Here is a 57,671-nt window from a genome sequence, read left to right on the forward strand (position 1 = left end):
CTGATCGCTGATGGCTCGGCCGGTCGAACGGCGGATCAGGGGCGGCCTTCGGGCCGCCCTTTTTTTGTGCCTGCGGCACGCGGCATCGCTTGCGCAACCGTCTTCAAAGTGAAACATTGATGTCATCACGATGTAACAAACAGGAGATGGTATCATGCGAATCGGAACTGCCGCACTGCTTGGCTCGGCGCTGGCGGTGATGGGGATCGCCACCAGCGCGAACGCCCAGCAAGTTGAATACGCGCACGCCGCCATCACCGCCGGCAACCTCACCACCGCCGAACGCACGCTCGAGCGCGAAACCCGCGCCGGTAGCCGGGAACCGGAAGTCCTCCTCAATCTGGCAGCGGTCTATGCGATGACGCAGCGCCCCACCGAGGCGCGCGAACTCTATCTGCGCGTCCTGAATGCCAAGGACGCGTCGCTGGTGATGCCCTCGTCGCAGGTAGCGAGCGCCCACGACGTCGCCCGCCGCGGCCTGCGGCTGCTCGATCAGCCGGGCACGATGCAGATTACTTCGCGCTGATGTCGAACCGATCCGGCATGCCGATCGTGGCAGCCGGATCGGTCGAACCTGCACGGCCAACCCAGACCGGCTTCGTCGGATTGCTCGATCATCTGCCCAGACGACAAGCTACTTTCCTGCGAACCTATGCGATCTCGCAAGTAGCAAATCTTCGAATGCGGCCTGACCCTATCGTTTGAGTCCCGAGCCTCTGCGCGCGCAGTGGTCGTCGCAGATAGAAAGATTGCGAAAGGGAAACCCGCAACTGCGGGGACCGCACGAGCGATCTTTGCGACCCTCGCTACGGGAATACAGTCCCAAGTCGGACTGCACGCTGATCGTCAGGCTAAGAGCAGCCTCAATACCGTCGGCGCGACTGCTGTCGCATTGTGAACCTTCGGTATCACGTCGGGCTGCGAGACGATTGACGCCGGGTCGCCGTCTGCGAGCAGCAACGCCGGACCGTCATCCTAAGGTCGGCTCTGCTGAGTAAGCACCTGGCGTTATTTGATCGATCGTCCGGCAGCGCCGAAGATGAGCGCAACGCTTCCAGTTGCCGGAAGGTCGACAAGCGACCTGCCGGCACCTTTCGCATGTTCGGCGGGAGTTACCGGACGGTCAACGTGGCAGTCTTCAATTGAGTCGAGCTGTTGCCGGTGCTGATGGTGAAGGTACCGGGTTCGACAACATGTTTCATGTCGACGTTCCAGAAGGCGAGGTCGTTCGGCTTCAGGTCGAAGGTGACCGTCCGGCGTTCGCCCGGTTGCAGGGTTACGCGCTGGAAGTGCTTCAGTTCGAGCACGGGGCGCGTTACCGTCGCTTCGTCGTCGCGGACATAGAGCTGGACGACCTCGTCCCCCGCGCGGCGGCCCGTATTAGCGACGTCGACCGACACCCGGACCGTTTCGTCGCGGCCGATCGTCGTCTTGGCGAGCTTCGGCGCGCCGACGGTGAAGCTGGTGTAGGACAGGCCGTATCCGAACGGATAGAGCGGCGCGGTGGTGTCGAACAGATAGCCGCGCCGCGAGGTCGGCTTGTGGTTGTAGAAGATCGGCAGCTGCCCCTCGCTGCGCGGCACCGTCACCGGCAGCTTGCCGCCCGGATTGGCACGGCCGAGCACGACATCGGCGACGGCGTGGCCGGTTTCCTGCCCGAGATACCAGCCCTCGAGGATCGCGGGCGCGGTCGCGTCGAGATAGGTCGCGGCGAGCGGGCCGCCGTTCAACAGCACGACCAGCACCGGCTTGCCGGTCGCGAACAGGCGGCGGGCGAGTTCATTCTGTTCGCCGATCAGGTCGAGTTTCTGCCGGTCACCGAGATGCTGGTCGGCCCAGGCTTCGCGGCTCAATTGTTCGTTCTGGCCGAGCACCAGCAGGATCGTGTCGGCCGACGCCGCCTTGCGCACCGCCTCCTCGATCAGCGGCGCATTCTCGGACGCCGGGACCAGTTCGACCTTGTCGGCGGCCCATTGGCGGCTGCGGGTCAGGCGCACGCCCTCGGCATAGTCGACCGAGAAGCGGCCCTGCGCGGCCTGCTGCATGCCTTCCAGCACGCTCACGACATGCTTGGGCACGTCCGAATAGCCGCCGATCGGGGTGTCGCGGGCGTGGGTGCCGACGACCAGCATCCGGCCGACCTTGGCCGGATCGAGCGGCAGCAGGTTGTTCTGGTTCTTGAGCAGCACCATCGACCGCACGGCTGCTTCGCGGGCCAGCGCGATCGCGTCGGGCGTCGCCGTCTTTGCCTCCGCGGTGCGGGCGTCGGCATAGGGGTTTTCGAACAACCCCATCTGAAACTTCATGGTCAGGATGCGGCGGACCGCGTTGTCGACCTGCGACACCGGCACCTGGCCCGACTTGACCATTGCAGCCAGCGTCGACCAACCCTCGGCATCGGGCAGCTCCATGTCGACCCCGGCGTCGAGCGCGCGGCGGCCGGCGGCGGCCATGTCGGTGCCGTACAGCTTGTGCCGGGTGTTCAGTTCCTTGATCGCGAAATAGTCGCTGACCACCGACCCCTTATAGCCCCATTCGCGGCGCAGCACGTCGTCGAGCAGCCATTTGTTGGCGTGGCTGGGGATGCCGTCGATTTCGTTATAGGATGCCATCACCGCCTGCACCGGCAATTCGGTCACTGCACGCTGGAACGGCGGGAAGAAATTTTCGCGCAGCGTCCGTTCGGAGATGTTGGCCGGGCCGACATTGGTGCCGTTTTCGGGCTGGCCATGACCGGTCATGTGCTTGAGCGTCACCATGACCTTGTCGGCTTTCAACGGCAGCGTCGTGCCCTGGAACCCGCGAATCGCGGCGAGGCCCATTTCGCCGACCAGATGCGGGTCTTCGCCATAGGTTTCCTCGATCCGGCCCCAGCGCGGATCGCGCGCGACGTCGACCACGGGGGCGAGGGCGAGATTGGCGCCTCGTGCGCGCATTTCACGCGCCGCCACGCCGAACACGCGTTCGACCAGCGCCGGGTCCCATGACGAAGCGAGCGCGATCGACTGCGGGAAGCTGGTAGCGCCACGCGCGACATAGCCGTGCAGCGCTTCCTCATGCATGATCATCGGGATGCCGAGCCGGGTGTTCTCGACCGCCCAGCGCTGCGCCGCGTTGATGTAGTCGGCGGTTTCCTGCGCGGTGCGGTTCACCGCGTCCTCCGCGACACCGGCGGCGTTGTTGCTGGCGGTGACGCCGCGCTTGTCCGACGGACGGGTGATCTGGCCGAGGCCGTTGGGGAAGGCACGCGACGCCTTGGCAGCAGAAAAATTACCCTTTGCGTCCTGAATATCGCCCTTCTTTTCCCAGATGCCGATCATCTGGGCGACCTTTTCCTCCAGCGTCATGCGGCGCAGCAGATCCTCGACGCGGGCCGCGACCGGCTGCGACGCGTCCTTGTAGAGCATCTTTTCGGCAGCGGCGGTGCGTGTCGGGCGGTTCTGCGCGATGACGGTGCCGGTGGCGGCGGTCGCGAGCAGGCAGGCGAGCGCAAGGCGGACGGGCTTCGACGCTAGGGTCACGATCTCTCTCCCATGACATTCGGCGTCCGGCGCAGCCGTCACCGTATTTGGTAGCGCTATCAGCTATCGGGCCGCCGGCGATGCGTCAACCGATCGTCGCGATTTGCAATCGGCCCGGCTGCGCCATAATCAGTGATCCGAAGGAGCCAACCATTTTCATGGATAAACCCAGTCGCCGCAGCGGGGGCAGCGTCACGATCCAGGATGTCGCGCGCACCGCCGGCGTATCGGCGATGACGGTGTCGCGAGTCGTGAACGGCGGCGCCAATGTCCGCCAGTCGACCCGCGAGGCGGTGCTGGCGGCGATCGAGCAGCTCAACTATTCGCCGAACAGCGCGGCGCGCAGCCTGGCGGCGGGGGAGGCGGCGCAGATCGGTTTGCTCTATGCCAACCCGTCGATGGCCTATCTGTCGCATTTCCTGATCGGCGCGCTGGAAGGTGCGCGCAAGGTCGGCTGCCATCTGGTGCTGGAGCCGTGCGATGGCGACGGTCCGGAAGCACAGGCGGAAGGCGCGCGGCGGTTCGCGTCGACGCCGGTGCAGGGCGTGATCCTGCCGCCGCCGCTGTCGGATGCCCCGCTGGTGCAGGACGAACTGGACGCGGCGGGCACGCCTTCGGTCGCGGTCGCGGTCGGCATGGCGCAACCAGGCCGCTCGTCGGTTCGCATCGATGATTTCGCGGCGGCCAAGGCGATGACCGGGCATCTTCTGGGTCTGGGCCATCGCCGGATCGGTTTCGTGCGCGGCAATCCGAACAACGGCGCGAGTGCGGAGCGGTGGCGGGGGTTCGTCGCGGCGATCGAGGGCGCCGGTCTGCAGGTCGCGGACATGCCGGTCGAACAGGGGCTGTTCACCTATCGGTCGGGCATCGATGCGGCCGAAGGACTGATCGACCGGGAGGATCGACCGACCGCGATCTTCGCCAGCAACGACGACATGGCGGCGGCGGCGATCAGCGTCGCGCATCGCCGCGGGCTGCACGTGCCGCAGGATGTCAGCATCGTCGGGTTCGACGACACCTCGCTCGCCACCACCACTTGGCCCGAGATCACCACCATCCGCCAGCCGATCGCGGCGATGGCGGAGGCGGCGGTCGAGATGCTGCTGACCCAGGTGCGCGAACGGCGGGCGGGCAACGATGTCGGCGAGGACGAGGACCGGGTGTTGGAGCATGAACTGGTCGTGCGGCAGTCGTGCGGGCCGGTGCCGGAATGATGGCGTAGGCTGGGCCGGTCAACCCGGTCCTGTTGCCACCCCAGACTTGAGACTTTTGTGAAAGTCGCGCGCTATACTAGGAGATCTGCCGTACCCCCGCCTGCGCGGGGGTGCAGCAAGGGGCGAAGGGTTGGGACTTTCGCAGAGGTCTCGACTTGATCCGGGGTCCCGCTTTCTACGGGGGGCGGAGAAGAAGCGGGACCCCGGGTCAAGCCCGGGGTGACAGTGGGAGGTGGGCCTTTTCGACGCCACCGGCACTGGAATGGCGGAGGGGCGATCGGCCTCGCCAAACGTCTTCAGGTAAAATCGGTTTGACGTTCGATTGCGGCGCTTGCAATTATCATAAGAATTCGTCACCGTTACCGCTAACACGTCGCCATGCGCGGCAGTGAGCTTGGGAGTGGACGGGGATGACAGAGGCGAGCGGGGAGCGCGTGAACATCGCGCTTGTCATCGCCATCGTCGCGGTGGCGACGATTGGCGGTTTGCTGTTCGGATATGACAGCGGTGCGGTGAACGGGACGCAGGAGGGGCTGAAGAGCGCCTTCGGGTTGAGCGAGGCGGGGCTGGGCTTCACGGTCGGCTCGCTGCTGATCGGTTGTTTCGTCGGTGCGTTTCTGGCGGGCAAGCTGGCCGACGCGATGGGCCGCCGCAAGGTGATGATGCTCGCCGCGATCCTGTTCCTCGTCGGCGCGCTGGTCCAGGGGTTCAGCCATGTCCAGCTGCTGTTCGTCGTCGCGCGCTTCATGGGCGGCATGGCGGTCGGCGCGGCATCGGTGCTGTCGCCCGCCTATATTTCCGAAGTTGCCCCCGCCAATATTCGCGGGCGGATGACGACGATCCAGCAGATCATGATCATCACCGGCCTGACCGCCGCGTTCGTCGTGAACTATTATCTGGCCGCCGCCGCGGGCGCCTCGACCGAAATCTGGTGGGGCGGCTATGAGGCGTGGCGCTGGATGTACTGGATGCAGGCGATCCCGGCGGCAGTGTTCCTGGTCGCGTTGCTCTTCATCCCGGAAAGCCCGCGCTATCTGGTGCAGAAGGGGCGTCTCGACGAAGCGCGCATCGTGCTGACCCGGCTGTTCGGGCCGGCAGCCGCGGCGGTGAAGATCCGCGATATCGAGGCGTCGTTCAGCAAGGATCACCGTCCGCAGCTTCGCGACATCATGGACCCGGTGAAGGGCGGCATCCGCCCGATCGTCTGGGCCGGCTTCGTGCTGGCGGTGTTCCAGCAGCTCGTCGGCATCAACGTCATCTTCTATTATGGCGCGACCCTGTGGCAGCTGGCCGGCTTTACCGAAGACCAGTCGTTGCAGATCAACATCCTGTCGGGTGTCGTGTCGATCGCGGCCTGTTTCGTGACGATCGCGCTGGTCGACCGGATCGGGCGCAAGCCGTTGCTGCTGATCGGTTCGGCGGGCATGGCGGTGACGCTGTGGGCGCTGGTCTATTGCTTCCACAACGGCACGCTCGACGCGGCGGGTAAACTTCAGCTGTCGGCGGAACTCGGCACGCTCGCGCTATGGGCGGCGAACCTCTACGTCGTGTTCTTCAACGTCAGCTGGGGCCCGATCATGTGGGTCATGCTGGGCGAGATGTTCCCGAACCAGATGCGCGGATCGGCGCTGGCGATCTGCGGCTTTGCCCAGTGGTTCGCCAACTATCTGATCGCGCAGAGTTTTCCGGTGATGGCCGCCGGCCTGGGTCTGACGATCACCTACAGCTTCTACGGCATCTGCGCCGTCATCAGCTTCTTCCTCGTCCAGAAGTTCATTCATGAGACGAAGGGCAAGGAGCTGGAGGACATGCAGGGCTGAGAATCTGCGTTACGCGTAACCTTCGCTACCTTCGGCCCCGCGCGTTGCGGGGCCTCTCGACCGAGTGGACATGATGACCCGTACCCCCGCCCGTCCGTTCCGATCGCGCGAATGGTTCGCCGCGCCCGGCCGTCTCGACATGGCCGCGCTGTATCTTGAACGGTTCATGAACTACGGTATCACGCCCAGGGAACTGACCAGCGGGCGGCCGATCATCGGCATCGCCCAGTCGGGATCGGACCTGACGCCGTGCAACCGCATCCACCTGGAAACGGTCAAGCGGGTGAAGGCGGGGATCGAGGCGGCGGGGGGGATTCCGATGGAATTTCCGACCCATCCGATCTTCGAGAATTGCCGCCGGCCGACCGCGGCGATCGACCGCAATCTCGCCTATCTCGGGCTCGTCGAGATTTTGAACGGCTATCCGATCGATGCGGTCGTGCTGACCACCGGGTGCGACAAGACCACGCCGTCGGCGATCATGGCGGCGTCGACGGTCGACATTCCGGCGATCGTGCTGTCGGGCGGGCCGATGCTCGACGGGTGGCATGACGGCGATCTGGTCGGGTCGGGCACGGTGATCTGGCGCTCACGGCGCAAGCTCGCGGCGGGCGAGATCACTGAGGAAGAGTTTCTGGAGGCGGCGACCGCGTCGGCGCCGTCGGCCGGCCATTGCAACACCATGGGTACGGCATCGACGATGAACGCCATCGCCGAAGGGCTGGGCATGTCGCTGCCCGGCTGCGCGGCGATCCCGGCGCCCTATCGCGAGCGGGGGCAGATCGCGTACGAGACGGGCAAGCGTATCGTCGAGATGGCCTATGACGATTTGCGTCCGTCGAAGATTTTGACGCGGCAGTCGTTCCTGAACGCGATCGCGCTCATCACCGCGATCGGCGGATCGTCGAACGCGCATCCGCATCTGCACGCGATGGCGCGCCATGCCGATATCGAGCTCAAGCCGTCCGACTGGATGGAGTTTGGCTATGACCTGCCGCTGCTGGTCGATGTGCAGCCGGCGGGGCGGTTCCTGGGTGAGCGCTTCCACCGCGCCGGTGGCGTGCCGGCGGTACTGTCCGAACTGATCGCGGCGGGGAAGGTCGACGGCAATGTCGCGACGGTTACCGGCAGGACGCTGGGTGAGAATGTCGCCAACCGCTTTGCTACCGATCGCGAGGTCATCCGGGCGTACGACCAGCCGCTCAAAGAACAGGCGGGCTTCCTGGTGCTGTCGGGCAATCTGTTCGACGTGGCGATCATGAAGACCAGCGTGATCGGTCCCGATTTCCGGGCGCGCTACCTGTCGCGGCCGGGCCATGAGGGCTGTTTCGAAGGGCGGGCGATCGTGTTCGACGGGTCGGACGATTATCACCACCGGATCGACGATCCGGCGCTCGATATCGACGAGAACTGCATTCTCGTCATTCGCGGCGCGGGGGTGATCGGCTGGCCGGGATCGGCCGAGGTCACCAACATGCAGCCGCCCGCCGCCTTGCTGCAACGGGGTATCCAGAGCCTGCCGACGATCGGCGACGGGCGGCAGTCGGGGACGTCGGACAGCCCGTCGATCCTGAACGCCTCGCCCGAAAGTGCGGTCGGCGGTGGCCTCGCTTGGCTGTGTACCGGCGACACGATCCGCATCGACCTGAACCATGGCCGCTGCGACATGTTGGTCGACGATGCCGAGATCGCACGGCGCAAGGGCGAGGGCATCCCGCCGGTGCCGGCCAGTCAGACGCCTTGGGAAGAAATCTACCGCGAGAAGGTCGGGCAACTGGGCGAAGGTGGTGTGCTCGACCTTGCGCTGAAATATCGTCGGACGTCGGAAACGACGCCGCGCCACAATCACTGAGGAAACGGACATGAAAAGCGAACATGCCGCGCGGATGCTGCCGGCCGATCATGACCAGGCGCTGCTGGTCGGGCGGATGCAGCTGGCCGACGGCCCGACGCCGGTGGTGGTGAAGGGCGGCAAGGTTATCGACGTATCGGCGCATGCCGCGACCGTCGCCGACCTGTTGGAGTGCAGCGATATCGCGTCGCTTGACGGTCCGGTGGTGTGTGACACCGCCGCGCTGGCGGATCCGGCGGGCGAGCATCCGCCGATCCTGTCGCCGATCGACCTGCAATGCGTGAAGGCGGCGGGCGTCACGTTCGCGGTTTCGGCGCTGGAGCGGGTGATCGAGGAGCGCGCGCGTGGCGATGCCGATGCGGCGCAGGGTATTCGCGGCGATCTGGAAGCGCGCATCGGCGGGGGCATTCGCTCGGTGAAGCCGGGGTCGAGCGAGGCCGCCGAGCTGAAGGCCGCGCTGATCGACGCGGGCATGTGGTCGCAATATCTGGAGGTCGCGATCGGCCCCGATGCGGAGGTGTTCACCAAGGCACCGGTGCTTTCGACCATCGGCTGGGGTGGTGAAGTCGGCATCCGGTCGGACTCGTCGTGGAACAACCCCGAACCGGAAATCGTCGTCGTCGCCACCAGCGACGGCAAGATCGTCGGCGCGACACTCGGTAACGACGTCAACCTGCGCGACTTCGAAGGACGCTCGGCGCTGCTGCTCGGCAAGGCGAAGGATAACAACGCCTCGACCGGCATCGGACCGTTCATCCGCCTGTTCGACGGCACCTTCACCATGGACACCGTCCGCGACGCGGTGGTCGACCTGCGCATCGATGGACCGGAGGGTTATGTCCTGACCGGCACCAGCACGATGCGCGAGATCAGCCGCGATCCGGAGGATCTGGTGCGGCAGGCGCTGTCGGAGCACCAGTATCCCGACGGCTTCGTCCTGTTCCTCGGCACGCTGTTCGCGCCGGTACAGGATCGTGACGAACCGGGCCGGGGCTTCACCCATAAGCCGGGCGACGTGGTGCGGATCAGCACCACGTCGCTGGGCGAGCTGGTCAACACCGTCACCACGTCGAAGGTGGCCGAGCCGTGGCGGTTCGGCATCCGCGACCTGATGCGCAACCTTGCGCGCCGCGGCCTGATCGCCGCCTGACACCTCTTTGCTGGAAAACCTCCATGTCGCCTGACGATTTCGCCTACCCGATCGCGCCCGAAGCCCGTGCTTCCTATCCGTCACTCGCCGGCAAGCGCGTGCTCATCACCGGCGGCGGGTCGGGGATCGGTGCGGGCGTGGTCGAAGGGTTCGTGCGACAGGGCGCGCACGTCACCTTCTTCGACATTGCCGAAGAGGATTCGCGCAAGCTGATCGAGGAACTGGCAGACGTCGGTCCGACCCCCATGTTCCAGCGGGTCGACCTGACCGATATCGCTTCGCTCAAGGCCGCGATAGCCGATGCGATCGCGCAGGGCGGTGAGTTCGACGTGCTCGTCAACAACGCCGCCAGCGACGACCGCCATTCGATCGAGCAGGTCGACGAAGCCTATTGGGACAACCGGATGGGCGTGAATTTGCGCCACCTGTTCTTCGCCGCGCAGGCGGTGATCCCGGGCATGAAGGCCAGGGGCAAAGGCGTGATCGTCAACATGGGGTCGATCAGCTGGCATTTGGCGCTCGAGGAGCTGACCCTGTACCAGACCGCCAAGGCGGCGATCGAAGGGCTTACCCGCAGCTTCGCACGCGAACTGGGCGGCGACGGCATCCGTTCGGTCTGTGTCATCCCGGGCAATGTTCGCACCCCGCGGCAGTTGAAATGGTACACGCCGGAGGGCGAGGCGGAGATCGTGAAGGCGCAGTGCCTGAACGGTCGGCTGGTCGCCGGCGACATCGCGGCGATGATCCTGTTCCTTGCCTCCGACGATGCGCGGCTGGTAACCGGGCACAGCTTTTTCGTGGATGCAGGGTGGCGCTAGGATGACCAAGGTACAGAAATCCGAACCGGTCAGCGTCTGGGACCTGGCGGCACCGTTGCTGGAGGGACCGATCTGGGTCGATCGGGACCAGGCACTTTGGTTCGGCTGTATCAAGACGCCGCGCGTCCATCGCTACGATCCGGCGAGCGGTGAGCGGCGCAGCTGGGCAGCACCCGGCCAGTGCGGTTTCGTGCTTCCATCGGCGGACGGCAAGTTCATCGCGGGCCTCCAGACCGGGCTGCATCGCTTCGATCCGGTCACGGGCGGGTTCGAACTGCTGGTCGATCCCGAACCCAATCTGCCGGGCAACCGGCTGAACGATGCGACGGTGGATTCGTCGGGGCGGCTGTGGTTCGGGACGATGGATGATGGCGAAAGTGCCGCGACCGGGACCATCTATCGCCTAGGCGCAGACGGGCGGGCGGTCGCGTCGGCGCCGCCGGTCGCGATCACCAACGGCCCGGCGGTCAGCCCGGACGGGCGGACGCTGTATCATGTCGATACGCTGGGCGGGCATGTCTATGCCTGCACCATTGCCGACGACGGGTCGCTGACCGATCGGCGGCTGTTCGTGTCGATCCCGAACGACGAAGGTTATCCCGATGGCCCGGCGGTAGACGCCGAAGGTTGCGTCTGGATCGGCCTGTACACCGGCTGGGGCATCCGCCGCTATTCACCGAAGGGCGAGTTGCTGGAGACGTTGCGGATGCCGGTCGATGCAATCACGAAGGTTGCGTTCGGCGGGCCGGACCGGCGGACGGTGTTCGCAACCACCGCGAACAAGCATCACGACGCCGAACAGGCGGCGGCGCAGCCGCTGGCGGGGAATTTGTTCCAGTTCGAAGTCGATGTGCCGGGCGTGGCGGGGACGGAGATTTCGGTCGGGGTTTGAAGGGGCGGCTCTCAGGGGTACTCGATCGTCATCCCGGATGTGATCCGGTCCAGCATTTTTGAAGAAGCTGGCACGTGATCTACCCGGCGCGATACGTCGCCCCAGCGCAGGCTGGGGCCTCAAGCGGCTCCTGCCGTGTGCGATCACCGAGAGATCCCAGCCTGCGCTGGGATGACGTTTGTCGCGATGAGGAGGGTTCAGGCTTCGGGAGAAGGAGGGCCCCGGATCAAGTCCGGTATGACGTTGTTGCTGGCGCTACTGCCCTCAGCTCGACTTGCGCACTACCAGTTCGGGCGGGAGTAGCGCCGGCGCGGTTTCGCGGCGGTTGATGCGGCGGATCAGCATGTCGACCAGCAATTCGCCGGCGCGCGCATAATCCTGTCGGATCGTCGTCAGCGGCGGTTGGGCGAGCGAGGCGGCGGGGATGTCGTCGAAGCCGATGATGGCGACATCGCCCGGCACGCTGAGCCCCGCTTCGGCCAGCGCCCGCATCGCGCCCAGCGCAATCATGTCCGATGCGGCAAAGATGCCGTCGAACGCGATCCCGCGGGCGAGCAAGCGGCTGGCGGCGTCATAGCCCGATGCCTCGCTCGACAGCGCATCGACCTGCAATCCCGGATCGACCGGCAGGCCCGACGCCTGCAACGCGGCGGTGAGCCCCCGATAGCGGTCGCGGGACTCCGGATAGTGGCTCGATGCATCGCCGAGAAAGGCGATGCTGCGCCGACCCCGGTCGATCAGATGCTGGCCGGCATCGCGCCCGCCGCCGAGATTGTCACAGCCGATGACGGTGCCGGGATGCGCCGGATCGGCCGATCCCCAGCGCACGAAATGCGTCCCCTGCGCGACCAGCTGATCAAGGCGGCGCGAATAATCGTCGAAATCGCCATAGCCGAGCAGGATGAGCCCGTCGGCCTTGCGGCTGTCCTCATAATCGACATGCCAGTCGGCGGAGAGCTGCTGGAACGAGGTCAGCAGGTCGTAGCCGCGCGCGCCGCAGGTGTGGAGGATCGACCCCAGCATCGACAGGAAGAACGGGTTGATCCGCGATCCGTCGGGTGCGGGGTCTTCGAAGAACAGCAGCGCCAGGGTCGAGGTGCTGCCTCGGCGGAGCGCGGAGGCGTTCTTGTCGACCTTGTAGTTCAGCTGGGCGGCGATCGCCTCGATCCGGAGGCGGGTGGCGGCGCTCACCGTCCGGTCGCCGCGCAGGGCACGGCTGACCGTCGGTTGCGACACGCCGGCCAGTGCCGCGATGTCGAACGAGGTCGGCTTGTCGCCCGCCGCCATGCGATGTCCTCTCCCGGCCCCCCATGGGCGTTGCCGCCGGTGTAGCGGCGACGCATAACGTGGGGCAAGGGGCGACTGAATACGTATGCTGTCCGCTTCTCAACATGCCCCAATGGTTTCAATAGGGCGGTACGGACGAACCGGGCGAAAGAGCCGGGGAATCAACCATCGTTGGGGAGGATTGGATCATGCGGTATTCATCTCAAGCGTCGACGTGCGCCAAATTGGCGCGGGGGTCGAGCATCACGGCATTGATGGTCGCAGGGCTGCTGGCCGGGGCAGGCACCGCTGTTGCGCAGACCGCGCCGGCGCAGGCCGACGCGACCGATCCGACCGCGACTCCGGCGTCGGAAGAAGATACCGACATCGTCGTCACCGGCTTCCGCGCCAGCCTGGAAAACGCCGTCGCCGAAAAGAAGAACCGCGATCAGGTCGTCGAATCGATCAGCGCGGAAGATATCGGCAAGCTGCCCGATGCGTCGATCGCGGAATCGATCGCCCGCCTGCCGGGCCTTACCTCGCAGCGTGTCTCGGGCCGGTCGAACTCGATCTCGATCCGTGGTTTCGCGCCCGATTTCTCGACCACGCTGCTGAACGGCCGCGAACAGACGTCGACCGGCGACAACCGCGCCGTCGAATATGACCAGTATCCGGCCGAAATCATGAGCCAGGTGCTGGTGTACAAGACCGGCCAGGCGAACCTGGTCGGGCAGGGCCTGTCCGGTACAGTCGACCTGCGCACCGTCCGGCCGCTGGAATATGGGCGTCAGGCGATCTCGATCGGCGCGCGCGGCACCTATGCCGATCTGGGCAAGCTGAACGCCGGATCGCGCGACAAGGGCTATCGCGTCAACGGCACCTATATCGACCAGTTCGCCGACGAGACGATCGGCGTCGCGCTGTCGGCCAATTATCTGGACGAACCGTACCAGATCCAGGAGTTCAACGCCTGGGGCTATGCCGGTTTCAACGGGCAGGGCGTGATCGGCGGGTCGAAGTCGTACGTCACCTCGACGCGGCTCAAGCGCCTGGGTCTGTCGGGGACGTTGCAGTACCGGCCGGTGCCGAACCTGACCGTGACGGTCGACGGCTTCTATTCGGACTTCAACGACGACCAGATCAAGCGCGGCATCGAACTGCCGCTGGGCTATGGTCAGGATTTCAACAACGCCGCCAATCCCAATGGCGTGAAGCTGACCAACACGACAGCGAACAGCGACGGCTTCATCACCTCTGGCACGTTCGGCAATGTCGAGGGCGTGGTCCGCAACGACGCGTTCGAGCGCAAGGCGAAGCTCTATTCGTTCGGCTACAACATGGCGTGGCGCGGCGATGACGGCTGGAACGCGACGCTCGACGCCAGCTATTCGAAGACCGATCGGCAGGAGATCATCCTCGAAAGCTATGCCGGCACCGGCTACGGCCAGAATGTCGGGGCGAAGGACACGATTTCCTTCACCAGCGGCAAGACCGGCACGCGCTTCTCGCCGACGCTGAACTATTCGGACCCGAACCTGATCCTGCTGACCGATCCGCTCGGCTGGGGTGGCGCCAATCTGCAGGCGGGCTATTTCAACGATCGCATCGTCAAGGACCGGATCGCGCAGTATCGCTTCGAAGTCGAGAAGGAACTGGACAATTTCTTCGGCGCGGTGAAGGTCGGGCTGAACTACACCGATCGTGACAAGTCGCTGACCCCGGACGAAGCGCTGCTCGCGCTGAGCGGTGGCCTGCGCCAGCTGCGCATTCCCGACCAGTATGTGAAGGAGCCGACCAGTCTCAGCTATCTCGGGCTGGGGCCGATGCTGAGCTACGACCCGCGCGACCTGCTGGCAGGCGGTGTCTATTCGCTGATCGCGAACACCAGCCTCGACGTCCCGGCGAAGGCGTTCCGGATCGAAGAAGACCTGATGACGATGTATGTCCAGGCGGACATCAACCAGGACATCGGCGCATCGATCCTGACCGGCAATATCGGCGTTCAGGCGGTCAATACCGAACAGAAGTCGTCGGGTCTGGTTGCCGCCGCCGGGACGCTGGTCCCGACCATTCGCGGTGCGGATTATTGGGACCTGCTGCCCAGCATCAACCTGTCGCTGCGCATGCCCGGCGACTGGGTGATCCGTGCGGGTGCCGCGCGGCAGGTGCAGCGGCCGCGACTCGACGACATGCGCGTGTCGCAGGGCTATGGGTATAACCCGCAGGAACGCATCATCACCGGCGGCGGCGGCAATCCGTTCCTTCGCCCGATCCGGTCGAATTCGTTCGATCTTACGCTGGAGAAGTATTTCGGCCGGGCGGGCTACATCGCGGCGCAGGGGTTCTACAAGGACCTGAAGTCGTTCGTGTACAACCAGACCATCCCGTTCGACTATGCGGGCTTCCCGACGCCCACCGGTACGCCGCCGGGCACCCCGACGCTGGGCCGGGCCGACGTGCCGATCAACGGCGAGGGTGGCAGCATCTACGGCGTCGAACTGGCCGCTACGCTGCCGCTCAACACCTTCGTGTCGTTCCTCGACGGGTTCGGCGTGACCGGTGGCGGATCGTGGACCAAGACGCAGATCAAGCCCACCCCGACCGCCCCGGCCGAGGATATTCCCGGCTATTCGAAGTGGGTCATCAACGGCACGGCGTATTTCGAGAAGTGGGGCTTCAGCGCCCGCGGATCGGCGCGCTATCGCTCGACCTTCGTGGGTGAACTGTCGGGCTTTGGCGGTAATCGCCAGCGCCGCCGTGCACTGGACGAGACGATCATCGATGCGCAGATTGGTTACGAGTTCCAGAAGGGCACCGCGCTCGAAGGGCTGTCGCTGTTCGTGCAGGGGCAGAACCTGACCGACGAACGCTTCGCGACCGTCGATCCAGCGTACGACCTCGCCGTGATCGACTATCAGAGCTATGGCCGGCGCTTCCTGGCCGGGGCATCGTTCCGGTTCTGATGCTCTACCCCGCCTGCCCATGATCGGGCAGGCGGGACCGACGTGACGGAGGCGATGATGGCGATCGATCAGGAACCCGTCCGGACTGTCGCGATCATCGGCGGCGGTTCGGCCGGATGGATGGCGGCGGCGGCGCTGGCCCGCTTTCTGCCCGCCGGCACCGTCATCACGCTGGTCGAATCCGATGCCATCGGCACGGTCGGGGTGGGCGAGGCGACCATTCCGCAGCTGCGGCTGTTCAACCAGCATCTCGGCATCGACGAGGATGATTTCGTCGCGCGGACCGGCGGCAGCTTCAAGCTGGGCATCGAATTTGCCGGCTGGAACGGCGCGGACAGCCGCTACCTCCACGCCTTCGGCACGATCGGCCGCGCGGTCGGGTTGGTGCCGTTCCACCATTACTGGCTGGCGGCGGGCGGGGGCGACCGGCCGCAGTCGCTGTGGTCGCACAGCGCCTGCGCGGTCGCGGCGGCAGCGAACCGGTTCGACCGCGATCCCGGCAATCCGCAGGCGCCGTCCGGCATCGCCTGGGCCTATCATTTCGATGCGGCGCGCTATGCCGCCTATCTGCGTGAGCGGGCCGAGCGCGCGGGCGTCGTCCGGGTCGAAGGGCGCGTAGTCGATGTTTCGCAGGACGGTGAAACCGGCCTGATCGCCGGCGTTACGCTGTACGATGGGCGGCGGGTCGAGGCGGATTTCTTTATCGACTGTTCGGGGTTCGCCGCGCTGCTGATCGGGCGGATGGCGGGCGATCGCTGGGACGACTGGTCGGCGCTGTTGCCGTGCGACCGGGCGCTGGCGGTGCCGTGCGCATCGGTCGAGCCGATCACGCCCTATACCCGGGCGACGGCGCGCACGGTGGGTTGGCAATGGCGTATCCCGTTGCAGGAGCGGACGGGCAACGGCCTCGTCTATTCGAGCGCGCATCTGTCCGACGACGAGGCCGCGACGACATTGCTCGACAATCTTGATAGGGCGGCGCTGGGCGATCCCCGGCCGTTGCGCTTCACCACCGGGCGGCGTCAGGCGCCGTGGATCGGCAATTGCGTTGCGCTCGGGCTGGCCGCCGGGTTCATGGAGCCGCTGGAGTCGACGTCGATCCATCTGGTCCAGTCGGGGATTGCGCGGCTGTTGTCGCTTTGGCCGAGCGCCAAGCCCCGCACCGCCGATATCGCCGAGTTCAATCGGCAATCGGCGCGCGAATGGCTGAGCATCCGCGACTTCCTGATCGCGCATTATGCGCTGAACGGGCGGGACGAGCCGTTCTGGCAGGAACGTCGCGCGACGCCGCTGCCCGATAGCCTGATCGAACGCATCGCGCTGTTCGAACAATCGGGGCGGATCGTCCGCGACGAGCATGAATTGTTCGCCGAGGTCGCGTGGTTGCAGCTGCTGGTCGGGCAGGGGGTGGTCGCCAAGGGCTATCACCCGCTCGCCGATGCCCTACCCGCCGCCCGGCGTGACCAGTTTCTCGACATTTCGGCGCAACATGTAGCCGCCACGGTCGCGCGGATGCCGACCCATGACCAGTTTCTCCGCGCCCATTGCCCGGCGCCCGACGCAAAGGTTGCCGCGTGATCCGATCCCTGCTCCTCGCCCTGACCCTCGGTGCCAGCGCGCTGCCCGTCGCTGCCGTCGCGCAGGATTTCCGTGCGCGGGCGCCGGAGGACGAGGTCATCTACTTCGTCCTGCCCGACCGGTTCGAGAATGGCGACAAGGCGAACGACCGCGGCGGGATGACCGGCGACCGGCTGGTCCATGGGTTCGATCCGACCGCCAAGGGTTTCTATCATGGCGGCGACCTGAAAGGGCTGACCGCGCGGCTGCCCTATATCCAGTCGCTGGGTGCCACCGCGATCTGGGTCGGGCCGATCTTCAAGAACAAGGCGGTGCAGGGCGGGCCGGGCAGCGAGTCCGCCGGCTATCACGGCTATTGGGTGACCGACTTCACCCAGGTCGACCCGCATCTGGGGACCAATGCCGATTTCAAGGCGCTGGTCGATGCGGCACATGCGCGTGGGATGAAGGTCTATATGGACATCATCGCCAACCATACCGCCGACGTGATCCAGTATCGCGAATGCGTGGGGAAGGCCGAGTGCGTCTATCGCAGCCGCGCGGATTATCCCTATTCGGCTAGGGCCAAGAACCGGGGCTTTGCCGGCGATGGCGTGCAGACGGCGGAGAATTTCGCGAAGCTGACCGATCCGTCCTTCGCCTATACCCCGTTCGTGCCGCCGGCCGAGCGGTCGGTGAAGGTGCCGGCATGGCTCAACGACCCGATCTATTACCATAATCGCGGCAACACGACGTTCAGCAACGAAAGCTCGCAAATGGGCGATTTCGTCGGGCTGGACGACCTGATGACCGAGAATCCGCGCGTGGTGGCCGGGATGATCGATATCTTCGGCGGCTGGATCGACCGGTTCGGGATCGACGGTTACCGCATCGATACCGCGCGACATGTGAACCCGGAATTTTGGGCGGCGTTCGTGCCGGCGATGCAGGCGCGGGCGAAGGCGCGCGGTATCCCCAATTTCCACGTCTTCGGCGAAGTCGCGCTGTCGTCGCTCGACGCGGGTGGCCTCGCCGCCTGGACCAAGACCGGCAAGTTCCCGGCCGTGCTCGACTTCTCGTTTCGCGAGGCGGTGTTGCAGAGTGTTGCGGGTACGAAGGGCACTGATGTGTTCGAGACTGTGTTCGACGGCGACGTGCTCTATGCCGGCGGCGAGGCGATGGCGCGGCAGTTGCCGACCTTTACCGGCAACCACGACAATGGCCGCTTCGCCTTCTACCTGCGGCAGGCGCGGCCGCAGGCGAGCGATGCGGAAATCCTGTCGCGGGTGATGCTGTCGAACGCGATGCTGCTGACGCTGCGGGGCGTGCCGACGATCTATTCAGGCGACGAACAGGGCTTTGCCGGTGACGGCAACGATCAGGACGCGCGCGAGGACATGTTCGCGTCCCAGGTCGCGTCGTACAACGACAACAAGCTGGTCGGCACCAATGCGACCACCGCGACCGCCAATTTCACGCCTAGCCACCCGCTGTACCGGCAGATCGCCGAACTGGCGAAGCTCCGGAACGAGACCCCGGCGCTGACGCGCGGCCGGCAAGTGCTGCGCGCGCGGGAGGACAAGCCGGGTCTCCTCGCCATTTCGCGGTTCGATCCGATGAGCGGCGGTGAGGTGCTGCTGGTGTTCAACACATCGGACGCGCCGATCACCCGCAACGTGCAGGTCGAGACCGCCTCCACCCGGTTCCGCGCCCTGTCCGGCACATGCGGCAGCGTGACCGCGCCGGGTGCGATCCGCCTGACCATTCCCGCCCTTGGCTATGCGGTGTGCGCCGCGGAGACCCGATAATGACCGAAGCAGCCGCCCGGACGATCGCCCCCGAACCCGCCACCGCCCGTCCGTGGTGGCACGGCGCGACCATCTACCAGATTTATCCGCGCAGCTTTGCCGACAGCAATGGCGACGGGATCGGCGACCTGCCCGGAATCACCGCGCATCTCGACTATGTCGCATCGCTGGGCGTCGATGCGATCTGGCTGTCGCCGTTCTTCACTTCACCGATGAAGGATTTCGGCTATGACGTCGCGAATTATTGCGATGTCGACCCGATCTTCGGCACGCTCGCCGATTTCGATGCGTTGATCGCCAAGGCGCATGCGCTGGGCCTGCGCATCATCATCGACCAGGTGTGGTCGCACACCAGCGACGAACACCCCTGGTTCGTGGAGAGCCGGTCGAGCCGTACCAACCCCAAGGCCGACTGGTATGTGTGGGCCGATGCCAAGCCCGACGGCTCGCCGCCGAGCAACTGGCAGTCGGTGTTCGGCGGCCCGGCCTGGACGTGGGACGCGCGGCGCGGGCAATATTATCTGCACAATTTCCTGAAGGAACAGCCGCAGCTCCACGGCCACAATGCGGAGCTGCAGGAAGCGCTGCTCAACACCGCGCGCTTCTGGCTCGACCGCGGCGTCGATGGGTTCCGGCTGGACGCGATCAACTTCGCGATGCACGACCCGGAATTGCGCGACAATCCGCCGATGCCGAGCAACGGCAAAACGCGGACCCGCCCGTTCGATTTCCAGCGCAAGCTGTACAATCAGGGGCATCCGGACATTCCGGCATTCCTCGAACACGTCCGCGCGCTGCTCGACAGCTATGGCGATCGCTTCACCGTTGCGGAGATCGGCGGCGACGATGCGACGCGCGAGATGAAGCTGTTCTGCGAGGGCGACCGGCGGCTCAACACCGCCTATGGCTTCGACTTTCTCTACGCGCCCGAACTGTCGCCCCGTATCTTGCGTGACGCGTTCGATACCTGGGGCGAGGATGCGCCTTGGCCGAGCTGGGCGTTCGAGAACCATGATGCGCCACGTGCGGTCTCGCGCTGGCTGACCGACCCGGCCCATGCGGGGGCGTTCGGGCGGATCAAGATGCTGCTGCTCGCCTGCCTGCGCGGGAACATCTTCCTCTATAACGGCGAGGAACTGGGGCTGCCGCAGGTCGACATCGCATTCGAGGATCTGCAGGATCCGGAAGCGATCGCGAACTGGCCGCTGACCCTGTCGCGTGACGGTGCCCGCACGCCGATGCCATGGGCGGCGGATGCGGAGAATCTGGGGTTCGGGTCGGGCAAGCCTTGGCTGCCGACCGGCGAGGCGCACCGGGCGCTGGCGGTGGACCGGCAGGCGGAGGACGATGCGTCGCTGTTGAACTTTACCCGGCGTGTCCTGCGCCTGCGCAACGCCCATCCGGCGCTGCGGTCAGGCAGCATGACCATCGTCGAGGCATCGGATTCGATCTTCGCATTCGAACGCGAACTGGACGGGCAGCAGGCGCTCTGCGTGTTCAACCTGTCCGATGCACCGGCGACCTTCGCAGGCGGAGCGGGCCGGCGAGCGATCGAAACCATCGGCGATGTGGACGGGGACCGGTTCGGTCCGTTCGCGGCGCAGGTCGGGATCCGCGACTGAAACACGTGCGGCTTTCCACTCCCGTTCGTGCTGAGTAGCGGCTGAGCGAAGTCGAAGACGCGTATCGAAGCACCCTTGCCGGTCCTTCGATACGCCCCTTCGCTAAGCTCAGTGGCTACTCAGGATGGACGGAGGGAAGGCTCGGGAAAAAGGAGAAGGCGATGAGGATGATGAAATGGGCGCTGGCGTTGGCCGGCGCGACTGCGATGGCCTCGCCCGCCTTTGCCGAGGTCGTGGCACGCGCGGCGTCGCCCGACGGCAAGCTGACGGTGGCGGTGAGCCTCGATAACGAAGGGCGGCCGAGCTATTCGATCGCCAAGGACGGCCGGCCGGTGCTGAACGACAGCAAATTGGGCTTCATGTTCACCGACGCGCCGAAGATCGAGCGCGGGCTGACGCTGACCGGCACGAAGCGCGACCGGACGGACACCACCTGGACGCAGCCGTTTGGCGAATGGAAGACGATCCGCGACAATCACACCGAACTGACGGTGACGTTCCGCGAGGCGAAGAACCTGAAGCGCGAGATGGCGGTGACCTTCCGCCTGTTCGATGACGGCGTCGGCTTTCGCTATACCTTGCCCAAACAGGCCAATCTGACGACCGCCAACATCGCCGACGAACTGACCCAGTTCGCCTTTGCCGAACCGGGCACAGCATGGTGGAAGCCGGCGTTCGAGTGGAATCGCGAGGAATATCTCTACAACAAGACCCCGCTCGACGCGGTCGGCACCGCGCAGACGGTGATGACGGTGAAGCTCGCCAGCGGTCGCCATGTCGCGATCCATGAAGCGGCGCTGAGCGATTATTCGGCGATGAACCTCGCCCGCGCCGAGGGGACGACGTTCCGCGCGGTGCTGACGCCGGGATCGAACGGTCCCAAGGTGTCGCGCGCCGCCGGTTTCTCGACCCCGTGGCGGACCATCGCCATCGCCGACGACGCGCCCGGTCTCTACGCCGCCAGCCGGATCGGGCTGAACCTGAACGAGCCGAACAAGCTGGGCGATACGTCGGGCTGGATCCGGCCGGGCAAGTTCGTCGGCGTGTGGTGGAACATGATCAAGGGGGAATGGAGCTGGGCGCGCGGGCCGAAGCATGGCGCGACCACCGCCAATGTCCGCCGCTATATCGACTTCGCTGCCGCCAACGGGATTCAGGGCGTGCTGGTCGAAGGGTGGAATGTCGGTTGGGACGGCGACTGGTTCGGCAACGGCAACGACATGAACTTCAGCCAGCCGACCGAGGATTTCGATGCGGCAGGCCTCGCCGCCTATGCCAAGTCGAAGGGCGTGCGGCTGATCGGCCATCACGAAACCGGCGGGTCGGTCAGCAATTACGACCGCCAGCTGGACAGCGCGTTCAAATGGGCCGCCGATCATGGCGAGCGGGTGGTCAAGACCGGCTATGTCACCGATGCGGGTCAGATCGAGCGCGTCGATGCCGACGGATCGAAGCACCGGGAGTGGCATGAGGGGCAGTGGATGGTGAACCACCATCAGCGCGTCCTCGACGCCGCCGCCCGCTACAAGGTGTCGATCGACAGTCACGAACCGGTCAAGGATACGGGTCTCCGCCGTACCTATCCCAACTGGCTCAGCCGCGAAGGCGGACGCGGGATGGAGTATAATGCCTGGGGCGGCGGCGGGAACAACCCGCCCGAGCATGAGGCCAATCTGGTGTTCACCCAGTTCCTGGGCGGGCCGATGGACTTTACGCCGGGCGTGCTGAGCCTAACCGGCAGCCCGGGCGTGTTCCTGCAATCGACGATCGCCAAGCAGCTGGCGCTGTATGTCACGCTCTATTCGCCGGTGGTGATGGCAGCCGATACGCCGGAGAATTACGCGCGCTATCCGGCGGCGTTCAAGTTCATTCGCGACGTGCCGACCGACTGGTCCGACACCCGCGTGCTGAACGGCGAGGTCGGTGATTACGTCACGATCGCGCGCAGGGCGGCGGGCAGCAACGACTGGTTCCTCGGCGCGATCGGTGACGAAGAGGCGCGCAGCTCGACGGTCGAGCTCGACTTCCTCGAGGCCGGCAAGACGTACACCGCTGAAATCTATCGCGACGGCCCCGGCGCGGATTATCGCACCGATGCCCGCCATTCGATCACCATCGAACAGCGTCAGGTGAGGAAGGGCGATACGCTGACCATCGCGCTGGCGCCGGGCGGTGGCGAGGCGATCCGTTTCGTGGCACCGAAGCGGAAGTAACGATCCTCTCCCGTAAACGGGGAGGGGGACCGTCCACAGGACGGTGGAGGGGGTAGCCCCGCAACGCAACCGTGGTGGAGACGGACACCCCCCTCCACCATGCTAACGCATGGTCCCCCTCCCCGCGGAGCGGGGAGGAGCTTGAGAATATGCAGACCCGCCCGACGCTCGGCTTCGCCCAGCTCTGGAACATCTCGTTCGGTTTCTTCGGCATCCAGATCGGCTTCGCGCTGCAAAATGCGAATGCCAGCCGCATCTTCCAGTCGCTGGGAACGCCGATCGATCAGCTGGGGCTGATGTGGATCGCCGCGCCGCTGACCGGGCTGCTGGTCCAGCCGCTGATCGGCCATTATTCCGACCGGACCTGGGGACGGCTGGGGCGCCGGCGACCCTATTTCCTCGTCGGTGCGATCCTGTGCACCTGCGCGCTGTTCTTCATGCCCAATTCGCCAAGCATATTGGCGGCGGCGATCACGCTATGGATCCTCGATGCGTCGCTGAACGTGTCGATGGAGCCGTTTCGCGCGTTCGTCGGCGACATGCTGGCACCCAAGCAGCGACCGGCGGGTTATGCGTTCCAGACCTGGTTCATCGGCGCGGGCGCGGTCGTCGCCAGCATCGCACCCTATGTGCTGGAAAATGTGTTCGGCGTCAGCAACACCGCCCCGGCCGGACAGGTGCCCGATGCGGTGCGCTATGGCTTTTACTTCGGCGGCGTCATGCTGCTGATCGCGGTGCTGTGGACCGTGCTGACCGTCCGCGAATACAGCCCGGCGGAGATGGCGGCGTTCGGCGAGGAGACGGCGGAGGCCGACGATGCCGCGCCGATGGTCGTGCCGACGCGCGGGGCGCTCTGGATCGTCGGCGGCGCGGTGGTCGCGGGGCTGATCGCGTGGGCGGAGGCGGCCGGTGCGCTGGAAAGCGGACGCGAAGCTTATTTCGTCGCGGCGGGCATCGCGCTGTACGGTGTTGCGCAGCTGGTATCGGCGGCGCTGGTCCGCGCCGGACGCGGCGACAATGTGCTCAGCCACATCATCGGCGACCTGGCGACCATGCCCGACACGATGCGGCGGCTGGCGCTGGTGCAGTTCTTCACCTGGGGCGCGCTTATCATCATGTGGGTCTACACCACCCCGGTGATCGCGCAGCAGGTGTGGGGTACGGTCGATCCGGCGTCGGACGGCTATAATCAGGCGGGCAGCTGGGTCGGCGTTCTGTTCGCAATCTATTCGGGCGTGGCTGCGGTCGCGGCGTTCGCACTGCCGCTGCTGGCGCGCCGGATCGGGGCGGGGCGGACGCATATGCTGTGCTTGGCTGTCGGTGCGGCGGCCTATATCGGGATATACCTGACCCATGACCGGCTGGGCATGATCGTGCCGATGGTCGGGATCGGTATCGTCTGGGCGTCGGTGCTGACCATGCCCTATGTGCTGCTCGCCAACGCACTGCCGCAGCGCAAACTGGGCGTGTATATGGGCATCTTCAATTTCTTCATCGTCCTGCCGCAGCTGATCGTCGCGACCGTCATGGGTGGCGTGATCAAGACGTGGTTCCCGACCCAGCCGGCCTATACCATGCTGGTCGCGGCGGCGGTGATGGCACTGGCGGCAGTGGCGATGCTGCGGGTGCGCGAGCCTAGCGCAGCGTGACGCTTCGGGCCGCGCGATCGATCCGGATCGTCGCGCCCGGCAAATGCAGCGCGAAGCCGGGGCAGTCGGGTGCCTCCCACCGCTCCGCCGTCATCGGCTGGCCGTCCAGCGTGAGCCAGGTCGCCTGTTCCGGTACGTCGGTATCGAACACCGCCGGACGGTCGCGACGCCATGCGGCGAGCGTGGCGACATGCTCCTCCAGCGCGACGTCGCGCGCGGTCCAGTCGATCCAGGTGATCGCATTGTCCTGCGCATAGGCGTTGTTGTTGCCGCGTTGTGTCCGGCCGAATTCGTCGCCGGCGGTCAGCTGGATATAGCCGCGCGTGGCGAACAGCGTAGCGAGCAGCGCGCGCAGGTCGGCGGTGCGGGCGGCTGTGACGGTGGGGTCTTCGGACGGCCCTTCGACGCCGTGGTTCCAGGAGAGGTTCTCGCCGTGCCCGTCGCGATTATCCTCGCCATTGGCGTGATTGTGGCGGTCGACATGCGATACAAGGTCGGCGAGGGTGAAGCCGTCATGCGCGGCGAGGAAGTTCACGCTGCGCGTCACCGGACCGAACACGTCCGCCGATCCCATCAGCCGCGTCGCCAGCAGCCCGACGCTGCCGTCGCCCCGCCAGAAGCGGCGGACATCGTCGCGGTACCGGTCGTTCCACTCGAGCCAGTCGGACGGGAAATTGCCGAGCTGATAGCCGCCGGGGCCGATGTCCCACGGTTCGGCGATCATCACCTTGTGGTTCAGCAACGGATCGGCGGCGATCGCGGCGAAGATCGGGGCGTGGCGGTCGAACCCCGGCGAGCGGGCGATGACGGTGGCGAGGTCGAAGCGAAAGCCATCGACGCCCAGCGCGGCGAAGTGGCGCAGCGAGGCGAGGATCAGGTCGCGCACCCCCGCATCGCCTGCATCTAGCGTATTGCCGGTGCCGGTATCGTTGATGAGGCTGCCGTCGGGCGCATGGGCGTAGGATAGATTGTCCAGTCCGCGCAGGGACAGGATCGGGCCGTCGCGGTCGCTCTCCCCGCTATGGTTGAACACCAGGTCGAGGATCACGCCGATCCCCGCTTCGCGCAGCGTGGCGACCGTATCGCGCAGTTCCGCGACGCCGCCCGGCGCAAGGCCGGGATCGATCGCCATCGGGACGACCGGATTATAGCCCCATGCGTTGCGCAGGCCAAGCGGCGGCAGATGGCGTTCGTCGATCCACGCGACGATCGGCATTAGTTCGACGGTGCCCACACCGATCTTGCGGAGATGTGCGATGACGGCCGGGTGGGCGAGGGCGGCGATGGTGCCGCGCTGCGCCTCCGGAATGTCGGGATGCTGGATGGTGAAGGCGCGGACGTTCAATTCGTAGATCGGGCGCGCCGGATCGATCCGCGGGCGTTCGACAGGCGCCGGGTCGGAGAGCGCAGGAACGATCGCGCACGGGACGATAGCCGCCGTGTCCTCGCCATATACCGGCAGGATCGGATGATAGCGGAACCGGCGGTCCAGCTCGATGGCATAGGGGTCGACCAGCAGCTTCGCCGGATCGAACCAGCGGCCGGTATCGGGCGCCCAATCGCCTTCCGCACGATAGCCGTAACGCTGTCCGGGGCCGATGCCCGGCACGTCCGCGACGAACCAGTCGCCTTCCCGGGCCATGGCCAGCCGGCGCTCGGCATCACCATCGAACAGGCACAGCCAGACCGCCGCGGCGTCGCGCGCGCGGACGGCGAAGCGGGTGCCGCCGGGGATCGCGCTGGCGCCGGGGATCATGCCGCCACCAGGCTCCGGTACAATTCGGCATAGCGTGCGCCGCTCCGCGTCCACGAAAAGTCGGCGCGCATCCCTTGCTTCTGCATTGTCGACCAGGGATCGGGCTGGGCGTAGAGCGCCATCGTACGGCGCAGCGCCTGCGACAGGCCGTCAGGGGTGACTGCGGCGAACTGGATGCCCGTGGCCACGCCGGCTGCGACCGCAGCCTCGTTCGCGTCGATTACCGTATCGGCAAGGCCGCCGGTCCGGGCGACCACCGGCACGCAGCCATAAGCGAGGCCATAGAGCTGGGTCAGACCGCAGGGTTCGAAGCGCGACGGGATCAGGATCGCATCGCCGCCGCCCTGCAACAGGTGCGAGAGCGCTTCGTCATAGCCGATCCGCACGCCGATCCGGCCGGGATGGCGGTTGCTCGCTGCCCTGAATGCCTGTTCGAGCGCGGCGTCCCCCGACCCGAGCAGCGCCAGCCGCCCGCCCATCGCGACCATGGCGTCGAGTTGCCCGGCCAGCACGTCCATGCCTTTCTGCCATGTCAGGCGGCTGACGACGACGAAGATCGGGCCGTCATCCCCGTCCAGGCCGAACGCCTGTTCGACCGCGCGCTTGTTGGTCCGGCGGCGGGACAGGGTGCGGGCCGTATAGCGGGCGGGCAGGGCCGCATCGGTTTCCGGAGACCAGACCGCCGGGTCGATGCCGTTGACGATGCCCGACACCCGGTCGCGACGTGCCTCGATCAGGCCCTCCAGCCCCATGCCGAATTCGCCGTGCCGGATTTCCTCGGCATAGCTGGGCGACACGGTGGTGATCGCATCGGCCGAGGCAAGGCCGGCCTTCAGCAGCCCGACCCCGCCATAATATTCGACGCCATCGAGCGCGTAGGCCGTTTCGGGCAGGCCAAGGCCGGCGAACACGGCGGCATCGTAGCGGCCCTGAAAGGCGATGTTGTGGATCGTCAGGACGCTCGGCACCTGCGCGCCGTCATAGCGCAGATAGGCCGGCGCCATCGCGCCCTGCCAGTCGTGGGCGTGGACCAAATCGAACTGCCCGGCCAGATCGGCCGCCGCCCGCCCGAGCGCGGCGAAGCGCCGCCAGTTGTCGTCCCAATCGCGGCCGGTCGCATCAGCGTAGGGTCCGCCGTCGCGCGCGAACAGGTCGGGGGCGTCGAGCACCAGCAGCGGGTGGCCGTCGATCCTGCCGCCGAGCAGGCGTGCGGGCGTGCCGAGCAGGTCGTCCCAGCGGCGGATGGCCTTGGCGCGGCCGAGCGATTTCACGACCGACGGGTAGCCGGGCAGGAGCGTCGTCGTCTCGATTCCGTGCGGGGCTAGGGCGGCGGAGAGGGCGCCGACGACATCGGCGAGGCCGCCGGTCTTGACGAGGGGATAGGCTTCGGAGGCGACGGACAGGACGTGCATCAGGTCCTCCGCGGCACGGGGAGGAGGACCATGCTGAGCATGGTGGAGGGGGCGTTCCCCCTCCACCACGCGGAGTGGACGACGACGCCCCCCTCCACCGTCCTGCGGACGGTCCCCCTCCCCGTGCCGGGGAGGACCTGACGAGTCGCCATCACGCGCCCAGCCGGTCGATCATCGGCTGGGTAATCAGGCAAATGCCGCGATCGGTCCGGCGGAAGCGGTGGCCGTCGAGCAACGGGTCCTCGCCCACGACCAGCCCATCGGGAATGGTCACCCCCGCATCGACCACGCAGCGCGTCAGCCGAGCATTCCGCCCGATCCGGGTCATCGGCAGGATCACCGATTCATCGATGCTGCTATAGCTGTGCGCCCGCACCCCGGTGCTGAGCAGGCTGCGATGCACGGTCGATCCCGACACGATGCAGTCGCCCGCGACCAAGCTCGACACTGCGCTGCCCCGACGTCCGTCGAGGTCGTGGACGAACTTCGCGGGAGGCGTGATCTCCGAATAGGTCCAGAGCGGCCAGCTGCGGTCGTACAGGTCGAGCTGCGGCACGACGTCGGTCAGGTCGATATTCGCTTCCCAGTAGGCATCGACCGTGCCGACGTCGCGCCAATAGGCACGCGGTTCCTCCGGGCTGCGTACGCAGGACGAGGAGAAGCGGTGCGCCTGCGCATGGCCGTGCTCGACCAGCCAGGGGATCAGGTCCTTGCCGAAATCGCGGCTCGACCCTGCGGTATCGGCATCGCGGCGCAGCTGCTCGAACAGCAAGGCGGTGCGGAAGACATAGATGCCGAGGCTGGCGAGCGAGCGGTCGGGATCGCCGGGCAAAGTGGGCGGATCGGCGGGCTTTTCGACGAAATCGATGATGCGGTCGGTCGCATCGACATGCATCACGCCGAACCCGACCGCCTCGGCCTTCGGTACCTCCATGCAGGCGACGGTCACGTCGGCGCCGGTGTCGACATGCTGCTGGAGCATGAGCTCATAGTCCATCTTGTAGATATGGTCCCCGGCAAGGATGACCATATATTCCGGACCGTAGCTCTGGATGATGTCGATATTCTGGAACACCGCATCGGCGGTGCCTTCATACCATTGAAACTCGCTGATCCGCTGGCTGGCAGGCAGGATGTCGAAGCTTTCGTTGCGTTCGGGGCGCAGGAAGTTCCAGCCGCGCTGCAGGTGGCGGATCAGGCTGTGCGCCTTGTACTGCGTCGCCACCCCGATGCGGCGAATGCCCGAATTGATCGCGTTCGACAGCGCAAAATCGATAATCCGGCTCTTGCCGCCGAAATAGACCGCCGGCTTGGCGCGGGTGTCGGTCATTTCGAACAGGCGGCTGCCCCGGCCGCCCGCCAATACATAGGCCATGGCATCGCGTGCCAATGGTTGTCCTCGCCTTTCCACGCAGCACTCTCCCCCGTATTATGCTGTAAATTCGAACCACATCGTCGCCAGCGGCGGCAGCGTCAGCACGACCGCACCGTCGCTGGCGGTGACCTCGCCCAGATTGCCGATGCCGCTGCCGCCATAGACGGCGGCGTCGCTGTTCAGCACTTCGCGCCAGGCGCCGTCGGCCGACACCGGCACGCGGTATCCTTCGCGGACCACCGGGGTCAGGTTGCTGACGACCAGCACCGGCGGCTCGCCCGGCGCGCGACGTTCCCATGCGAAGACCGAATTGGCGGCATCGTCGACCACCGCCCAGTGGAACCCCTCGCCCTCGCAATCGCTCGCATGCAGCGCGGGCGTGTCGCGATAGAGCCGGTTCAGGTCGCGGACCAGCGCGGCGACCCCTTTATGCGCAGGCGCGTCCATCAGCTCCCAATCGAGCGCGCGCTCCTCCGACCATTCGCGGCGCTGGGCAAATTCCTGCCCCATGAACAGCAGCTTCTTGCCAGGATAGCCCCACATCAACGCATAATAGGCGCGCAGATTGGCGAATTTCTGCCAGTCGTCGCCGGACATCTTGGTCAGCAGCGAACCCTTGCCATGGACCACTTCATCGTGGCTCAAGGGCAGGACAAAATTCTCGCTGAAGGCATAGGTCAGCCCGAAGGTGATCTCGTCATGATGGTGCGAACGATGCACCGGCTCGCGCGCCATGTACGACAGCGTGTCGTGCATGAAGCCCATGTTCCATTTGAATCCGAAGCCGAGCCCTCCTTCATGCGCGGGTTTCGACACGCCGGGCCATGAGGTCGATTCCTCGGCTATGGTGAAGAAGCCGGGATGCTCGCGATAGACGGCGCGGTTGGCGGCGCGCAGGAACTCGACCGCTTCCCAATTCTCGCGCCCGCCCGCGTCGTTGGGAATCCATTCGCCGTCTTTTCGCGAATAGTCGCGGTACAGCATCGATGCGACCGCATCGACGCGCAGCCCGTCGACATGATAGCGCTCGGCCCAGAACAGCGCGTTGTTCACCAGGAACTGGAAGACTTCACGGCGGCCGAAATTATAGATGGCCGTGTTCCAGTCGGGGTGGAAGCCGAGGCGCGGGTCTTCATGTTCGTACAGCGCGGTGCCGTCGAAACGCGCCAGGCCGTGCGCGTCGGTCGGGAAATGCGCCGGTACCCAGTCGAGCAGCACGCCGACCCCCGCCTTGTGCGCGCCATCGACGAAGCGCGCGAACCCTGCCGGATCACCGAACCGCGCGGACGGGGCGTAGAGGCCGGTCGTCTGGTATCCCCAGGACGGGTCGTAGGGATGCTCGCTGATCGGCAGGAATTCGATATGGGTGAACCCTAAGTCGACGACATAGGGGATCAACCGGTCGGCCAGCTGGTCCCAAGGCAGGAACCAGCCATCGTCACCCCGCCGCCAGCTGCCGGCATGGACTTCGTAGATCGAAATCGGCACGCGGCGCGGATCGACCGACGCCCAATGGTCGCGATGCGCCTTATCACGCCAGTCATGATCAAGCGGGGCGGCGGTGCGCGAAGCAGTCGCGGGGCGCAGCTCGCTTTCGAAGGCGAACGGGTCGGCCTTCAGCGGCAGGCGTTCGCCGTCCGGGCCGATGATCGCGAACTTGTAAGCCTGTCCGGCATTGATATCGGGCAGAAAGATTTCCCACACGCCGACGTCGCTCCGCCGCCGCATCGGGTGGCGTTTCGCGTCCCACATGTTCCAGTCGCCGACGACGCTGACGACCTGCGCATTGGGCGCCCAGACCGCGAAGTGCATGCCGTCGGCCCCTTCGTGCCGGATCGGATGCGCGCCCAGTTTGTCGTGGAGGCGCAGATGCGTGCCCTCCGCCAGCAGGAAATCGTCGGTCGGGCCGAGGACGGGGCCGAAGCTGTACGGGTCCTTCACCCACCATTCGCCGCCGCCGCCGCGCGCATAATACCATAGCGGCTGGGGCGGGGCGTCCATCGTCCCTTCGACGATACCGTCGCCGACGGGTTTCAGCTCGCCCAGCACCTTGCCCGACAGGTCGTGCACCAGCACCTTCTGCGCGCCGGGCAGCCAGGCGCGCACGAACGTCCCCGCCGGCCCGGCATGGGGGCCGAGCAGCGAAAAGGGATCGGCGTGACGCCCGCCGAGCAGCGCGGCGATGGCGTCGTCGCCGGGGGTCACATCACCTTCCAGATGTCGCGCGCATATTCGCCGATGGTGCGGTCGGACGAGAACCATCCGACCCCGCCGACATTGCGGATCGCACTGGCGTTCCAGCCGGCACGATCGGTCCAGCGGGCATCGACCTGCCGCTGCGCCTGCGCATAGCTGTCGAAATCAGCGCAGCACAGGAACCAGTCGCTATTCTCCAGCCCGTCGATCAGCCCCGCATAGCGGCCGGGATCGTCATGGCTGAACACGCCGCCCTTGATCGCGGAGAGCGCCTGTTGCAGCTCGCGCGACGCGGCGATCGCCTCGCGCGGGTTATAGCCGGCGGCGCGCTTTTCGGCGACTTCTTCGGCGGTCAGGCCGAAGATCACGATGTCGTCGGCGCCGACATGATCGCGGATTTCGACATTGGCGCCGTCCAGGGTGCCGATGGTCAGCGCGCCGTTCAGCGCCAGCTTCATGTTGCCGGTGCCCGATGCCTCCATGCCGGCGGTGCTGATCTGTTCGGACAGGTCGGCGGCGGGCATGATGAGTTCGGCGAGCGAGACATTATAGTTCGGCACGAACGCGACGCGCAGCAGCCCGCGCACCGCCGGGTCGGCATTGATCCGCCGCGCGACGTCGTTGGCCAGTTTGATGATGAGCTTGGCGTTGTGATAGCTCGACGCCGCCTTGCCAGCGAACAACTTGACGCGCGGCGTCCAGTCCTTGTCCGGATTGCTGCGGATCTGGTCGTAGAGCGCCACCGTTTCGAGGATGTTGAGCAGCTGGCGCTTATATTCATGGATGCGCTTCACCTGCACGTCGAACATCGCATCGGGGTCCAGCCGGACGCCCATCACCTCGCGCAGATGCTGCGACAGGCGTACCTTGTTGGCGCGCTTTACCGCTTCGAACTTCTCGCGGAACGCCGCGTCGGCGGCAAAGGGTTTGAGGTCGGCGAGCTTCGTCGCATCGTCGAGGAAGGCATCGCCGATCGCCTCGCGGATCAGCGACGTCAGCCCCGGATTGCTTTCGAACAGCCAGCGGCGCGGGGTGATGCCGTTGGTCTTGTTGTTGATCCGGTCGGGATAGAGCCGGTGCAGGTCGGCGAACACCGTCTGCTTCATCAGGTCGGTGTGGAGTGCGGCGACACCGTTGACGCTGTGGCTGCCGGCGAAGGCGAGGTTCGCCATGCGCACCCGCCGCTCGCCGCCTTCGTCGATCAGGCTGATCGCGGCGATGGCACCGTCGTCCTGCCCCTGGGCCCGGGCCTCGCGCAGGATCTTTGCATTGATCGCGTAGACCAGCTGCATGTGGCGCGGCAGCAGCCGTTCGAACAGCGGCAACGGCCAGCTTTCCAGCGCTTCGGGGAGCAGCGTGTGGTTGGTATAGCCGAACGTTGCCCTGGTAATCTCCCACGCGCCGTCGAAATCGAGCGCATGGTCGTCGACCAGGATGCGCATCAGTTCGGCGACCGACACCGCCGGATGGGTGTCGTTCAGCTGGATCGCCGCCTTGTCGGGCAGGGTGCGGATATCGCCGAAATACTGGACGTGGCGGCGGACGATGTCTTGGATCGAGGCGGAGGAGAAGAAATATTCCTGCCGCAGCCGCAATTCCTGTCCCGCCGGGGTCGAATCGGCGGGATAGAGCACGCGCACCAGCGTGTCGGCGCGGACCGATGCGGCCAGCGCGCCTTCGTGGTCGCCGGCGTTGAACCGGTCGAGCCGGATCGGATCGCGGGCCCGCGCGGTCCACAGCCGCAGCGTGTTGACCCGCGCGCCCCGCCAGCCGATCACCGGCGTATCGACCGCCACTGCCTCTACGCTCTCGCCCGGCATCCAGTGGATGTCGCCATTCTCGTCACCGACGACCTCGCCGCCGAACCCGATGCGGTAATTGCTCTCGCGCCGTTCGAACTCCCACGGATTGCCATGGCGCAGCCACGTCTCCGGCAGTTCCACCTGCCAGCCATTGTCTATCCGCTGGCGGAACATCCCGTTCACATAGCGGATGCCGTACCCATAAGCGGGCAGGTCGAGGCTCGCGAGGCTTTCCATGAAGCATGCCGCCAGCCGGCCGAGACCGCCATTGCCGAGCGCCGCATCGGGTTCCTCCCCCTCCAGGTCGGCGAGGTTCACGCCCAGCGAGGCCAGCGCCTCGCGCACCTCGTCGGTCCGCGACAGGTTCGCCATCGCATCGCGCAGCAGTCGGCCGATCAGGAATTCGAGGCTGAGATAATAGACCCGCTTGGCACCCGCGGCATGGGCCTGCTTGCTCGACGCCATCCAGCGTTCGATGATGTCGTTGCGCACCGTCAGGATCGTCGCCGCCAGCCAGTCGTGCGGTAGTGCAGCCTGTGCGTCCTTGCCGATCCGGTGGATCAGCGTGTCGAGGATCGCCTCGGCGAGCGGGGGCGTGGTCGGGGCAACGGCGGCTAAAGCAGGCTGGGTCACGCAGGTTCCTCGACGAAGGGGCGCGCACGACAGTATCGAATGCCGGACGCTTGTCACGCGCAATACGTATGCGCGATCCGCGTCGTTCCGGTTACAGGCAAAAGCTTACAAACCGTGTCGTTTCGCCCATTCGAGGAACAGCGCGGTCCACGGCGCCGGCTGCCCGTCGCGCAGCACGCCGAAGCCATGCCCGCCCAGTTCGGGCAGATACGCTTCCGTCGCCACCCTTGCCCGGCGCAGCGCGCCCAGTAGCGCCAGCGCATTGTCGACCGCGACGATGCGGTCGTCGATCGCATGGGTGAGGAAGGTCGGCGGGCTGGCGGCGGTGATGCGTGCGTCGCTGCGATAGCGGGCGGCCTGTTCCGGGCTGGCGCTGCGTCCGACGAGTTCGTCCTGCGACGCGCGATGGGTGCCGGGCACGCCCATCAGGGCCACCGGATAGAGCAACGCGGCGATCCGCACGCCCAGAGGCTGGGCATCGATCGCGTCGGTCGGCCGATAGGTCGCGTCGCCGCGATAGGCGAGCATCGCCGCCAAATGCCCGCCCGCCGACGATCCCAGCACTCCGATGCGATCGCGGTCGACGCCGTTCGCCGCCGCCTCCGCCCGCACGATCCGCAGCGCCCGCTGCGCGTCCTGCAACGGTGCGTCCGGTCCCGCCGCCCAGCCATCGGCCGGCAGCCGGTATTTCAGCAGATACGCATGATAGCCACGCTCGGCGAAGAAGCGCAGCATGTTGCGGCCGTCATGACCGATCGCGACCCGGCGATAGCCGCCGCCCGGGATCAGCAGTATCGCCGCGCCGTTGGGGCGCGTCGGGACGGCGTGTAGTAGACCCGGCGTGCGTACATGGACGAAGGCGGTGTCGTCCACCGGCCCGGTCGCCGAGCGGGGGACTTCCTGCTCGACGGCATGGACCGCCGCGCTGCCCGGCGGTCCGCTGGGCCAGATCTGGCGGAAGCGGGCGGGCTGCGCCGCGCTGGCGGGAAGGGTCGCGGCAATGCCTGTCGCGATGCCACCGCCGATCACGGCGCGGCGGCCTAGCACGCTACCCGGTCCGGTCGTCATCGCGGTCGCTTGTCCCTCTTCATGTCGTGTCCAGCATGCCGGGCCGACACCGGAACGTCGAGCGGGCGCCGTCTCCGCTTGACGTATCCGGGGCACATCGCGAGGGGAAGGGACGAACCGGCGCCCGGGCGGTCGCCGCAATGCTTGGGAGACGTCGCATGAAATTCTGTCGCTATGGCAACCGGGGCGCGGAAAAGCCGGGCATCGTCGACGCCGATGGCCGCATCCGCGACCTGTCGGGCGTGATCGACGACATTACCGTCGATACGATCCGCGACCTGTCGGTCGACATCGCGGCGCTGCCGGTGGTCGAGGGCGAGCCGCGCTATGGCGTGCCGGTGAAGGGGATCGGAAAGATCGTGGCGATCGGCCTGAACTATGCGGATCATGCGGCCGAATCGAACCTGCCGGTGCCGACGGAACCGATGATGTTCATGAAGCCGCTGTCGGCGCTGACCGGTCCGAATGACGAGGTGATGCTGCCCAAGGGGTCGACCCATAGCGACTGGGAAGTCGAACTGGCCGTCGTGATCGGCAAGACCGCGCGCTATGTCGCCAAGGAAGAGGCGTTGACCCATGTCGCAGGCTTCACCATCGCGAACGACGTGTCGGAACGCTTCAACCAGAAGCAGCGCGGGTCGCAATGGTCGAAGGGCAAGGGGCATGACAGCTTCTGTCCGGTCGGCCCGTGGCTGGTGACCCCCGACGAGATCGCCGACCCGCAGAACCTCGACATGTTCCTCGACGTGAACGGCGCGCGGATGCAGACCGGCAATACCCGCACGATGATCTTCGATGTCGCGGAGCTGATCGCCTATGTCAGCGAATTTATCACGCTCTATCCCGGCGACCTGATGATCACCGGCACGCCGCCGGGCGTGGGCGAAGGGAAGAAGCCGCAGTCGATCTATCTGAAAGCCGGCGACAAAATGACGCTCGGCATCGCGGGGCTGGGCGAACAGACCCAGCAGGTCGTCGAATGGCGGCACCTCGGTGACGCCGTTCTCGGCTGACGCTCCGGGGCGCCCTTATCCTGCGGGCAGGGCGCCCGTCTGACGCAGGGCTTCGCCCAGCGCCAGTGCCGCGGCGGTGGCAAGGTTCATCGAGCGCACCTCTGCCCTGATCGGCAGGCGAAGGGCGACGTCGCAGCTGTCGGCTACGCCGTGCGGTACGCCCGCGCTCTCCTTGCCGAACAGCAGCACGTCGTCCGCCGCGAACCGGAAGTCGTAGGCGGACTGCGTCGCCTTGGTCGTGAACAGCACCAGCCGGCTGCCGGCGCGGGCGCCTTGGAAGGCTGCGAAGCCGGCATGGCGCGTTACCGACACATGGTCGATATAGTCCATCGCCGTGCGCCGCACCCGACGGTCGTCCCAGGCGAAGCCCAGCGGCTCGATCAGGTCGACCGCCACGCCCAGACAGGCCCCCAGCCGCATGACGGCCCCGACATTGCCCGCGATTTCGGGTTCATAAAGCGCGATACGCATCGGCGCTGCTTGGCGCGTGCCGACGCGTGGCGCAAGCGATAGTGGCCGCTCGAAGGCGGGCCATTCTATCGTTCAATTTGGTGGGTAAGTGGCGGAGAGGGAGGGATTCGAACCCTCGGTACCCGTAAAGGCACGCCGCATTTCGAGTGCGGTACAATCGACCACTCTGCCACCTCTCCGCAGAGGTTTTCCGCTCATATGCCGTGTTTGACGCGGCACGTTGGTCAGCGAGGGCGGTCCGTTAGCCCATGGAATCGGGATGTGCAAGCGCATCCTTGCTGCAATCGCGCATCGACCCTAGATTATTTCGCATGAAGGCTTCTTCCGCCCCGCTTCTCGACCTTGGCACGCCCGTCCCGCCGATCGCCCATGCCCGTTTTTCGATCGGGGAGGTCGTGCGCCACCGGCTGTTCGATTTTCGCGGGGTCGTGTTCGACATCGACCCGGTCTTCGCGAACAGCGAGGAATGGTATGAATCGATTCCCGTCGACGCACGCCCGCGCAAGGACCAGCCCTTCTACCACTTGCTCGCCGAAAATGCCGAGGCGAGCTATGTCGCTTATGTCAGCCAGCAGAACCTGATCGTCGACGACAGCGAGGAGCCGGTCGATCATCCCGCGATCCGGGGGCTGTTCGATGACTATGCCGACGGGCGCTACCGCCTGCGCCGCGAGCACAAGCACTGATCGGCGGGCCGGGTTAGTAGATGTCCCGGCGATAGCGGCCGTTGCCGAGCATGTCCTCCAGCAGCGATTCGCCGAGGATCGCCGACAAGGCGGCGTGGACGCCCGGCGCCATGCCCTGAACGCTGCCGCAGACATAGATCGCCGCACCGGCCTCGACCGCCGAACGGATATGCTCGCCATCCGCAGCGACCGCATCCTGCACATAGCGGTGGCCGCCCGGCTGGCGTGACCAGGCGACTTGCTGGCTTGCCATTGTGCCGTTGGCCATGAGCGCGCGGCGTTCGTCGGCGAGAAAATCGTCGTGCGCCTGATGCCGTTCGCCCCAATAGAGGTAAGCCGGCGCGCCGCCCCGAACGGCACGGTGCCGCAGATGCGCGAGCAAGCCGGCGAGGCCGGTGCCGTTGCCGATCAGGATCAGCGGCACGCTGGGGTCGGCGGGCGGGTGGAAGGCCGGGTTGGCGCGGACGCGTGCCTGCATGATGCCGCCGACCGGAGCGCCATGGCACAACCAGCCCGATCCCAGCCCATCGAACCCGTCGGCCGCCGTGCAGCGACGAACGATCAGTTCGATCCGGCCCGATGCGGCGATCGATGCGATCGAATATTCGCGATGCCCTATCGGCTTCAGCGTTGCCACATCGCCGGCGCCGGTCGGCAGGATGCTGGTCATCAGCATCGCCCGGTTTTCGGGCGTATCGGGAAGGCCGGACGCGCCAAGATAGGCCGCAACGCGGCGCACATCCTGTTGCGGCCGGATCTCGACGATATCGCCCGGTGTCCAGTCCGCGCCGGCGGTGACCGGCTCCAGCGCGACATGCCAAGCCTCGCCCCCGGCGCTGCCGGGGTTGAGCAGGCGGCGTTCGACCAGCCGCCATTCGTCCATCGCGGCGGGTGCCCAATCCGGCTGATCGGTACGCCCACCAAGCCCGGCGAGTTGATGCTGCCACTGACGCTGGGCATCGGCATCGGTGCCGTCCGCCTCCACCGCATCGAACAGCCGGGTGGCGCCGTGATCGTGCAGCCAGCGGTCGACGCGGTGACCGAAGGCGCAGAATTCGGCATATTTGCGGTCGCCCAGCGCCATTACCGCATAGTCGAGATGCGACAGGTCGGGCGCCTCGCGCTCCATCGTTCGGGCGAAGCCGCGGGCATTGTCGGGCGGCTCGCCCTCGCCATAGGTGCTGGCGACGACGAAGAGGCGGCTGGCACGCGACAGCTGGTCGGGGTCGAGCGAGGCGATCGGCAGCGCCGCGGCATCGGGCAGGGCGGCGGCGGTCAGCCGGGCGATGCGCTCGGCCGATCCGGTCTGGCTGGCATAGGCGACCAGCGTCGTCGCGTGGTCGAGCGGCGCGGCGGAGGTATCCGCCACGACCTCGGCCAAAGCCGCCTTGCGACGCCGCCTGGCAAAATAGAGAAGGAAGCCGGTGATCGTGAACAGCGGCATGGTCAGGCTGGCGAGCATCATCGCGATGCGGCCGATCAGCCCGAAATATGCGCCGCGATGCAGTTCGAAGATGCTGGTCACGATATCTTCGCCCACGGGCCGCGCAGCATAGCGCTTGTCGGCGATCATCTGGCCCGTCGTACCGTCGATCGACAGTTCGTCGCTGACCCGGTCGTGACGGCCGTTCGGCAGCTTCGCGCGGAACTGCACCTCCCCATGATCGCGTACGATCAGGGTCACCCGGTCATAGTCCCGGCCCCCCGTCGCATGGACGAAGCCCTGCCACGCGCGCGTCGGATCGACGGGAACGTCCTTCGGATGCTTGGGCTTTTCGACCGGCCCCTCCGCCACCAGCAGCGCACGCACGCCCTGTCGATACCAGTCGTAGGACCACCACAGCCCGGTAAAGCCGCTGATGCAGTAGAAGATCAGCACCCAGCCGCCGATCACCGCATGCAGCATCCGGTAGAGATTGCGCCCGGTTTTTCGGAAATCGAGCACTAACCAGTTGCGCCAGTCGAGCGGTCGCTTGGGCCAGCGCAGGTACAGGCCGGACAGCGCGAAATAGATCAGGGCGATGGCCGAGAAGCCGCTGATCTGGCGACCGATGCCGTTGCCGCCGCCGGGCAGCGCGAGCCAGCGATGCAGGTCTTCGAGGAAGTCGATCGTCGCGCCGCCGCGCGGTTCGCCCAACAGCGTGCCGTCATAGGGGTCGAGGCGTTCGAACTGGCGCTCCTTCGATCCCTTCAGCCGATAGGTGACGCTGGTCAGCTCGTCCGAACCGCTCGGGACGATCAGCCGCCCGATCTCCGCATCGGGGCGCTGGCGCATGACGGCGGTGATCAGTTCCGGTCCGGTCAGGCGGGCCGTCCCGGCTGCGACCGGGCGATCGCGGTTGAGCGCGGCCAATATCTCCGGTTCGAAGCTGAGCGCCGCGCCTGTCACGCCCATGACCGCAAGAACCAGCCCGGCGGTAATGCCCAGGAACCAGTGAATCTGAAACAGGACGTTCCGGGTCATGCCGCGCTCGAATGACTTGATATTGATAATTGATCGCGTTAGCGGGCCGCGCAACAAGCGTCAATATTACGCGGGGGAAACGAGAATGCGCGGGGGAACGGGCCGGCTGTTGCTGGCAGCGGTGGCGACGGTAGCGATACTGGCGATGCCGGTGGCGGCGCAGAGCGTCGATGGCGACGCGGACGCTGTAAAGACTGCCGAAAGTGACGAAGAGATCGTCATAACCGCCGCGCGCACGATTCTGCCGCCCAATGCCCTGCCGCTGACGATCGACCTGATCGACAAGCAGGCGATCGACCAGCAGATCGCGATTTCGGGCAGCATCACCGACGCCGTCGCGACTCTGACGCCCAGCTTCTCGCCGACGCGCGGCAAATTGTCGGGAGCGGGGGAGACGCTGCGCGGCCGCTCGCCGCTTTATGCGATCAACGGCATTCCGCAGACGACGCCATTGCGCGACGGCAGTCGCGACGGCTTCACCATCGACGGGTTCTTCATCGACCGGGTCGAGCTGATCTATGGATCGAACGCTCTGCAGGGCGTCGGCGGCACCGGCGGCATCGTCAACCAGGTCACGGTCGGTGCCCCGCGACAGGAGGGTGTGAGCGGCCGGACGCTGGTGCAGGGCACCGCATCGGACGGGTTCGAGCCCGACGGCTTCGGCGGCAAGATCGCGGGGCTGGTCCAGTCGAAGGTGGGGCGGTTCGATGCGACGATCGGCGCGAGCTATGAAAGGCGGGGAGCCTTCTACGACGCGCAGGACCGGCGGATCGGCATCAACCTGACCCAAGGCGAGACGCAGGATTCGCGCGCGACCGACTTCTTCGCGCGGCTGGGCATGGAGGTCGGCGCGACCGGTCGCCTCGACCTGATCGCCAACCGGTTCGAGTTGAAGGGCGACGGCGATTACCTCGCGATCGCCGGCAACCGTCGCACCGGGGTGCCGACCAGCGCAGTGCGCGGTACTCCGCCGGGCAGGCCGGCCGCCAATCGGGCGGAAGCACTGTCGCTGTCTTACACCGATAGCGATGTGTTGGGCGGGAACCTGGTCACGCAGCTGTTCTTCAACCGCACCCATGACACGTTCGGCGGCGAGGTGGCGATCCAGCCGACATTCCAGGATCCGGCCATCGCGCCGGTGGGGACGTTGTTCGACCAGTCGGAGAACCGTTCGCGCAAGCTCGGCGCCAAGGCCAGCTACGAACGCGCGGTTCCGGGGTTCGAGGCGCTGGTCGCGACGATCGGCTTCGACGCGCTGTTCGACAAGACCGAACAACGGCTGATCGCGACGAACCGCATCTGGGTGCCGCCCGCCGATTTCCGCAGCCTGGCGCCGTTCGTGCAGGGCAATCTGAAGCTGGCGGACGGGCTGGTCCGCGTTGCCGGCGGCGCGCGATGGGAGAATGTGCAGGTTCGCATCGACGATTTCCGCACGCTGGCGTCGACCACCTATGACGGCCGGAATGCGCGAACCTTTGGCGGCGTGGCGGTGACGGGGGGCAAACCTAGGTTCAGCGACGTGCTGTTCAACGGCGGGGTGATCGTCGAGCCGCTGACCGGCGTCCGCGCCTATGCCAGCTATGCCCAAGGGTTCACCATGGCCGATATCGGGCGCATCACCCGCGCGATATCGACGCCGGGCGTGCGGCTGGACGATTTCCTCGACATCCAGCCGGTCGTGTCGAACAACCGCGAGGTCGGCGTCGAGGTGAAGCGCGGGCCGCTGGACGCCGGGGCGACCTATTTCTGGTCGTCGAGCGACCGGGGGCAGCTGCTCGTCGCGCAGGGCAACGGCATTTTCGAGGTGCAGCGTCAGCGGGTCGAGATACAGGGGCTGGAAGTCAATCTGGCGGTGCAGACGCCGCTGCCAGGGCTGAAGCTGTCGACCGGCTATGCCCATATCCTCGGGCGCTATGACAGCGACCGCAGCCCGCCGGACGGCGTGGTCGATACCGACCTAGACGGGACCAATATTTCGCCCGATCGGCTGAACCTTGCCGCCGACCTCGCGTCCGGGCCGGTGACCGCGCGGGTGCAGACGCAGGTATATCTGTCGCGCAATTTCCGCGGCAAGGCGAACCCCAGCCCCGACAATAATTTCGGCGGCTATGACGTGACCGATGCATCGATCCGGTATCAGACGAAATTCGGTGGCCTGTCGCTCAGTGCCCAGAATATCTTCGACCGCTTCTATATCGACTATAACAGCGACACCCGCCTGCCGAGCGACAATTTCGCGTTCTTTGCGGGGCGCGGGCGCACCTTTACGCTCGGGTGGGATATGCGGTTCTGAGGGCTGGACAGCGGGGCGGGGCGGCGGCTAGTCGCCCGGCCCATGCCTGTCATTGCCACCATCATGAATTCGACCACTGGCCAGCCGATCCAGAAGATGACCTTCGGCCGCATGCCGAAGCCCTGGGCTTCGTTCAATCTGGAGACCGGCGAGCTGGTCACCGCTGACCGGGTCGATATCGGCAAGCCCGCGCCGGGCAAGGTGGTGGTGCCGGTATCGGTGTGGGTCACGCCCAAGAAATAACCCCTCCCGGCGGGTGTGCCGGAAGGGGTCGGATCGCTCAACCGCAGACGCGGCGGCCGTTGCGGATGACGTAGCGGCAGGGACCGCGATAATCGACGCCCTGCGCCGCGGCCTCGCGCGACCAGCCGGGGATCACCCGTTCGCCGCGATGGCCGTAGCGGTCGCCGCGCCGCGCGTCCCAGCGACGACGATCGTCCCAACGGCGGCGGTCGTTCCATGCGCGGCGATTGTCCCAGCCGCGCCGGTCGTTCCAGCCGCGACGATTGTCCCAATGGCGCCGGTCGTCCCAGCGGCGATTGTCGTGATGCGCACGCGGGCCGTGGTCGCGGTGCGCATGGCGGCCGGGCTGAGCGTCGGCCACGGCGGGAACGGCGGTCAGGCCGGCGATGGTCAGGCCGATACCGGCGAAAATGTTCATCAACTGCTTCATGATCGCTTCCTCTCTGCCCCTGTCTGGCGGGATTCGGCTGAACCCATGCTGGACAGGATTGACAGCAGTCAGAAAGACTTGGTTCGCATCGATGGTTCCCGATTCGGGGAAGGCGTCAATAGGCTGGTTGCCACATCCGCGCCGCAATCGTGTCGCGGTCGATCGCTGCGTCGGGTGCCGCGACCTTGTCGGCAACCGCCTGAGCGGCGACGACCACGGCGATGTCGAGCGCGACATCTCGCAGCCGCTCGATCGGTGGCAGCAGCGTGTCGTCGCCCCCCATCGCGCCCAGTGCACGCGCGGCGGCCATGAACATCCCGTCGGTGATCGTATGCGCCTGCGCCGCCAACGCGCCCAGCCCGACGCCGGGGAAGATATAGACGTTGTTGACCTGGGTGACGCCGGTGATGCCGAACGGGCTGCCGGTCCCGATCACCGCGCGTCCGGCGCTCCAGCGGGTCAGATCGGTCGGATGCGCCTCCGCGCGCGACACCGGGTTGGACAGCGGAAAGATGACCGGCCGCTCGACCGCCTGCGCCATGGTGCGGACGACCGCCTCGCTGAACGCGCCATGCTGTCCCGACGCGCCGATCAGGACGGTCGGATGGATGTTGGCGACCGTGTCGAACAGGTCGATGTCACCATGGGCGGTGCGGGTCCAGCCTTCCACCTCGGCCGGATCGCGCGCATAGCTGCGCTGCCCGGCCGACAGGTCGCCCATGTCGGACAGGATCAGCCCGTTGCGGTCGACCGCCCAGATGCGCCCGCGCGCCTGTTCGGCGTCGAGGCCATCGGCCTTCAACGCCTGCACCAGCATGTCGGCGATGCCGCATCCGGCGGCGCCGGCGCCGAACAGCACGATCCGTTGTTCGCCAAGCGGTGCGCCGGTCCGGCCGATCGCCGACAGCAGCGTCCCGACCGCCGTGGCGGCGGTACCCTGAATGTCGTCGTTGAAGCTGAGCAGGCGGTTGCGATAGCGGTCCAGGAGTTTGTAGGCGTTGTGTCCGGCAAAATCTTCCCACTGGAGCAACACGCCCGGGAAGCGGTCGGCGACGGCGGTTACGAAGTCTTCGACGAACGCGTCATATTCGGCGCCGCGGATGCGCGGGTGGCGCCAGCCGACATAGAGCGGGTCTTCGCGGCGTTCGGCATTGTCGGTGCCGACGTCGAGGAGGATCGGCAGGACCTCCGACGGATGGATCCCGGCGCAGGCGGTGTAGAGCGCGAGCTTGCCGATCGGGATGCCCATGCCGCCCGCGCCCTGATCGCCGAGGCCCAGGATGCGTTCGCCATCGCTGACGACGATCACCTTTACCCGGTCGAGCGCGGGATCGCCCAGGATTTCGGCGATGCGGTGGCGGTTGGGCCAGGAGAGGAACAGCCCACGCGGCCGCCGCCAGATTTCGCTGAAGCGTTCGCAGCCCTCGCCGACCGTCGGCGTATAGACCAGCGGCAGCATGGCGGGCAGGTCGCGCTGCACCATCGCGTGGAACAGGATCTCGTTCGAATCCTGCAATTCGCGCAGGAAGCTGTAGCGATGAAAGTCGTCCGGCATGCCGGCCAGCGCCCGCTGCCGCCGTTCGATCTGGCTGTCGAGCGTGCCGACATGCGGCGGAAGCAGCCCGTGCAGTCCCCATTGGTCGCGTTCCGCTTCGGTAAAGGCGGTGCCCTTGTTGGTCAGCGGATCGGCGAGCAGCGCGCGGGCGGCGGCATGGGCGGCGGGGGACATCGGCGGACCCTTCGGTATCGGAAACAAAAAAGTAGCGCCCCGGCGGGGTCCGCCGGAGCGCCAGGCTGCTCTAGGAACTCAGAAGCGGAAGCTGATCCAGCCGGCGAGGAAGTCGGAGCTTTTGTAGTTCGCATCGGTCAGCGCCGGACCGGCGATCAGATGTTCGTAGCGTGCGGTGATGCTGACCCGCGGGCTGATCGGATAAATCGCCTGGAAGCGGATCGTGTCCGCGATCTTGCGCGAATTGCCCAGCTGCGTGCCGGCAAAGGCCTGTCCGTTGGCACGATAGACCGCGTCGTTCAGGCTGTCGCGCCACGACAGCTGATATTCGGCGGCGATGCGCAGCTTCGAGGTCGGCTGGAACTGGACGCTCGGCGCGAACGCGATCAGGTTGGTCGGCGTCGCATAGAGCTGATAGCTGTAATAGATGTTGTTGCCGAACGGCGCGAGCGACGTCTTGAGCGTCCCGTTGCCATAGGCGCCGCCGCCGCTGGCATAGTCGAAGTGGAAGCCGACGCGCGGCGCGGTCTTCGACTTGCCGACCTTGTAGGTCTGCTGCAGCAGGACCAGCCATGCCGAGATCGGGCGGTTCTGGAACTCGCCGCCCTGATAGTTGACCGTCCAGTCGAGATTGACCGGGCCGGTATCGCCATAAAGGTGCAGGCCGTAGAATTTGCGGACTTCCTCCGCCGTGCGGCCGCCCCAGACGGCGTTGCTGTTGCGCAGCCGCCAGACGAAGGGATCGAAGAACAGGTTCGATCCGCCGAGGAACGTCTTAGGAATGACGAAGCCTGCCGTCGCACCGGAGAAACGACGGTTGCGGTCGATGATGTCGTCGCCGGTGCCGCCGACGCCGAGGCGGGTCGTGTAGTAGTCGAACACGTCGCCGCGGATCGTATCGCCCTTCGCCCACGCCCGCACGCCGTTATACACGAAGAAGATCGTGTTGTTGTCGCGCGGCACGACCATCAGGTTCGGACCGTCGGCAAAGGTCTGTCGACCATAGCGCACGCCCAGATCGACCCCGCCGACCGTCCCGGTCACGTCGACGAAGCTCTGCTGCACGACCAGATCGTTGTGCAGCTGCCCGGCCTTCACCCCCAGATTGCGTCCCGACATGCCGGCATGCGCCAGTTCGCCGTACAGCCGGACATGTTCGCCCAGATGCAGGTCGGCACCGCCGACGACGCGGAAAATGTCCTGCCGCTGCGCCTCGCGGTCGCGCAGGTTGGGATTGGTCGTCAGGTTGACGCGGGCGCGGAACTCGCCCGACAGCGTCAGATAGACATCGTCGCCGGCGATCGGAATGTATTTGAGCTGGTCGAGAATGTCGTCGCGCTTCTTGGGATCGCGAAACCTGGTCCAGTCCTCGGCCCAGCGCGACTGGTTGTAGCCGCCGGCGGTGACGCCGTCGCCGATACCGGCGGTCGGATATTCCTGGGCGACCGGGCGGGCATTGCCCCGATCGGCGACCTGGCTGGCGATCGTGCTGGTCGTGGTCGGGATCGCGGGTTCGGTCGCGAATGCGGGAGCGATGGTCGATGCGACGATCGGGGCAGCGGCACACAGCCGCAACAAGGTCTTCATCTTGGCATACCTTTGTTCGCCCGGGGGCGAGAACGTCGGTGCCGGTCCGGGGATCGCCCGGACCGGCACATAGGGAGTTACTCGGCGGGAACTGCGCCTTCGGGCATCTGATCGACCCGCACGCTGCGACCGGCCAGAGCCTCGTCGAACTGGTGCTTGTCGAGCTTGCCTTCCCATTTTGCGACGACAACGGTTGCTACTGCGTTACCGATGAAGTTCGTCAGGCTGCGGCACTCGCTCATGAAGCGATCGACGCCGAGGATCAGCGCCATGCCGGCAACCGGGACCGTGGGGACGATCGACAGCGTGGCGGCGAGCGTGATGAAGCCCGCGCCGGTGACGCCCGCCGCACCCTTCGACGACAGCATCGCGACGGCGAGCAGCAGGATCTGCTGGCTGAGGGTCAGTTCCACGTTGCACGCCTGGGCGATGAACAATGCGGCCATGGTCATGTAGATGTTGGTGCCGTCGAGGTTGAACGAATAGCCGGTCGGAACGACAAGGCCGACGATCGACTTCGGGATGCCGGCACGCTCCATCTTCTCGATCAGCGAGGGCAGCGCGCTTTCCGACGACGAGGTTCCGAGCACCAGCAGCAGTTCGGCCTTCAGGTACGAAATCAGCTTGAAGATCGAGAAGCCGCAGAAATGCGCGACCGCACCCAGCACCACCGTCACGAACAGGAAGGCGGTGAGGTAGAAGGTGCCGACCAGCGCGGCGAGGCTGGACAGCGTGCCGATGCCGTATTTGCCGATGGTGAACGCCATCGCGCCGAACGCGCCGATCGGGGCCGCCTTCATGACGATCGCGACGACCTTGAAGAAGGCGATCGAGATGTCGTTCAGCGCGTCGAGCACGCGTTCGCCCTTGTCGCCGATCATGGCGAGGCCGATGCCGAACAGGATCGCGACGAACAGCGTCTGGAGGATGTTGCCTTCGGTCAGCGCCGAGATGAAGGTGTCGGGAATGACGCCCATCAGGAAGCCGGTGATCGTCGAATCATGCGCCTTTTCGGCATATTCGGTGATCTTCGACGTATCGAGCGTCGACGGGTCGATGTTGAGGCCCGCACCCGGCTGCACGACGTTGCCGACGATCATGCCGATGATGAGCGCGAGCGTCGAGAAGGTCAGGAAGTAGGCGAACGCCTTGCCCGCGACGCGACCGACGCTGGCGAGGTCGCGCATCCCGGCGATGCCGGTGACGATGGTCAGGAAGATCACCGGGGCGATGATCATCTTCACCAGCTTGATGAAGGCATCACCGATCGGCTTCAGCGCTTCGCCGGTCGACGGATAGAAGTGGCCGAGCAGGACGCCGGCGACGATGGCGATCAGCACCTGGACGTACAGATGCTTGTACCATGGTTTCGCGGCGGGCGGCACGGGCGGGTGGGCGGTGTCGGTGGCAAGTATCATGCGGCGACCTTTCATCCTCTGGCTGCGCCGGTCCGACTCTTCATGGCGGTTGGCGCTTCTGGGACGATTTAACCGCACGCAATCCAGCTTGTCGTGATTGCAATCGTGTTTGCTAAGTCGTTGACAAACAGTGATTGTGTATTCCGCCATGGTAGATTTTGCGTAGATTTTTGCCAAGACTAAAGTCTAATGTGCAGAATATTGCACATGGGCGGTGCCGCTCGTACAAGGCGGCGATGCGCAGCCTTAGACCCCATGACTGCCAGAGCCTCGGAGGCTCGAATCTGAGATGCTGATGATGGATTTGTCAGCAGCGGAGACGAGTCATGACGGAGACGGTGAAATACGTTGGTCTGGACGTTCATAAGGAAACCATTGCGGTCGCGGTTGCCGATGGGGAACGCGGAGGCGAGGTGCGTTTCGTCGGCACGGTCGCCAACGAGGACGATGCGATCAGGAAGCTGGTCAAGCGGCTGACTGGACCGGGCGTGACGTTGAACGTCTGCTACGAAGCTGGTCCCTGCGGGTATGGCTTGCATCGGCTGCTGACGAAGCTGGGACAGAATTGCATCGTCATCGCCCCCTCGATGATGCCGCGGCGCCCGGGTGACCATGTAAAGACGGACCGGCGTGACGCGATGACCCTGGCGCGGCTGCTACGCGCTGGCGAACTCACCGCAATCTGGATACCGGACGAAGCGCACGAGGCGGTACGCGATCTCATCCGCGCGCGACGCAGCGCGCAAGATGATGCCATCGGAGCCAAGCAGACAGTGCGCAGCTTCCTGTTGCGTCATGATCGTCGTTTCGGTGGCAAGGCGGCCTGGACGAAAATGTACTGGCGGTGGTTGTCCGAGCAGCGGTTCGATTTTCCCCACCAACAGCTGGCATTCGAGGAAATGCAGAAGCGGGTGCTGGAGGCGCAGGCACGGGTTGGGCGCTTAGAAGCGGCGCTGACTGAAGCGGTGGACGCATGGTGTTTTGCGCCGCTGGTCCGCAATCTACAGGTCCTGCGCGGTATCAGGCTGGTCAGCGCTGCGACGCTGGTCGCTGAAGTAGGCGATCTCACCCGCTTCGACAATCCCAAGCAACTGATGGCGTATGTCGGCTTGGTGCCGTCCGAGCACTCCAGCGGCGCTCGGACCAAACGGGGCCGGATCACCCGCGCGGGCAACGCGCAGGCACGAACCATGCTGATTGAGGCGGGCTGGTCGTATCGACTGCCCGCTCGCGAGGAACGACGCTACCGTGAGCGGGTCATCGACTTGTCCGAGGACATCCAGGCGATCGGGTGGAAAGCGCAGGTTCGCCTGTGCCAGCGCTACCGTCGCCTGGCGGCCACGGGCAAGCCTCAGCCCAAGGTGACCACCGCGATCGCGCGTGAACTGGTCGGCTATGCCTGGGACATCGCCCGTCGGGTGTCGCCGGCGATAGCCGGCTGATCCACCCACGACATTAACGAGAGGAGGCGCCAGCGCACCAACTGCATAGCCTTGGCCGGCGTGCCGCGGGCACCCGACTGTGATGGGCAATCCACGGTGTACGGTGGGGCAGGTTCGTCCGACGCCCGAACTTAGACGGAGGATAGGCCCAGCGACGGATACGGGTAGTGCGGTAATCAACCCGCGGATGAGAGCATGATCAATCGTCGTCGATCAGGCGCCCGCGGCACACCCGCCAAGGTCAATGCGACCGCTGGTCTCGAGGCCAGCGAAGGAGTAAACTCGGCCAGCGTCTCGGATGGCAGTCATGAGGGCCGTACCTGGTGGATTGGATGGATATTGGGCGGCCTGCTGCTCAGCGCCGCGATGGCGGCTGCGGTCGGCCGCTTCGTCGAGCAGCGGGCCCAGGCCGAATCGCTTGCCAAGATCGAGAGCGACGCGCGGCTGCGCCAGGTCCTGCTGACCAGCGAGATCGCCCGGTTCCGTCTGTTGCCGCTGGCGCTGTCCGACGACCGCGACGTGGTGGCGGCGGTGCGCGGGGGCGATGCCGCGCGGCGCGCACTCGACCGGAAACTGGCGGCGCTGGCGCAGTCGACCTCGGCCAGCGTGATCTATGTCATCGGGCGCGACGGGCTCGCGATCGCGGCGAGCAATTGGGACGATCCGCAGAGCTTCGTCGGCAACGACTATAATTTCCGTCGCTATTATCGCGACGCAGTGCGGACCGGGGCGGGGACGCAGTTCGCGCTGGGCACGGTCAGCCGTCGTCCCGGCCTCTATCTCAGCCGCCGGACCGCCGATGGCGGCGTCGTCGTGGTGAAGCTGGAATTCGACCGGATCGAGAGCGAATGGCGCGCGGCGGGCGGCATCACCTTCGTCACCGATGCCGCCGGGGTGGTGCTGATTTCCAGCGATCCGCGCTGGCGTTTCGCGACGACGCGGCCGATCGAGCCGGCGGTCGCCGCCGCAGTGCGCGCCGATAGCGGGGCGGCGGCGCTGAAACGCCCGCCGTTCGCGATCCTCGACGATGCGCTGCGGCTGAACGGGCAGCGCGGGACGCTGCAGCATGCGGTGACGCCAGCGGGGGACGAGGGGTGGCAGGTGCATCTGGCGATGCCGCTGCCCCCGACGATCGGCAGCGCGGTGCGGACCAGCGCGCTGGCGGCGGCGGCGGTGACGCTGGCGCTGATCGGGGCGCTGTGGGGATTGCGCGAACGGTCGCGGCGCCGCGCGATGCGCACGATCGAGCTGGAGGCGGCGGTCGCCGACCGGACCAGCGCGTTGCGCACCGAAATCGAGGAGCGCGCCGCCGCGGAGGCGCGCGCGGCCGAGCTGCGCGAAGGATTGCGCCAGGCGAACCGGCTCGCCGCGCTGGGGCAGATTACTGCCAGCGTGGCGCATGAAACGGCACAGCCGGTGGCGGCGATCCGCAACTATGTCGCCGCCGCGCGCCAGTTGCTGATGCGCGGCGACATGCGCGCGGTGGACGATAATCTGGGCGCGATCGCGCGGCTGACCGACCGTATCGGGCTGGTCACCGCCGAATTGCGCGGCTTCGCGCGCAAGGGCAGCGGCACGATCGGCCCGATCCGGCTGGCGGATGTGATCGACGGCGCGCGGCTGATCCTGAAGGAACGCCTGTCCGAGGTGACGTTCGTCGTGCCGCCGATTTCGGACGAACTGATGGTGGTCGCCGGGCGGGTGCGGCTGGAGCAGGTGCTGGTCAACCTGTTGCAGAATGCGATCGAGGCGCTGGCGGCGACACCCGACCCGTGCATCGCGATCGAGCTGGAGGTCGAGGCGGAGATGGTCTCGCTGATCGTCGCCGACAACGGGCCGGGCATCGATCCGGATGTCGCCGAGCGGATCTTCACCCCGTTCGTTACCAGCCGGGAAACCGGGCTGGGGCTGGGGTTGGTGATCGCGCAGGATATCATGACCGATCTGGGCGGCACGCTGCGGCTGTTGCCCTCGGAGCGCGGCGCGCGGTTCGCGCTCACCCTGCGGCGCGTGCCGTGAGTGGGGCAGGTGGGCGCGTCGCGCTGGTCGAGGATGACGACGACCTGCGCGCATCGACCGCGCAGTTGCTGACGCTGGCCGGGTTCGACGTGGTGGCTTTTCCGGCGGCGCCGCCCGCGCTGCTCGCGATCGACGCCGATTTCGAGGGGATCGTCGTCACCGACGTGCGGATGCCGCACATGTCGGGGATCGAACTGTTCCGCACCCTGCGCGAACGCGATCCGACGCTGCCGGTCGTTCTGGTGACCGGTCATGCCGATGTCGAAACCGCGGTCGATGCGATCAAGAACGGCGCATGGGATTTCCTGTCCAAGCCGTTCGATCCCGACGCGCTGATCGCGGCCGCCACCCGCGCGATGGCGGCGCGGGCACTCGCGCTCGACAATCGCCGCCTGCGTGCCGAGGCGGCGGGCGGCGAGGACATGGTGTTGGTCGGCCGGTCACCCGCCATCGCCCGGCTGCGCGAGATGATCCCGGTGCTGGCCGATGCCGATATCGACCTGCTGATCGAGGGGGAGACGGGGACGGGCAAGGAACTGCTCGCCCGCGCCATCCACCGGGCGGGGCGGCGGGCGCGGCATCGCTTCGTCGCCATCGCCTGTGCCGCGCTGCCCGGGCCGGCGATCGAGGACGAATTGTTCGCCAGCGTGGGCGATCGCGGCATCGTCGGCGCGCAGCGCGGTACGCTTTTCCTCGACGATATCGACCAGGCGTCGCGCGGATTGCAGGGGCGGCTGACGCAGGTGATCGAGGACCGGGCGATCCGGGGTCCGCGCGATGCGGTGCCGGTGGATATCCGCGTCATCGCGACGGCGGCGGAAGAGGCGCAGCGTGGGCCGGATGCGATCGCACCGGCGCTGCTCTATCGCTTGGCCGCGGTACGGCTGCGGATGCCGCCGCTGCGCGAACGGCGCGACGACGTGCCGCTGCTGTTCGCGCATCTGGTCGATCAGTCGGCCAAGCGGCTGCGGCGCGAGGTGCCGCCGCTGACCCATGGCGCGCGCGACCTGCTGGCGCGCCACGACTGGCCGGGGAATGTGCGCGAACTGGCGCACTTCGCCGACCGGTTCGTGCTGAGGCTGGAGGGCGATGGGGGCGAAGGGGGCGGGAGCGACGCCACGCGTCCGCTGCCCGAACGGATCGCCGCGTTCGAGCGCGAGGCGATCCTGTCCGCGATCGCCGCGACCGGCGGCGAGATCGGCGCGGCGATCGAGCGGCTGGGGATCCCGCGCAAGACCTTCTATTACAAGGTGCAGCGGCTGGGCATCGACCTGAAGTCGGTGCGCGGCCAGTCCTGAACGCCGGTCAGTCCAGCCCGTCGTCCGTGACATAGGCGAGGCCGGCGCGGGCCTCCAGCGCGGCACGGTCGCGCATCACGATCCGCCCGCGCGAACAGCGGACCATGTGCTCACCCTCTAGGATATGCAGGCAATCGGTGACCGTCGCGCGGCGCAGGTTCAGCGTGGCGGCGATCGACGCATGGGTGACCGACATGGTGTCGCCATCGATCCGGTCGTCGATCATCAGCAACAGGCGGGCGATGCGCCGTTCGGGCACGTCGCGCAGCGCCGATGCGAGCGTCCGCGCGATCTGCATCGAAAAGCGCTGGCCGAAGCTCAGGATCGCCTTCAACAGCGCGCTGTCCTCGTTCGCGGCATCGACGACGGCGGTCGCCGGGATGACGATCGCGCTGCCGGCCTGGATATGCGCACGGGCGGTGAACGGGGTCGGCTGGTCGCTGAACAGCCGCGACCAGCCGACCACGCCGTCGCGCCCGATCATGCCGACGTCCTGCGACGACCCGCCGGTCGACAGCGACAGCATCGCCGGCGCCCCTTCGGGAAAGACCAGCCGGTCGATCGGCTCGCCGCTGCGCGTAAGAATATCGCCAGGTTGTAAAATGACGCGACTGGCCACCGACGCCAATTTACGCCGGGTGTCGGGACGCATGGCGCCCAACAGCCTGTTGTCGGTCGTAGGCAGGGTAGTAGATGTCTCGCCCACGCGATCGATATTCACTGCGAAAGCCATTTCGCGTCTTTTGCCTGCAAGATTTGAGGCAATCCAGTCACCCCGGGCATCTTGTACGGAACCGTACATCCACCTTTGGCACGCATCGTTTGTCATTTACGGTTCGTTAGGTCGTGACAACGATCCAGGGAGACGGTGTCATGGACGAGCAAATGTCAGTGACGCACGCGTTCGATGCGCGGGCGAAGCGGCGTGAGGAACGGCGCGATTTCTTCAAGATGCTGGGCGGCGCTGCAGCAGTTGGCAGCGCCGCTTTTGTTATGGCGCAGTCCGGGGAAGCACAGGCGCAAAGCGGTCCGACCGATGCGGACATTCTGAACTTTGCGCTGAACCTCGAATATCTCGAAGCGCAATTCTACTATTTCGCGGCGTTCGGCAGCGGGCTTCCCAACTCCATCCTCACCGGCACCGGCGCGCAAGGGGCGGTCACCGGCGGGCGGCAGGTCACCTTCTCCGACACCTTGGTCGCGCAATATGCCCGCGAGATCGCGGCCGACGAACGTGCGCATGTCGAATTCCTGCGCACGGCGCTGGGCAGCGCGGCGGTCGCGCAGCCGGCGATTGACATCAGCGCATCGGCGAACGGTGCCTTCTCCGCCGCCGCACGCGCGGCGGGGCTGATCGGGGCGGGCGCATCGTTCGACCCTTATGCCAGCGACGAGAATTTCCTGCTGGGCGCGTTCATCTTCGAAGATGTCGGCGTCACCGCCTATAAGGGTGCGGCGCCGCTGCTGAGCAGCAAGACCTTCCTCGAAGCCGCCGCCGGCATCCTCGCGGTCGAGGCCTATCACGCCGCGATCGTGCGCACGACGCTCTATGCGAAGGGGATTGCGACGCCATCGGCGCAGCTGATCCAGGCGACCGATGCTATTTCGAACGCGCGCGACAGCCTCGACGGCACGACCGATCTCGACCAGGGCCTGTCCCCGCTGTCGAGCAACCCGAATGCCAGCAATATCGCGCCGCTCGACGCGAACGGCATCGCCTTCAGCCGGTCGGCCGGACAGACGCTCAACATCGTCTATCTCAACAACGCTCAGGTGAATGGCGGCGGTTTCTTCCCGAACGGGGTGAATGGCACCATCCGCGCCAGCGCCGCCAACTGAACCTGAGGAGAGACATCATGCAAAACGATCCGATCCTGCAGGTCCTCGAAGCCTGCGACCAGCGGCGCAACGCGCGTCGCGAGTTCATGCGCTATGCCGGCGGTGCCGCGATCGCCACGGCGGGCGCATCGGTACTGGCCGCGTGCAGCGACAGCGGCGGCGGCTTCATCACCCCCGGGCCGACGCCTACGCCGACCCCGACCGCGACGACGGCGCTGACCGATGCCGATGTGCTGAACTTCGCGCTGAACCTCGAATATCTCGAAGCGCAATTCTATTCCTTTGCCGCGACCGGCGCGGGCCTGCCGAACAGCAGCCTGAGCGGAACGGGCACGCAAGGGGCGGTCAGCGGCGGGCGGCAGGTGACGTTCACCGATCCGCTGGTGGCGCGCTATGCGCGTGAAATCGCGGCGGACGAAATCGCGCACGTCAACTTCCTGCGCACCGCGCTCGGGTCGGCGGCGGTGGCGCAGCCGGCGATCGATATCGGCGTGACCGCGACCAGCGCCTTTTCGAATGCGGCACGCGCCGCCGGGCTGATCGGGGCGGGCGCGGCATTCGACGTGTACGCCAATGACGAGAACTTCCTGCTTGGCGCGTTCATCTTCGAAGATGTCGGCGTCACCGCCTATAAGGGTGCCGTCGGTTTCGTCAGCAACAAGACGTTCCTTGAGGCGGCGGCGGGCATCCATGCGGCGGAAGCCTATCATGCGGGCCTGGTCCGGACCGTGCTGTACCGCAAGGGCGTGGCGACTCCGTCGCTGATCGACGCGACCGAAGCGATCTCGACGGCGCGCGACAGCCTCGATGGCAGCAGCGACCTCGACCAAGGGATTCGCGCGACCGGCAGCGGCAATGCAACCGCGTCGAACATCGTGCCGACCGATGGCAGCGGCATCGCGTTCAGCCGGACTCCGGGACAAGTGCTGAACATCGTCTATCTCGATCGGACGGCCAAGACGGCAGGCGGGTTCTTCCCGAACGGCGTCAATGGCACGATCCGCTCCAGCGCGGCGAATTAAGGGAGAGGGCGGCGTTCCGCGTGTCGGGACGCCGCCTTCGCTCAGTTGCCGGGGGTGCCGACCAGTCGCTGATAGGCTTCCTCAGGCGGGCCATAGGTCATGGCCGCCATCTCCAACAGCTTTTCGCGGTCGCGGACGATCACCCGGCCGCGGACCGATTTGATGGCGAGCGTTTCTTCCAATCTATGCAGCGCGTCGGTAATGCTGCTGCGGCGGACCGCCAGCATGAGCCGAAACTCCTCATGCGTCATCGAGATTTCGTCACCGCGTACCCGGTCGTGGTACAGCAGGATCCAACGCGCCAGCCGCCGTTCGACCGGGTGCGACAGTGCCGACACGACCGTCCGGCCCATCTGGATCAGGAACACCTGGATGAAGCGGAGTAGCGCGGCGCGCAGCGTATCGCTGCGTTCGACAGCCGCGAGCAGCCGATCGGCCGGTATCCGGAGCGCCGTGCCCGGTTCGGCGCGCAGCACGACGTCGTGCGGCGACCGGTCGTCGCCCAGCAGGATCGGCCAGCCGACATAGCCGTCCGCGCCGAGCAGGCCCACGGCATGCTGCCGTTCGCCGTCGATGACTTCCAGCACGGCGGCGATCCCGCCTTCGAGGAAGTAGACATAATCGATCGACTGATCGACGGTGAGCAAAGTGTCCCCGACGACCAGCGAGACCCGTTCGAGGTCGGGGGCGAGCAGGGCGCGGTCCGACGTCGTCAACGCGGCGAGCAGCCGGTTTTCGCCGCCTTCGCTGACCGGGGTGGCAGGGCGGTCGGCAATGTCACTCGATAGGGTCATCATGGCGGCCATTTTCCACGCGTTCGGCGACAACGCAATTGCGAACCGGTCGGTTCGATCCGCATTGCCGTTTGCCCGCGCCTTGCATAGACAGGGCGCGACCGTGCCGAGCCTTCACGCCCTTGCCAATCCACGACGATTCCTAGCGATCGCCCGCCCGCTGACCCCGATCCTGGTCGGGGCGGGGGCGGCGTTGTTCGCGTTCGGTTGCTGGGCCGGATTGACGCAGACCCCGGCGGATTATCTGCAGGGCGAGAGCGTCCGCATCCTCTATGTCCATGTACCCGCCGCGTGGCTGGGGATGGGCGGATGGTCGAGCCTGGCGATCGCCAGCATCGTCTATCTGGTCTGGCGGCACCCGTTGGCGGCCGTTGCCGCGCGCGCGATCGCGTTGCCTGGGGCGCTGTTCACCGCGCTGTGCCTGGTGACCGGTTCGATCTGGGGGCGACCGACCTGGGGGACATGGTGGCAATGGGACGGGCGGCTGACGTCGATGCTGCTGCTGTTCTTCGTGTATTTAGCCTATCTGGCACTCGCCCGTGCCGATGCCGATCGCGACGGCGACGGGCGTATCCCGGCACTGTTCGGTATTGCCGGGACGGCATTGTTGCCGGTCATCCGCTATTCGGTGCTGTGGTGGCGGACGCTGCATCAGGGGCCGAGTATCACGCTGACCAAATCGACCATCGACCCGACGATCCTGTGGCCGCTGTTCTTCACGGCGGGCGGCGCGAGCCTGTTGTTCGGTGGGGTCGTGCTGATGCGGATGCGGACCGATCTGGCCCGGATCAAGGCGGAGGCGCGGATGCGTCGGCGGGCGGCGGCATGAACCATTGGGCGTTCATTGCGGCGGCGTATGGGGTCACGCTGGGCGGGATCGCCGCGATCACCATTGCTTCATGGGTGGCGATGCGCCGCGCGGAGCGGGGATGAGTCCGAAACGGCAACGCATGACGCTGGCTTTGCTGGCGGTGGTCGCGATCGTCGGCGCGGTGCTGCTCGCCATGTCGGCGCTGGGTGAGGAAGCGGCGTTCTTCTACGCACCCGCCGATGCCGCCGCCGCGCCGATCGACAAGCCGGTGCGGCTGGGCGGGATGGTCGCGGCAGGATCGGTCCGTCGGGCGGCAGATGGCGTGACGATCCATTTCACCGTGACCGATGGCAAGGCGACCGTGCCGGTGCGCTTCGCCGGGATCGTCCCCGACCTGTTCCGCGAAGGATCGGGCGTCGTGGCCGAGGGACGGTTCGTGGCAGGCGGCGGGTTCGTCGCCGACAATCTGCTCGCCAAGCACGACGAACGCTACATGCCGCCGCAGGTAGCGGGCAAGATGCACAAGAGCGAGAGCACCGCCCCATGAGCGATCGCAACCGATGATTGCCGAGGCTGGTCTTGCCGCCTTGTGGCTGGCGGCGGCGATGGCGTTGCTGCAACTGGCGATGGCGGCGATCGCGCTGACGTCGCGCGAGGCGGAGCCGCCGGCGATCGTGCGGGAGTTGCTGGCGGCGGTGCGGCCGGTCGCGGTAGCGCAGGGGCTGCTGGCGGCCGGGGCGTTTGCGGCGCTGATCGTGCTGTTCGCGAGGACCGACCTGTCGGTGCTGCTGGTCGCCGAAAATAGCCATTCGGCCAAGCCGATGCTGTACAAGATCGCGGCGACCTGGGGCAATCACGAAGGGTCGATGCTGCTGTGGGTCACGGTGCTGGCGGTGGCCGGGGCGGGGATCGCGCTGTTCGAACGGTTGCTGGCGACGCGTACCCATGCCGCGACGCTGGCAGCGCAGGCGGCGATTGCGGCCGGCTTCTACGCATTTCTGCTGTTCGCCTCCAATCCCTTTGCCCGGCTGTCGCCTGTACCGCGCGACGGGCTGGGCCTCAACCCGTTGTTGCAGGACCCCGGCCTCGCCTTCCATCCGCCGACGCTCTACCTCGGCTATGTCGGGTTGTCGGTGGCATTTTCCTTCGCGGTCGGCGCGCTGATCACCCGCGATGTCGGCCGTGATTTCGCGCGGGCGATGCGGCCATGGGTGCTGGGGGCGTGGATTTTCCTGACGATCGGGATCACGGCGGGCAGCTACTGGGCCTATTATGAGCTCGGCTGGGGCGGCTGGTGGTTCTGGGACCCGGTCGAGAATGCGTCGCTGATGCCGTGGCTGGCGGCGACCGCGCTGCTCCATTCGGTGACGGTGCTAGCGACGCGCGATGGGCTGCGGGCATGGACGATCATGCTGTCGGTCGTCGCCTTTTCGATGTCGATGGTCGGTACGTTCCTGGTGCGATCGGGCATTTTGACCAGCGTCCACGCCTTTGCGGTCGATCCGACGCGGGGCGGGTTCATTTT

At 66.4% G+C, this 57,671-nt stretch carries 43 protein-coding genes and 1 tRNA gene (2 of these 44 only partly in view); 27 read left to right on the forward strand and 17 right to left on the reverse strand.

All coding sequences use genetic code 11. The features are described 5' to 3' along the window. Both PPZ50_RS09760 and PPZ50_RS09765 read left to right on the forward strand, forming a co-directional pair. Positions 1-4, forward strand: partial view of an ExbD/TolR family protein gene (locus tag PPZ50_RS09760; RefSeq protein WP_066687471.1) — the end only. Its footprint begins 425 nt before the window's first position; the window shows 4 of its 429 coding nt (coding positions 426-429); the start codon falls outside the window, past its left edge; its stop codon occupies positions 2-4. Between the two features lie 150 nt (positions 5-154). Continuing rightward, positions 155-526 carry a tetratricopeptide repeat protein gene (locus PPZ50_RS09765; protein WP_232307826.1) on the forward strand — a complete coding sequence of 124 codons (372 nt, stop codon included), beginning with the start codon at positions 155-157 and terminating at the stop codon, positions 524-526. A gap of 586 nt (positions 527-1,112) precedes the next feature. Here the strand turns inward: PPZ50_RS09765 and PPZ50_RS09770 are convergent. Continuing rightward, entirely contained in the window at positions 1,113-3,407 is a 2,295-nt protein-coding gene (locus tag PPZ50_RS09770) for a glycoside hydrolase family 3 N-terminal domain-containing protein (protein WP_084401252.1), read from the reverse strand. Positions 3,408-3,679: 272 nt separating this feature from the next. Here PPZ50_RS09770 and PPZ50_RS09775 point away from each other — a divergent pair, with 272 nt between their 5' ends. The 6 genes from PPZ50_RS09775 to PPZ50_RS09800 all read left to right on the forward strand — a co-directional run bounded on the left by PPZ50_RS09775 (position 3,680) and on the right by PPZ50_RS09800 (position 11,267). Then, positions 3,680-4,735 (forward strand): LacI family DNA-binding transcriptional regulator, encoded by a 1,056-nt coding sequence (locus PPZ50_RS09775; protein ID WP_066687480.1) that lies wholly within the window; start codon positions 3,680-3,682, stop codon positions 4,733-4,735. Positions 4,736-5,145: 410 nt separating this feature from the next. Next, complete coding sequence (locus tag PPZ50_RS09780) at positions 5,146-6,555, forward strand: sugar porter family MFS transporter (protein WP_066687484.1); 1,410 nt, start codon at positions 5,146-5,148, stop codon at positions 6,553-6,555. A 70-nt stretch (positions 6,556-6,625) separates the two neighbouring features. Then, the gene (locus tag PPZ50_RS09785; protein WP_269746886.1) at positions 6,626-8,407 is read left to right on the forward strand and encodes an IlvD/Edd family dehydratase; all 1,782 of its coding nucleotides are present in this window, start codon (positions 6,626-6,628) and stop codon (positions 8,405-8,407) included. A 10-nt stretch (positions 8,408-8,417) separates the two neighbouring features. Then, the gene (locus tag PPZ50_RS09790) at positions 8,418-9,557 is read left to right on the forward strand and encodes a fumarylacetoacetate hydrolase family protein (protein ID WP_066687485.1); all 1,140 of its coding nucleotides are present in this window, start codon (positions 8,418-8,420) and stop codon (positions 9,555-9,557) included. 23 nt (positions 9,558-9,580) lie between these two features. Next, positions 9,581-10,375 carry an SDR family NAD(P)-dependent oxidoreductase gene (locus PPZ50_RS09795; RefSeq protein ID WP_066687491.1) on the forward strand — a complete coding sequence of 265 codons (795 nt, stop codon included), beginning with the start codon at positions 9,581-9,583 and terminating at the stop codon, positions 10,373-10,375. 1 nt (position 10,376) lies between these two features. After that, positions 10,377-11,267: an SMP-30/gluconolactonase/LRE family protein gene (locus PPZ50_RS09800; RefSeq protein WP_066687492.1), complete on the forward strand. Its 891-nt coding sequence runs from the start codon at positions 10,377-10,379 to the stop codon at positions 11,265-11,267. A 264-nt stretch (positions 11,268-11,531) separates the two neighbouring features. On the opposite strand, the gene PPZ50_RS09805 is transcribed toward PPZ50_RS09800, so the two are convergent. Further along, positions 11,532-12,554 (reverse strand): LacI family DNA-binding transcriptional regulator, encoded by a 1,023-nt coding sequence (locus tag PPZ50_RS09805; protein WP_066687496.1) that lies wholly within the window; start codon positions 12,552-12,554, stop codon positions 11,532-11,534. Positions 12,555-12,742: 188 nt separating this feature from the next. Between PPZ50_RS09805 and PPZ50_RS09810 the strand changes: the two genes are divergently transcribed. From PPZ50_RS09810 to PPZ50_RS09835, 6 genes are all read left to right on the forward strand, one after another. Continuing rightward, positions 12,743-15,496 carry a TonB-dependent receptor gene (locus PPZ50_RS09810; RefSeq protein ID WP_232307827.1) on the forward strand — a complete coding sequence of 918 codons (2,754 nt, stop codon included), beginning with the start codon at positions 12,743-12,745 and terminating at the stop codon, positions 15,494-15,496. Between the two features lie 42 nt (positions 15,497-15,538). After that, positions 15,539-17,074, forward strand: coding sequence for a tryptophan halogenase family protein (locus PPZ50_RS09815; protein ID WP_336314559.1), 1,536 nt, complete (start codon positions 15,539-15,541; stop codon positions 17,072-17,074). Beyond that, positions 17,071-18,861, forward strand: coding sequence for an alpha-amylase family glycosyl hydrolase (locus PPZ50_RS09820; protein WP_066687500.1), 1,791 nt, complete (start codon positions 17,071-17,073; stop codon positions 18,859-18,861). Before PPZ50_RS09815 ends, PPZ50_RS09820 begins: the two co-directional genes overlap by 4 nt. After that, positions 18,861-20,483, forward strand: a complete 1,623-nt coding sequence (locus PPZ50_RS09825) for an alpha-glucosidase family protein (RefSeq protein ID WP_066687503.1) — start codon at positions 18,861-18,863, stop codon at positions 20,481-20,483. The genes PPZ50_RS09820 and PPZ50_RS09825 overlap by 1 nt, the downstream gene beginning before the upstream one ends. A gap of 167 nt (positions 20,484-20,650) precedes the next feature. Next, positions 20,651-22,696: a glycoside hydrolase family 97 protein gene (locus PPZ50_RS09830; RefSeq protein WP_066687506.1), complete on the forward strand. Its 2,046-nt coding sequence runs from the start codon at positions 20,651-20,653 to the stop codon at positions 22,694-22,696. A gap of 149 nt (positions 22,697-22,845) precedes the next feature. Further along, entirely contained in the window at positions 22,846-24,345 is a 1,500-nt protein-coding gene (locus PPZ50_RS09835; protein ID WP_066687509.1) for an MFS transporter, read from the forward strand. Here PPZ50_RS09835 and glgX read toward each other — a convergent pair. The 6 genes from glgX to PPZ50_RS09865 all read right to left on the reverse strand — a co-directional run bounded on the left by glgX (position 24,332) and on the right by PPZ50_RS09865 (position 34,587). After that, positions 24,332-26,101, reverse strand: a complete 1,770-nt coding sequence (gene glgX / locus PPZ50_RS09840; RefSeq protein WP_066687511.1) for a glycogen debranching protein GlgX — start codon at positions 26,099-26,101, stop codon at positions 24,332-24,334. The two genes, PPZ50_RS09835 and glgX, sit on opposite strands and share 14 nt — an antisense overlap. After that, on the reverse strand, positions 26,098-27,513 hold the full coding sequence (glgA, locus tag PPZ50_RS09845; RefSeq protein ID WP_066687513.1) for a glycogen synthase GlgA: 1,416 nt from the start codon (positions 27,511-27,513) through the stop codon (positions 26,098-26,100). The genes glgX and glgA overlap by 4 nt, the downstream gene beginning before the upstream one ends. 151 nt (positions 27,514-27,664) lie before the next feature. Further along, entirely contained in the window at positions 27,665-28,924 is a 1,260-nt protein-coding gene (glgC, locus tag PPZ50_RS09850; protein WP_084401214.1) for a glucose-1-phosphate adenylyltransferase, read from the reverse strand. Positions 28,925-28,942: 18 nt separating this feature from the next. Next, on the reverse strand, positions 28,943-31,093 hold the full coding sequence (gene glgB, locus PPZ50_RS09855; RefSeq protein WP_066687516.1) for a 1,4-alpha-glucan branching protein GlgB: 2,151 nt from the start codon (positions 31,091-31,093) through the stop codon (positions 28,943-28,945). After that, positions 31,090-33,519 (reverse strand): glycogen/starch/alpha-glucan phosphorylase, encoded by a 2,430-nt coding sequence (locus PPZ50_RS09860; protein WP_126014157.1) that lies wholly within the window; start codon positions 33,517-33,519, stop codon positions 31,090-31,092. The genes glgB and PPZ50_RS09860 overlap by 4 nt, the downstream gene beginning before the upstream one ends. A 105-nt stretch (positions 33,520-33,624) precedes the next feature. Continuing rightward, positions 33,625-34,587 carry an alpha/beta hydrolase gene (locus PPZ50_RS09865; RefSeq protein ID WP_066687518.1) on the reverse strand — a complete coding sequence of 321 codons (963 nt, stop codon included), beginning with the start codon at positions 34,585-34,587 and terminating at the stop codon, positions 33,625-33,627. A gap of 158 nt (positions 34,588-34,745) precedes the next feature. On the opposite strand from PPZ50_RS09865, the gene PPZ50_RS09870 reads away from it, so the two are divergent. Further along, the gene (locus tag PPZ50_RS09870) at positions 34,746-35,600 is read left to right on the forward strand and encodes a fumarylacetoacetate hydrolase family protein (RefSeq protein WP_066687519.1); all 855 of its coding nucleotides are present in this window, start codon (positions 34,746-34,748) and stop codon (positions 35,598-35,600) included. A gap of 15 nt (positions 35,601-35,615) precedes the next feature. On the opposite strand, the gene PPZ50_RS09875 is transcribed toward PPZ50_RS09870, so the two are convergent. Beyond that, positions 35,616-36,071, reverse strand: coding sequence for a tRNA (cytidine(34)-2'-O)-methyltransferase (locus PPZ50_RS09875; RefSeq protein WP_066687521.1), 456 nt, complete (start codon positions 36,069-36,071; stop codon positions 35,616-35,618). Between the two features lie 89 nt (positions 36,072-36,160). Continuing rightward, positions 36,161-36,250 (reverse strand) — tRNA-Ser (locus PPZ50_RS09880). Positions 36,251-36,382: 132 nt separating this feature from the next. Here PPZ50_RS09880 and hspQ point away from each other — a divergent pair. Next, the gene (gene hspQ / locus PPZ50_RS09885) at positions 36,383-36,757 is read left to right on the forward strand and encodes a heat shock protein HspQ (protein ID WP_066687522.1); all 375 of its coding nucleotides are present in this window, start codon (positions 36,383-36,385) and stop codon (positions 36,755-36,757) included. A 13-nt stretch (positions 36,758-36,770) separates the two neighbouring features. Here hspQ and PPZ50_RS09890 read toward each other — a convergent pair whose 3' ends face one another. Further along, entirely contained in the window at positions 36,771-39,221 is a 2,451-nt protein-coding gene (locus PPZ50_RS09890; RefSeq protein WP_066687526.1) for a PepSY domain-containing protein, read from the reverse strand. 85 nt (positions 39,222-39,306) lie between these two features. Here PPZ50_RS09890 and PPZ50_RS09895 point away from each other — a divergent pair, with 85 nt between their 5' ends. Together PPZ50_RS09895 and PPZ50_RS09900 are read left to right on the forward strand one after the other, a co-directional pair. Beyond that, positions 39,307-41,514, forward strand: coding sequence for a TonB-dependent receptor (locus PPZ50_RS09895; RefSeq protein WP_066687528.1), 2,208 nt, complete (start codon positions 39,307-39,309; stop codon positions 41,512-41,514). Between the two features lie 42 nt (positions 41,515-41,556). Next, the gene (locus tag PPZ50_RS09900; protein WP_084401217.1) at positions 41,557-41,757 is read left to right on the forward strand and encodes a hypothetical protein; all 201 of its coding nucleotides are present in this window, start codon (positions 41,557-41,559) and stop codon (positions 41,755-41,757) included. A 37-nt stretch (positions 41,758-41,794) separates the two neighbouring features. Here the strand turns inward: PPZ50_RS09900 and PPZ50_RS09905 are convergent, their stop codons facing one another. The 4 genes from PPZ50_RS09905 to PPZ50_RS09920 form a co-directional block, all read right to left on the reverse strand. Next, a complete protein-coding gene (locus PPZ50_RS09905) occupies positions 41,795-42,187 on the reverse strand; it encodes a hypothetical protein (RefSeq protein WP_066687534.1) in 393 nt (130 codons plus the stop codon). A gap of 115 nt (positions 42,188-42,302) precedes the next feature. Further along, positions 42,303-43,916, reverse strand: coding sequence for an NAD-dependent malic enzyme (locus PPZ50_RS09910; protein ID WP_157092659.1), 1,614 nt, complete (start codon positions 43,914-43,916; stop codon positions 42,303-42,305). A gap of 78 nt (positions 43,917-43,994) precedes the next feature. Then, on the reverse strand, positions 43,995-45,503 hold the full coding sequence (locus PPZ50_RS09915; RefSeq protein WP_066687536.1) for an alginate export family protein: 1,509 nt from the start codon (positions 45,501-45,503) through the stop codon (positions 43,995-43,997). A gap of 77 nt (positions 45,504-45,580) precedes the next feature. Next, the gene (locus tag PPZ50_RS09920; protein WP_066687538.1) at positions 45,581-46,921 is read right to left on the reverse strand and encodes a dicarboxylate/amino acid:cation symporter; all 1,341 of its coding nucleotides are present in this window, start codon (positions 46,919-46,921) and stop codon (positions 45,581-45,583) included. A gap of 326 nt (positions 46,922-47,247) precedes the next feature. On the opposite strand from PPZ50_RS09920, the gene PPZ50_RS09925 reads away from it, so the two are divergent. The 3 genes from PPZ50_RS09925 (at position 47,248) to PPZ50_RS09935 (ending at position 51,680) form a co-directional block, all read left to right on the forward strand. After that, positions 47,248-48,363, forward strand: a complete 1,116-nt coding sequence (locus PPZ50_RS09925) for an IS110 family transposase (protein ID WP_004206949.1) — start codon at positions 47,248-47,250, stop codon at positions 48,361-48,363. 195 nt (positions 48,364-48,558) lie between these two features. Continuing rightward, positions 48,559-50,382, forward strand: a complete 1,824-nt coding sequence (locus tag PPZ50_RS09930; RefSeq protein WP_272815284.1) for a sensor histidine kinase — start codon at positions 48,559-48,561, stop codon at positions 50,380-50,382. Continuing rightward, positions 50,379-51,680, forward strand: coding sequence for a sigma-54-dependent transcriptional regulator (locus PPZ50_RS09935; RefSeq protein WP_066687543.1), 1,302 nt, complete (start codon positions 50,379-50,381; stop codon positions 51,678-51,680). The genes PPZ50_RS09930 and PPZ50_RS09935 overlap by 4 nt, the downstream gene beginning before the upstream one ends. A 7-nt stretch (positions 51,681-51,687) precedes the next feature. On the opposite strand, the gene PPZ50_RS09940 is transcribed toward PPZ50_RS09935, so the two are convergent. Beyond that, positions 51,688-52,299: a Crp/Fnr family transcriptional regulator gene (locus tag PPZ50_RS09940; RefSeq protein ID WP_232307829.1), complete on the reverse strand. Its 612-nt coding sequence runs from the start codon at positions 52,297-52,299 to the stop codon at positions 51,688-51,690. 266 nt (positions 52,300-52,565) lie between these two features. Between PPZ50_RS09940 and PPZ50_RS09945 the strand changes: the two genes are divergently transcribed. Together PPZ50_RS09945 and PPZ50_RS09950 are read left to right on the forward strand one after the other, a co-directional pair. Beyond that, entirely contained in the window at positions 52,566-53,519 is a 954-nt protein-coding gene (locus PPZ50_RS09945) for a ferritin-like domain-containing protein (protein ID WP_232307830.1), read from the forward strand. A gap of 17 nt (positions 53,520-53,536) precedes the next feature. Next, complete coding sequence (locus PPZ50_RS09950; RefSeq protein WP_066687554.1) at positions 53,537-54,541, forward strand: ferritin-like domain-containing protein; 1,005 nt, start codon at positions 53,537-53,539, stop codon at positions 54,539-54,541. A 41-nt stretch (positions 54,542-54,582) separates the two neighbouring features. Here the strand turns inward: PPZ50_RS09950 and PPZ50_RS09955 are convergent, their stop codons facing one another. Beyond that, positions 54,583-55,338 carry a Crp/Fnr family transcriptional regulator gene (locus tag PPZ50_RS09955; protein WP_198158471.1) on the reverse strand — a complete coding sequence of 252 codons (756 nt, stop codon included), beginning with the start codon at positions 55,336-55,338 and terminating at the stop codon, positions 54,583-54,585. A gap of 100 nt (positions 55,339-55,438) precedes the next feature. Between PPZ50_RS09955 and ccmC the strand changes: the two genes are divergently transcribed. The 4 genes in view from ccmC to PPZ50_RS09975 are tightly spaced (at most 13 nt apart) and all read left to right on the forward strand, a layout consistent with a single transcriptional unit that may run on beyond the window. Next, entirely contained in the window at positions 55,439-56,164 is a 726-nt protein-coding gene (ccmC, locus tag PPZ50_RS09960; protein ID WP_066688085.1) for a heme ABC transporter permease CcmC, read from the forward strand. After that, positions 56,161-56,268, forward strand: a complete 108-nt coding sequence (ccmD, locus tag PPZ50_RS09965) for a heme exporter protein CcmD (protein ID WP_125655582.1) — start codon at positions 56,161-56,163, stop codon at positions 56,266-56,268. Before ccmC ends, ccmD begins: the two co-directional genes overlap by 4 nt. Beyond that, on the forward strand, positions 56,265-56,693 hold the full coding sequence (ccmE, locus tag PPZ50_RS09970) for a cytochrome c maturation protein CcmE (RefSeq protein ID WP_066687567.1): 429 nt from the start codon (positions 56,265-56,267) through the stop codon (positions 56,691-56,693). Before ccmD ends, ccmE begins: the two co-directional genes overlap by 4 nt. A gap of 13 nt (positions 56,694-56,706) precedes the next feature. Beyond that, positions 56,707-57,671, forward strand: the 5' portion of a protein-coding gene (locus PPZ50_RS09975; protein ID WP_066687571.1) for a heme lyase CcmF/NrfE family subunit. 955 nt of this gene lie beyond the right edge of the window; 965 of the gene's 1,920 nt are visible here — the first part of the coding sequence; the start codon lies at positions 56,707-56,709; the stop codon falls past the right edge of the window.

Origin of the sequence: Sphingomonas hankookensis, from assembly GCF_028551275.1 — a bacterium.
Classification (GTDB): domain Bacteria; phylum Pseudomonadota; class Alphaproteobacteria; order Sphingomonadales; family Sphingomonadaceae; genus Sphingomonas; species Sphingomonas hankookensis_A.

What these genes read in the sequence shown, in the direction of transcription:
- PPZ50_RS09765 (WP_232307826.1), top strand. Translation starts at nt 155, where the DNA reads ATGCGAATCGGAACTGCCGCACTGCTTGGCTCGGCGCTGGCGGTGATG.
- PPZ50_RS09770 (WP_084401252.1), bottom strand. Translation starts at nt 3,407, where the DNA reads ATGCTCTACAAGGACGCGTCGCAGCCGGTCGCGGCCCGCGTCGAGGAT.
- PPZ50_RS09775 (WP_066687480.1), top strand. Translation starts at nt 3,680, where the DNA reads ATGGATAAACCCAGTCGCCGCAGCGGGGGCAGCGTCACGATCCAGGAT.
- PPZ50_RS09780 (WP_066687484.1), top strand. Translation starts at nt 5,146, where the DNA reads ATGACAGAGGCGAGCGGGGAGCGCGTGAACATCGCGCTTGTCATCGCC.
- PPZ50_RS09785 (WP_269746886.1), top strand. Translation starts at nt 6,626, where the DNA reads ATGATGACCCGTACCCCCGCCCGTCCGTTCCGATCGCGCGAATGGTTC.
- PPZ50_RS09790 (WP_066687485.1), top strand. Translation starts at nt 8,418, where the DNA reads ATGAAAAGCGAACATGCCGCGCGGATGCTGCCGGCCGATCATGACCAG.
- PPZ50_RS09795 (WP_066687491.1), top strand. Translation starts at nt 9,581, where the DNA reads ATGTCGCCTGACGATTTCGCCTACCCGATCGCGCCCGAAGCCCGTGCT.
- PPZ50_RS09800 (WP_066687492.1), top strand. Translation starts at nt 10,377, where the DNA reads ATGACCAAGGTACAGAAATCCGAACCGGTCAGCGTCTGGGACCTGGCG.
- PPZ50_RS09805 (WP_066687496.1), bottom strand. Translation starts at nt 12,554, where the DNA reads ATGGCGGCGGGCGACAAGCCGACCTCGTTCGACATCGCGGCACTGGCC.
- PPZ50_RS09810 (WP_232307827.1), top strand. Translation starts at nt 12,743, where the DNA reads ATGCGGTATTCATCTCAAGCGTCGACGTGCGCCAAATTGGCGCGGGGG.
- PPZ50_RS09825 (WP_066687503.1), top strand. Translation starts at nt 18,861, where the DNA reads ATGACCGAAGCAGCCGCCCGGACGATCGCCCCCGAACCCGCCACCGCC.
- PPZ50_RS09830 (WP_066687506.1), top strand. Translation starts at nt 20,651, where the DNA reads ATGATGAAATGGGCGCTGGCGTTGGCCGGCGCGACTGCGATGGCCTCG.
- PPZ50_RS09835 (WP_066687509.1), top strand. Translation starts at nt 22,846, where the DNA reads ATGCAGACCCGCCCGACGCTCGGCTTCGCCCAGCTCTGGAACATCTCG.
- glgX (WP_066687511.1), bottom strand. Translation starts at nt 26,101, where the DNA reads ATGATCCCCGGCGCCAGCGCGATCCCCGGCGGCACCCGCTTCGCCGTC.
- glgA (WP_066687513.1), bottom strand. Translation starts at nt 27,513, where the DNA reads ATGCACGTCCTGTCCGTCGCCTCCGAAGCCTATCCCCTCGTCAAGACC.
- PPZ50_RS09865 (WP_066687518.1), bottom strand. Translation starts at nt 34,587, where the DNA reads ATGACGACCGGACCGGGTAGCGTGCTAGGCCGCCGCGCCGTGATCGGC.
- PPZ50_RS09870 (WP_066687519.1), top strand. Translation starts at nt 34,746, where the DNA reads ATGAAATTCTGTCGCTATGGCAACCGGGGCGCGGAAAAGCCGGGCATC.
- PPZ50_RS09875 (WP_066687521.1), bottom strand. Translation starts at nt 36,071, where the DNA reads ATGCGTATCGCGCTTTATGAACCCGAAATCGCGGGCAATGTCGGGGCC.
- hspQ (WP_066687522.1), top strand. Translation starts at nt 36,383, where the DNA reads ATGAAGGCTTCTTCCGCCCCGCTTCTCGACCTTGGCACGCCCGTCCCG.
- PPZ50_RS09890 (WP_066687526.1), bottom strand. Translation starts at nt 39,221, where the DNA reads ATGACCCGGAACGTCCTGTTTCAGATTCACTGGTTCCTGGGCATTACC.
- PPZ50_RS09895 (WP_066687528.1), top strand. Translation starts at nt 39,307, where the DNA reads ATGCGCGGGGGAACGGGCCGGCTGTTGCTGGCAGCGGTGGCGACGGTA.
- PPZ50_RS09900 (WP_084401217.1), top strand. Translation starts at nt 41,557, where the DNA reads ATGCCTGTCATTGCCACCATCATGAATTCGACCACTGGCCAGCCGATC.
- PPZ50_RS09905 (WP_066687534.1), bottom strand. Translation starts at nt 42,187, where the DNA reads ATGAAGCAGTTGATGAACATTTTCGCCGGTATCGGCCTGACCATCGCC.
- PPZ50_RS09910 (WP_157092659.1), bottom strand. Translation starts at nt 43,916, where the DNA reads ATGTCCCCCGCCGCCCATGCCGCCGCCCGCGCGCTGCTCGCCGATCCG.
- PPZ50_RS09915 (WP_066687536.1), bottom strand. Translation starts at nt 45,503, where the DNA reads ATGAAGACCTTGTTGCGGCTGTGTGCCGCTGCCCCGATCGTCGCATCG.
- PPZ50_RS09920 (WP_066687538.1), bottom strand. Translation starts at nt 46,921, where the DNA reads ATGATACTTGCCACCGACACCGCCCACCCGCCCGTGCCGCCCGCCGCG.
- PPZ50_RS09925 (WP_004206949.1), top strand. Translation starts at nt 47,248, where the DNA reads ATGACGGAGACGGTGAAATACGTTGGTCTGGACGTTCATAAGGAAACC.
- PPZ50_RS09930 (WP_272815284.1), top strand. Translation starts at nt 48,559, where the DNA reads ATGATCAATCGTCGTCGATCAGGCGCCCGCGGCACACCCGCCAAGGTC.
- PPZ50_RS09945 (WP_232307830.1), top strand. Translation starts at nt 52,566, where the DNA reads ATGTCAGTGACGCACGCGTTCGATGCGCGGGCGAAGCGGCGTGAGGAA.
- PPZ50_RS09950 (WP_066687554.1), top strand. Translation starts at nt 53,537, where the DNA reads ATGCAAAACGATCCGATCCTGCAGGTCCTCGAAGCCTGCGACCAGCGG.
- PPZ50_RS09955 (WP_198158471.1), bottom strand. Translation starts at nt 55,338, where the DNA reads ATGATGACCCTATCGAGTGACATTGCCGACCGCCCTGCCACCCCGGTC.
- ccmD (WP_125655582.1), top strand. Translation starts at nt 56,161, where the DNA reads ATGAACCATTGGGCGTTCATTGCGGCGGCGTATGGGGTCACGCTGGGC.
- ccmE (WP_066687567.1), top strand. Translation starts at nt 56,265, where the DNA reads ATGAGTCCGAAACGGCAACGCATGACGCTGGCTTTGCTGGCGGTGGTC.